The sequence below is a fragment of the Arthrobacter sp. Alg241-R88 genome, from assembly GCF_900537115.1.
In the GTDB taxonomy this organism is placed as follows: domain Bacteria; phylum Actinomycetota; class Actinomycetes; order Actinomycetales; family Micrococcaceae; genus Arthrobacter.
Genome location: NZ_UNRG01000002.1, coordinates 631984 through 688622, shown reverse-complemented (window position 1 = coordinate 688622; position 56639 = coordinate 631984). Strand labels below are relative to the sequence as shown.

The following is a 56639-nucleotide window of genomic DNA, read 5'->3' as shown; positions in this document are numbered from 1 at the left end:
CGATGGCGGTGGCCGCCCCGATCCCGGAGTCCGCGCCGGTCACGATGGCCTTCCTGCCTTCCAGCCGGCCGGTCCCGCGGTAGGTGTTCTCGCCGAGGTCCGCTTTGGGCTCCAGCTCAGCGTCCAGGCCGGGCTCGGGCTGGTGCTGCTCGGGGGGAGAGATTTTTCCGTAGGCGGTCACGGGGTCGCGGAAGGTGTACTGGTCTGTCATGGTGGTCCTCCTGTTGGGTAGGGGTGGAACACGGTAAAACTAAGCATGCTTACCGTTCCAAGCCTAGGCACATCGGCCTGTCCCTGCCAACCCGCTTTTCAGTACTGGTTCAGTGGCGTTTCGAGTCCGGGCGGACCTCCACCAGCCTGACATCACTGATGGTTCCCGAGTCCACTACCGCTGTCATGTACGTGCAGGCAGGCTGGCGGCGCCGGTCCGTGGGGGAGCCCGGGTTCAGCAGCCGCAGTCCTCCCGGGGAGGTGGTGTCCCACGGGATGTGGCTGTGCCCGAAGACCAGCACGTCGGCGTCCGGGTAAAGCGCCTCGCACCGCGCTTCCCGGCCCTTCGCCTGTCCGGTTTCGTGCGCCATGGCGAACCGGACACCCTCAAGTGTGGCGGTGGCCGTTTCAGGCAACCGGGCGCGCAGGTCAGGACCGTCGTTATTGCCGTAGACACCAATCAGGCGGCTGCTGCGGTGCTCCAGCTGGTCCAGCAGTTCCGCCGTCACCCAGTCGCCGGCGTGGAACACCACATCAGCGCTTTCGACGGCGGCCCGCAACTGCGCGGGGAGTGCCTTGGCGCGCTTGGGCACGTGGGTATCGGCGACCAGCAGAAGGTTAAGCGGCATGGGGAAATCCTGCCATGCCGGCCCGGTTCCGCCGGCAACTTTTTTGGCATTGTTCCTCATGGCGGGCAGTCGTAATCTGGGGCTGGAGGTGATAGCCATGGAGGCTGCACAGGGTGACAGGATCATCGTTCACGGAAGGAACGTCGGGTCGACAGACCGGCACGGCGTAATTCTGGAAGTGCGCGGGCAGGGCGGAACGCCGCCCTACCTGGTCCGCTTTGACGACGGCCACGAAACCATCATGTACCCCGGCGGTGATTTCGCCGTCGAACGCGGCAACGGGCACTAGCGCCGCGCAGTAGATGCGCCGCTTCCGGTCCACCTGTCAGACTGGAGCGATGGATCACTCGCTGGCTTCAACGCCGTCCTCCACACCGCCTGTCCGTACCGGCCCGCGCGATCCCGGTGACGCCTGGGTGGACGGGGAACACGGCAGGTACTGGGGCAGGTTCGGCGCTGCCGGGGTGCTCGCCTACGATCCCGCCAAGGGTGTGCTCCTGCAGCACCGCGCCATCTGGAGCCACAACGGGGGAACCTGGGGACTGCCCGGCGGGGCGCTCCATGAAGGCGAGGACGCCGTTGTGGGCGCATTGCGTGAGGCCTATGAGGAGGCCGCCGTGCCGCCGGAGAACGTTGACGTGCTCTTCACCTCGGTGCTGGACCTGGACTACTGGTCCTACACCACGGTGGTGGTACTGGTGACGGAGCCGTTTGATCCGGTCATCAGCGATCCGGAGAGCCTTGAACTGCTGTGGATTCCGCTGGCGTGACGTGGAAAGCAAGGAGTTGCATCCCGGTTTCGCGGCCGCGTGGCCGGACCTGCGGGAGCGGCTCGTTTCCGGCGCTTAGCCGTGGACGCCCGTCAGTAGTCCGGGCCGTATTCGGCGTGGACCAGGATGGGCAGGTGGTCCGAGTTGCCGCGCGGGAGGGTCTCCACGCTCGTGATGTCGAGCCCCAGCGACGTTGCGAAGTCGAAGTGGCCCTTGAACACCTTGTAGCGGGTGTACGTGCGCCGGTTGCTCAGCGAGAGGGCATACCCAGAGTTCTTCATGTGCACGTGCAGGTTCTTGGTGAAGAACGGGTAGTTGAAATCCCCCACCATCAGCGTCATCAGGCCCTTGCCCATGCTGAGGAGCTCGGCGTGGGCGGCGTGGATCTGCTTCCGCCGCAGCGAGTTGGAGGCGGTCAGGGGTGCGGCGTGGAAGGAACCGATCACCAGTTCGTGCTGGGTCTCGTTGTCCATCACGCGGGTTCCGATGAGCCGTTCGTGGGCCGGTGCCAGTACGCGGTCATGCATCGACTTCTTCAAGGCGAAGGACTGGGTGTCCAGGGCCGTGAATCGGCTGGTGCGGTAGTAGATGGCGAGCCCGAGCCGGTTTCCCTTGGTGGCGTCCGCGAGGTGAAGCGGGCCAAGGGTTTCCGGGAGGTCGCTGGAATCCACCTCCTGGAGGCAGAGCGCATCAATATCGTGGTTCCGTGCCAGGGCAAGGAGTTCACCGCTTGCCTTGTGCTTGCGGAGGTTGTAGCTGATGACGCGCATGGAACACCTCTTCCGAGGGTTGCTGACAGGACCAGTTCCTGAGTCTACCCAGATGACAGCCCCCAGGCTCCAACATTTCGCCGCGTCGGATGGCAGCTCCTGGCGGCGGTCCCGGAGCAAAACGATAGAGTTATTGGCAATTCACTGACATCTCCTTCGAAGGGCACCCGTTGACTGCTGATCTGCCTGAACTGGCTGAGGGAAACTTCTATTACCAGGCCCTGGGCGATGGCCGCTTCCGCTCCACCATCCACGCCCAGGGCGCCTGGAACGTCCACGAGCAGCACATGGCGCCGGCCTCCGGGCTGATGGCCGACAGCCTCGAGCGGCACCAGCCGCGGAAGGACATGCGGATGGCCCGGCTCAGCTTCGAGATCCTGGGCCTGATCCCCGGCGGCGAATTCCACATCGAGACCACCACGCTGCGGCCGGGCAGGACCATCGAACTGCTGCAGGCCGAGCTGGTGGCGGGCGGCCGGACAGCGATCCGTGCCACCGCCTGGCGGCTGGTCACCAGTGATACCTCCGAGGTAGCCGCGGTGGAAGACACTGCCATTCCCGGTCCCGACGAATGCAAGCCTTACGACGGAGCATCAGTATGGCCGGGCGGCTACATCCGATCCCTTGAGATGCGGGTAGCGGAAGGGCACCGGCCAGGGGCCGGCAAGGTATGGCTGCGCACTGACCATCCCCTCACCGACCGCGAAGACAGCGGCGACCTCGCGCGGCTGATGGGGCTGGTGGACACCGCCAACGGCATCGCTGCACGGGTACCTCCGGGCGCGGACAGCTACGCGTTCCCCAACCTGGACCTGCAGATCCACATGTACCGCCGCCCCGAAGGGGAATGGCTGGGGCTGGACAACGCAGTCTCCTTCGGCGGGGACGGAATCGGCCTCACTTCCACGGTGCTGCATGACCTCCAGGGCCCCTTCGGCCGGGCAGAGCAGATCCTCACCGTGCGGAAGACGTGATGGCTGCGCGGGCGTGACTCCATCCGGGACGATATTCAGTCTCCGGCCGGGTCAGCCCCGGCCTTGGAAGACAAGCCAGCCGGCGAGGGTGGACAGCCCGGTCAAAGCAGCGCCCCAGAGCATGTCCACCACAATCAGCTGCAACGGCCACACCTTGAGGGTTGCCGCGTTAGTCAGGTCATAGGTGGCGTAGGCGAAGGCGCCCAGCGCAGCACCGTAGCCCAAGGCCGTAAGCCAGCCGCCGCCGTCGAGCGCGGGCCGGAGGGCAAAGAACACAATTCCGGCGATGTAAATGACGTAGAAGGCAACCGCGTACCCTAGGTTTGGCTTGTCAGCCAGCAGATCGCCGATGTGGCTCCGGTAGAACGGGTTCATCAGCTTGAGCCAGACGGCGTCAATCACTGCGAATGCGGCGGCAACAACAAGGAATTGCAAGATGACCATAGGGGAGCTTAGCAACATGCATCACGCCGGACCGGGACCCCGCACGCTGACAGTGGTGCGGCAGGAGGCGTCGCTCGGCGCCGCCCGTGACCTGGAATTTGGCCTGGAGCTCCTCGCCAAGGCAAAGGCGGGGAATATCGGCCCCATGCTTCGGCTGTACCGGCCTGCCCCTACGGTGGCATTCGGGCAGCGGGACACCCGGCTGCCGGGCTTCGAGGCAGCGGCCCAGGCCTGCCGCGACAACGGTTTTGAGCCGCTGGTCCGCAGGGCGGGAGGGCGCGCTGCTGCCTACCACCAGGGAACCCTCGTGGTGGACCACATCGAACCGGATGCAGATGCCATTGCAGGATCGAAAAGCCGGTTCGGATACTTTGGTGAGCTGTTCGCCGAAGCGCTGCGCAGCGTGGGAGTGCACGCGGCCGTGGGGGAGATCCCGGGTGAATACTGCCCCGGGGAATACAGTGTGCACGGCACGGACCGGACAGCCGGCTCCCGGATCAAGCTGGTGGGCACTGCCCAGCGCGTGGTGGCAGGAGGCTGGTTGTTCAGCTCCGTCATCGTCGTGGAAAACTCCGCCCCCATCCGCAAGGTCCTCACCGACAGTTACGCGGCTTTGGGCCTGGAGTGGGACCCCGCCACGGCCGGAGCCGTCAATGACCTTGTGCCGGGAGTGGACGTCGCCGCGGTGGAGGACGCGCTGCTGGCAACCTATGCGGGCCATGCCACCCTCACGAGCGCTGCCTTCAGCAGCCTGGGGGCATAACCGGCCGGGTATGGCAGGTACACAAACGGGACCAGCACCGAAGTGATGGTCCCGTTTTGGTTATTACACGCCTCCGACGGCGGATGGCTGGGCTGCCGGCCCTCTGGCCGGCCTCCCGGCTACGCTGCGAGGCGGTTCTTGACCTCGGCAGCGGAAGGGTTGGTAGCCGCGGTGCCGTCCGGGAACAGGACCGTGGGCACCGTGCGGTTTCCGCCGTTCAGCTGCTCCACCAGTTCTGCAGTACCGTCCACTTCCTCGATGTTGATCTCGGTGTAGCCGATGCCCTGCGCGTCCAGCTGCTTCTTCAGCCGGTTGCAGTAGCCGCACCAGGTGGTGGAAAACATGGTGATGGTGCCGGTTTCGGGGGTGAAGTCCACGGATTTCTCCTACGTGTCGCTTACGGGTTCATTCCTGACAACGGTAGCGTGCAGCCCGCTATTCCCGGCAACTGCGCCCGTGGCCGCCACCGGATGACAGCTCCTGCCGCCGATGGCATGCTGGAGCCATGTGTGGACGCTATGTGATGGCACGTGCCGTGGGGGACCTCCTGGCTGAGTTCGACGCCGAGCTTGAGGAGGAGGTGGCCATCCCGCCGTCGTGGAATGTCGCGCCAACCGATGACGTTCCCATCGTCCTGGAGCGGCTGATCGATGAGGGCCCGGAGCGCAAGCAGGTGCGCCAGCTGCACGTGGCGCGGTGGGGACTGGTTCCCTCCTGGGCCAAGGACCCGGGTATCGGCTCGCGGATGATCAACGCCCGGAGCGAATCCGTGCTGGAGAAGCCGGCGTTCCGCAAGGCCATCCAGTCACGCCGGTGCGCTGTGCCCGCAGACGGTTATTACGAATGGAAGCAGGGTCCCGGGAAAGGGAAGCAGCCCTACTACGTCCATCCCGGCGAGGGGCGGGGCTTGGTTTTTGCCGGGCTCTATGAGTGGTGGAAGGATCCGGCCTGGCCGGCGGGGGAGCCCGGCGGCTGGATGCTGTCCACGTCAATCCTGACTACTGACACTCCGCCGCCCGGCAGCGAATCAACTGTCTTCGGCAAGCTGACCGCGTTGCATGACCGTGTGCCGCTGCCGATGGACAACTCCACGATGCAGGCATGGCTGGACCCGGAGGCCGACGACGCCGCGGGGCTGGTTGACCTGGTGCGCTCGCGGGTCAAGGACGTGGCTTCGGACTGGCACGTGGACTCAGTGGGAAAGGACGTGGGCAACGTCCGCAACAACGGCCCTGAACTGATCCGCCCTGTGGAAGCCCTCTTCTAGGCGCTACCCAAAGCAGCCCGGACCTCTGGGCCGGTGGGCTAGACAGTGACCCTCCCGGCGTCGTCCACCGTCCACGTGGGGTTGTACGCCACGTCCCAGCGGAAGCCGTCCGGGTCCGCAAAGTAGCCGCTGTAGCCGCCCCACGGCTGGGTGATGGGCTCGGCGATGATGTCCGCTCCCGCTGCGGCAGCTTCTGCCATGACCCGGTCAACGTCTTCTGTGCTGGGGAGGTTGTGGCTGAGCGTGATGCAGGGGACCGGGCCCGGCGCGCTGACGCCCGCATCAGCCTGCATCTGGCGTACGTCCCACAAGGACAGCACCAGGCCGTGGTTCACCTGGATGAACACCACGTCCCCCGGAAATTCCCGGTGGACCGGCCAGCCAAGGCCGTCCACATAGAAGGAGCGGGACGCCGGAACGCTCCGGACGCCCAGTGAAATGAAGTCGACTCTGGGTTGCATGGTTCGATACTGTCAGAGGATGGCAACAATTCAAGGGAACGATAGAGACGCCCTGGCCGACAAGGAACAGCTCGCTGCCGTCCGGGTTGCCGTTGACGAGGTCGATGACCAGATTGTCACCCTCATCGCACGCCGGGAGCGGCTAATCCGGATCGCCGGTACCCTCAAGGGCGACGACGCCGAGGTCCGCGCCCCAGGCCGCGTGGAGCGGGTCATCGAGCACGTCCGCTCCGCCGCCGAGAAGAAGGCCATCGACCCGGACATCGTGGAGTCCACCTACCGGGCCATGATCTCAGGGTTCATCGAACTCGAACTCCGGGTCCACAAAGAGAACAACTGAGCAGTTTCTGCCCAGCTGTTACAGGTTTTCCTCCACCGGAACACCGGACTGGAATTCCCGGCCGTCCGCTTCACTGAAGCCGGTCATCACGTGCCCTTTGCCAAGTCCGTTGATGGCTGCGAGCGGGAAGTTGCCCGTGATGGTGTTGCCTGAATGGGTCACGCCTGAAAGATCGTAGTTCTCTTCCGTGCTCTGTTCGTGGTTGAACGAGAAGAAGGCGATCGCCTCCCCGTTCATGAATTCAATGCCCAGCCGCCGCTGCGAGGAGTAGTCCGGGGTGGCAGCCACAAGCCCCACCACGTAGGCACCGGAACCGGGAATGTTGCCGTCGATGTCGAAGGTGGCCACAAGTGTGGAGTCCTGGGCTTTGATGCTGACCTGCTTGAGGAGTGCGTCATGGGTGCTCATGGACCAATCCTGCTCCCTGCCGATCTGTCCGTCCACCCCCGCCTAGGATTTGTCCCGCCGCTGGCTTAGACTGGAAGTATTCGAACACATATTCGAATGACTCTTTAGTTTCTTTGTCCTGCCGGGAGGTGCCCATGGCGATGTTCAGCGAATCCGTGGATGTTGCCTGCAACCCCGACGGCCAGCCCGTGAGCCTTCAATGGGCAGGACGGTCCTATTCCGTCTGCGCTGACCCGGTGCGCTGGTACGAACGCCGGCAGTGGTGGGCGGAAGAAAGCCGTGCCCCGCTGGGGAGCGGGCCCGGGCTTGTTGACCACGAAATCTGGCGGGTCCAGGTGCTGCCGTCCGCTGCAGGTTCCGGCGCGGCCAGGGAACAGGACGAGGCACTCACCCTTGACCTCACCCGCCATATCCGCAGCGGCCGCTGGCGGCTCCTGCGCATCCACGACGCATTGCGCCCACGAACAGCATGAGCTTCACCCACCTCCACGTCTCCACCGCATTCAGTGCCCACTATGGCGTGTCCTGGCCTGATGAACTGGCGCAGGCTGCTGCTGCCGACGGCGCAACCGCGCTCGCCTGCACTGACCGCGACGGCCTGTACGGAACCATCAAGCACCTCAAGGCGTGCATGGCCGCAGGGATTGATCCCATCGTCGGGGTGGACCTGGCGGTGTATGACGACGACGGCGACCACCGCACCCAGCTGGCCGGCCGCGTGGTGGTGCTCGCCCGCGGCAACAACAACGGGGCTGGGTACCGTGCTTTGTGCCGGCTGGTGTCGGATGCCCATGCCCGCACTTCGGGAAAGTCCGGCGGAACCATTCCGGTGGCAGTGACCAGGGCAGAGCTTGCCTCGCGCACCCTGGACCCCAAGACCCTCAAACCAGTGCTGATGGTGCTCCTTGGGCCGGACTCCGACGTCGGGCGTGCCATGGGCGGGCGCCGGTACCTGCGGCCGCGGACCCTCTTCAAGCAATGGCTCGAGGCCATGCCCCGCGGAACAGTGGTGGCAGAGATCGTTTCCCAGCTCAGCGCACCGGGGGCGCCCCTGAGCACCTCGCATGCCGTCCGGATGCTCAAGCTCGCGGCGGAGCACAACGTTCCGGCAATCCTCAGCAACGCAGTCAGGTACTGCGCGGAGGACGGAGCCGCCACCGCTGACGTGCTGGATTCAGCACGGACCCTGAAATCGCTGCCGGAACTTGCCCAGGAACCGCTGCTGCAGCCCAACGGCCAGGGCTGGCTGAAATCCGCCGCGCAGATGCTGCAACTGGGCAAGGAAATCATCGCCGCAGCGGGTTACGGTGCCCAGGACCTCAAACAGCTCATGGCGCAGACCGAGGCGCTCGCCGATCTCTGCAGGATAGACCCAGAAACCGACATGGGCTGGAAGCAGCCAGTGGTGCCGGAGGCTTCTGTCATCGGGATCAGCCAGGACCCGCACGTTGAACTGGTGCAGCGCTGCGAGGCGGGAATCGGGCGGCGGTTCCCGGGAATCCAGGGCAGCCGGGAAAAGGAAATGCGGAAACGCCTTGACCATGAACTGGGGATCATCCGGAACCTGGGTTTCTCCTCCTACTTCCTCACCGTCGCCGAAGTTTCACGCATGATCCAGGACATGGGGGTAAGGGCTGCGGCCCGCGGGTCGGGAGCATCCAGCCTGGTGAACTACCTGATCGATGTCAGCCAGGTAAACCCTCTGCAGCATGACCTGATCTTCGAGCGCTTCCTGTCCCGGGACCGGGCCACCCTGCCGGATATCGATATCGACGTCGAAAGCGCCGAACGGCACAACGTCTACCGCAAGATCTTTGAGCGCTTCGGCGCGGAGCGGGTCACGCTGATGAGCATGCAGAACGGCTACCGGGCAAGAGGTGCAGTGCGGGATGCCGGTATGGCATTGGGCATGGATGACGGCGACGTGGGGGACATCGCCAAACAGCTCTGGCGGTTTTCCGCCCGGAAGTTTCGCGAGGCGCTGAAGGAAAAGCCGGAACTGAGGGAGTTTGCCGGCCGGGTGGAGCAGCGGGACACCCACGGCAACCAGCAGCTGGACCTGCTCGTGGACCTGACGGAACGCCTTGACCGGCTGCCGCGGCATATTTCAATGCATCCCTGTGGTGTGATCCTGGGGGACGCAACCCTGCTGGACAGGACTCCCGTCCAGCCCAGCGGCCTGGGGCTGCCCATGAGCCAGTTCGACAAACACGATATGGACCCCATGGGCATGCTCAAGCTCGATGTCCTCGGCGTCAGGATGCAAAGCGCCATGGCGTTCGCAGTCCGGGAAATCATCCGGATCCATCCCTCCAAACAGGAAGTGGTGGCTGCCGGGGCCCATCCTGCCGGGCAGGACGGATCCGGCCCGGATTACATCGCAGAAAACGGGCACATAGACCTTAACGCCATACCCCTGGATGATGAACCCACCTTTGAACTCATCAGGAGCACGCACACCCTGGGCTGCTTCCAGATCGAGTCTCCCGGGCAGCGCGAGCTGATCGGCAAAATGGCGCCGCGGGAGTTCAATGACCTCATCATCGACATTTCGCTTTTCCGTCCCGGGCCCATGAAATCGGACATGGTCCGGCCATTCCTGGAACACCGCCACGGTTTCGCCCCCGAGGTGTACCCCCACCCGCTCCTGAAACCGGTGCTCCAGGAAACCCATGGGGTGACCGTTTTCCATGAGCAGATCCTCAGGACATTCGACGTGATGACGGGGTGCGGGCTGGCGAAAGCTGATGAGTTCCGGAGGGCCCTGAGCAGCGACGTTGGGGAATCCCAAGTAGAAGGGTTTTTCCGCAAGGGGGCAAAGGCCAAAGGTTTTTCACCTGACGTCGTTGACAAGGTCTGGGACACTTTGAAGTCTTTTGCAAGCTTCGGCTTCTGCAAAGCCCACGGGGCGGCTTTCGCCGTGCCCACCTACCAGTCGGCCTGGCTGAAGGCGCACCATCCCGAAGCCTTCCTCGCCGGACTCTGGGAACACGATCCGGGTATGTATCCCAAAAGATTGCTGGTGGCCGAAGCCAGGCGGCTGGGTATTCCCATCCTTCCCCTGGATATCAACCGCAGTAAGGGGGAGTACCGGGTGGAGCGGGTCCGGCAGGGGCCCGATGCGGGAAAGCTGGGAATCAGGCTGAGCCTGAACGGTATCTACGGGCTGTCCGCCACAGAATTGAAGAGGATTGTGGCAGGCCAGCCCTATGACTCCCTCGCGGACCTCCGCGCGCGCTCGCGGCTTAGCAAGCCCAGTATTAAACGGCTGGCCCAGTTGGGGGCCTTTGATTCCCTGCACCGCGAGGCGGGCGGGGTGGCGAACCGGGCAGACCTGGTCCAGCACCTGCAGCAGCTTCAGACCTCAGGCAGTGGGAGGAAAGGGGTCGAGGTCCTCGAGGGGCAGCTGTCCCTGCCCCTGGGCGATGTGGAGTTGCGCAACGTCAAGCCCGGCCTCCCTGAACCTACCCTGATCGAAAACGTACGGGCCGAGCTGGATTTGATGGCCGTGGACGTCAGCAGCCACCTGATGGACAGCCACCGGCCCATGCTGGACAGGCTGGGGGTGACGACGGCAGACAAGCTCCTGGGCTTGCGCAATGGAACTGAAGTACTGGTGGCCGGAGTGCGGGTAGCTACGCAGACGCCTCCCATGCGCGGCGGCAGGAGGGTTGTGTTCATCAGCATCGACGACGGCACCGGCTGCATTGATTCTGTCTTCTTCCACGAAGCCCAGGAAAACGCCGGCCTGCTCCTGTTCGGGACCAGGCTGCTGTTGATCCGCGGCACCACACGCAGGACAGGCCCGCGGGGAATCAGCCTGAGCGCAAGCATGGCCTGGGACCTCAGCCGCACCGAAACCCTGCCTTTTCCACCTTCGGACACCGGGGCCCCGGACGGCCCGCACCCCCTTGATGGAATCAACCGGAGCCTTGCCATCACCGGATTTAACGGCTGAGCCTGCCGTGCGCCGCGTTGGTCGGCCCTTTGCTGAACCGATAGCATTGACGATGGCTGGCTGTGGTCCCCGTACGCCACAAGCTATGAAGCCTTAACTTTGAATAGGAGACACCCGTGTCAGATGCCCAGCAGATCACCCTTCTCGTCGATGGCGAAGAGACCAAGGTGACTACCGGGACAACCGGTGCGGAACTCTTCTTTGAGCGCCGTGACGTTGTTGTTGCCCGCGTCAATGGCGAACTGAAGGACCTGGACCAGGAACTTCCGGAAGGCGCCGACGTCGAAGGCGTCACCATCGATTCCCCCGACGGACTGAACGTGCTCCGGCACTCCACCGCCCACGTGATGGCCCAGGCGGTCCAGCAACTGCGCCCCGACGCCAAGCTGGGCATCGGCCCGTACATTACCGACGGTTTCTACTTCGACTTTGACGTGGCCGAGCCCTTCACCCCCGAGGACCTCAAAACCCTCGAAAAGATGATGCTCAAGATCGTCAACCAGAACCAGAAGTTCGTCCGGCGTGTGGTCTCCGAGGACGAGGCCCGCGAAGCCATGAAGAACGAGCCCTACAAGCTCGAACTCCTGGGCAAGAAAAACGAAGCCGCCGAAGCCGGCGAAGGCGTCAACGTCGAGGTGGGCGCCGGCGACATCACCATCTACGACAACGTTGAGCGCAAGGAAGGCACCACCGTCTGGTGCGACCTCTGCCGCGGCCCGCACCTGCCCAACACCAAGATGATTTCCAACGCCTTCGCCCTCACCCGCTCATCCTCCGCCTACTGGCTGGGAAACCAGAAGAACCAGCAGCTGCAACGGATCTACGGCACGGCCTGGCCCACCAAGGACGCGCTGAAGGCCTACCAGGAGCGCATCGCCGAGGCCGAACGCCGCGACCACCGCAAGCTCGGCTCTGAACTGGACCTGTTCTCCTTCCCGGACGAGCTCGGTTCCGGCCTGCCGGTGTTCCACCCCAAGGGCGGCATCATCCGCAAGGAGATGGAGGACTACTCGCGGCAGCGCCACGTTGAAGCCGGCTACGAGTTCGTCTACACGCCGCACATCACGAAGGGCCACCTATACGAGGTCTCCGGCCACCTGGACTGGTACAAGGACGGCATGTTCCCCGCAATGCAGGTTGACGCCGAACTCAACGAGGACGGCTCCATCCGCAAGCCGGCCCAGGACTACTACCTGAAGCCGATGAACTGCCCCATGCACAACCTCATCTTCCGTTCCCGCGGACGCTCCTACCGTGAGCTGCCCCTGCGTCTGTTCGAATTCGGCTCGGTCTACCGGTACGAGAAGTCCGGTGTGGTGCACGGCCTCACCCGCGTGCGCGGCATGACACAGGACGACGCCCACATCTACTGCACCCGTGAGCAGATGAAGGACGAGCTCACCAAGACGTTGACCTTCGTCCTGGACCTGCTGAAGGACTACGGGCTCAACGACTTCTACCTGGAACTGTCCACCAAAGACCCGGAAAAGTACGTCGGTGACGACGCCACCTGGGAGGAAGCCACCCGGACCCTGGCCGAAGTGGCACAGGAATCAGGCCTTGAACTCGTACCGGATCCGGGCGGAGCTGCCTTCTACGGCCCCAAGATCTCCGTCCAGGCGAAGGACGCGCTGGGCCGCACCTGGCAGATGTCCACCATCCAGCTGGACTTCAACCTGCCCGAACGGTTCGAACTCGAGTTCCAGGCCGCCGACGGCAGCCGCCAGCGTCCCGTTATGATCCACCGTGCGCTTTTCGGGTCGGTGGAGCGGTTCATGGGCGTGCTGACCGAGCACTACGCCGGCGCCTTCCCGGCGTGGCTCGCCCCGGTCCAGGTGGTGGGCATCCCGGTGGCGGAGACGTTCAACGAGTACATGTTCGACGTCGTTGATCAGCTGAAGGCGGCCGGCATCCGGGCCGAGGTGGATACGTCGTCGGACAGGTTCCCGAAGAAGATCCGCACTGCCAGCAAGGACAAGATCCCGTTTGTGCTCATCGCCGGCGGCGACGACGCCGAAGCAGGCGCAGTATCGTTCCGGTTCCGAGACGGCAGCCAGGACAACGGCGTCCCCGTGGCAGAGGCAGTCAAGCGGATCACGGAAGCCGTCCGTAACCGGACCAGCTAGCGGAAACGGAACAGCACCGTGCAGGAGAACACAGGCGCAGGATATCCAGGCGATGCCGGCGTTACCGACGACTTTGACCTCGCCGGTGTCCCGGACGCCTTCCAGCGCCTGTGGACTCCGCACCGCATGGCGTACATCAAGGGCGGCCAGCACCAGTTCAAGAACGAAAACGACTGCCCTTTCTGTATCGGACCGGCACGGACCGATGAGGATGCGCTGATCGTCTACCGGGGAAAGACCTGCTACGTGGTGCTGAACCTTTTTCCGTACAACCCGGGGCATCTCCTGGTCTGTCCCTACCGCCATATTCCCGACTACACGGACCTCACCGTCGAGGAGACAGCGGAGTTCGCCGAGCTGACCCAGACCGCCATGCGGGTGCTGCGGAAAGTAGCGAACCCGGGCGGATTCAACCTGGGGATGAACCAGGGCGTGGTGGGCGGAGCCGGCATTGCCGCGCACCTGCACCAGCACATAGTTCCGCGCTGGGGCGGTGACGGGAATTTCTTCCCCATCATCGCCCAGACCAAGGCGATCACGCAGACCCTTGACGAGGTCCGCCAGCAGGTCGCCGACGCCTGGCCCGGGGAGACGGATGCTGAATAAGCACGCCCGCAGGTTCTTCACCGCGCTGTTCACTCCGCTCGCCCGTTGGCTCCTTCGAATCGGCGTCTCACCGGATGCCGTGACCATCATCGGTACCGCCGGTGTGGTGGTGGGAGCCCTCGTCTTCTACCCGCTGGGCCAGCTCTGGTGGGGAACACTGTTCATTACCGCATTCATCTTCTCCGACGTCCTGGACGGCATCATGGCCAGGATGCAGGCGGTGGGCAGCCGATGGGGCAACTTCCTCGACTCCACCCTGGACCGGATTGCAGACGGCGCCCTTTTCGCCGGCCTCGCCGTCTGGTTCTTCACCGGCGGCGCGAATGTTCCGATCGCCATGGCTGCCACTGTCTGCCTTGTCCTTGGCATGGTGGTCTCCTACGCCAGGGCAAAGGCGGAGTCGCTGGGGTTCACGGCCAACATCGGCATAGCAGAACGCGCGGAACGCCTGGTTTCCGTGCTGGTGGTGACCGGATTCACCGGCCTCGGGCTGCCGCACGTGGTGCTGCTGGTGACACTGATCCTGCTCGCCCTCGCCAGCCTCATCACCGTGGTCCAGCGCATGGTGTCCGTACGCCGCCAGGCACTCGCTGAACCATCGCCTGCCGATTAACACGAATTAAGCCGGCCGGGCGCGGTGAGACTAGTATTAGGACTGCCCGATCAATGGATCCGGCAACCCGGTGTGTGTACAGATGGCATCTCCGTGCCGCCCTGCACCCCCGGCGAAGGTCATCTATCTACCCATAGGGGTTTTTGTGTCTACACCTGATGTAAGCAGCGAAGCCGGTTCGTCCGCGAACAGCGTCACGGGCAGCAGCCGCGTGAAGCGGGGCATGGCTGAGATGCTCAAGGGCGGCGTCATCATGGACGTCGTCAACGTCGAACAGGCCCGCATCGCCGAAGACGCCGGTGCCGTTGCTGTAATGGCGCTGGAACGCGTTCCGGCCGATATCCGCGCCCAGGGCGGCGTSTCCCGSATGTCCGATCCGGACATGATCGACAARATCATCGACGCCGTGTCCGTGCCSGTYATGGCCAAGGCCCGGATCGGCCACTTCGTCGARGCCCAGGTCCTGCAGTCCCTCGGCGTGGACTACATTGACGAGTCCGAGGTCCTGACCCCGGCCGACTACGTCAACCACATCGACAAGTGGAACTTCACCGTTCCCTTCGTCTGCGGCGCCACCAACCTCGGTGAGGCGCTGCGCCGCATCAACGAGGGCGCGGCAATGATCCGCTCCAAGGGCGAGGCCGGCACCGGTGACGTCTCCAACGCCACAGGCCACATGCGCCAGATCCGCTCCGAGATCGCCAAGCTTGCAGCCCTGCCCGAGGACGAGCTCTACGTTGCGGCCAAGGAATTGCAGGCCCCGTACGAACTGGTCAAGGAAGTTGCCGCTGCAGGTAAGCTTCCGGTGGTGCTGTTCACCGCCGGCGGCATCGCCACCCCGGCCGACGCCGCCATGATGATGCAGCTCGGCGCGGACGGTGTGTTCGTGGGCTCAGGCATCTTCAAGTCCGGCAACCCCGCCCAGCGCGCCGCCGCCGTCGTGAAGGCCACCACCTTCTACGACGATCCCGACGTCATCGCCAAGGCCTCCCGCGGCCTGGGCGAAGCCATGGTGGGCATCAACGTCGACGAGATCCCCCAGCCGCACCGCCTCGCAGAGCGCGGCTGGTAGTCCTCTTCCTGACGGCAGGTCCTGATCCTCTGCTTGCTATTCCCCACGTCCCGCTAAGGCCGCTTCGCGGCGAACGGGGACGCAGGGCCCCTTTTACGCAAGCTGCCGGACCAGTACCTGCCTTCGAGCAACAAACCGCGACGGCGGCGAGTCACGTTTGCCGAGTGACTCGTCGCCTTCGTTGTTGAAGTACGACGCCGGTTCCTCACCTTTTTCTGGTGGGGGACCGGCGTCGTTCGCTTAACCCAACTAAGTAGCGCTAAGTGTCGTTTTGAGGGTTCAGAACGACACTTAGCGCTACTCAGTTGGGAAGGGGGAGGTTTACTCGAGGCCGCGGCGCTTCAGGAGCGGTTCCAGCTTTGCGTCGCGGCCGCGGAGGGTGCGGAAGGACACGAGTGGGTCGCGGCTGTTTCCCCGGGACAGGAGCTCCTGCCGGAAACGTTCACCGTTGGCCCGGCTGAGGCCGCCGTTCTCGGTAAACCAGTCCACCGTCTCGGCATCCAGCACTTCGCTCCAGATATACGAGTAGTAGCCGGCCGCGTAACCGGCTCCAGCGAAGACGTGCTGGAAGTATCCCGTGCGGTAGCGCGGCGGAATCAGCGCGTGGGCGATTCCGGCAGACGCCAGGGCCTTGTCCTCGAACGCCAGTGCATCCTCAGGGATTTCGCTGCTCCCCAAGACGTGCCAGGCCAGGTCCAGCAGCGCTGCCCCCAAGTATTCGGTGGTGGCAAAGCCTTCACCCCAGAGCCGTGATTCGTTCAGTTTGTCAACGATGTCCTGGGAAAGCGGCTCGCCGGTGGCGTAGTGCTTCGCGTAGTTGGCCAGCACCTCCGGCCACATGATCCACATCTCGTTGACCTGGGACGGGTACTCCACAAAATCGCGCGGAACCGAGGTACCGGAAAACCGCGGATAGGTGACATTGGAGAACAGCCCGTGCAGGGCATGCCCGAACTCATGGAAGGTGGTTCGCAGCTCGTCCAGGGTCAGCAGCGTAGGTTCGCCCGCGGGCGGCTTGGAAATGTTCAGGTTGTTGATGACCACCGGCTTGGTCCCGAGCAGTCCCGACTGTTCCACCAGGGAGTTCATCCAGGCCCCGCCGCGCTTGGATTCGCGGGTGTAGTAGTCGCCGAGGAACAGCCCCAGGGCGCTGCCGTCCTCATTCCGGACCTCCCAGACCCGCACATCGGGGTGGTAACCGGAGAGATCCTTCCGCTCGTGGAAGGTAATTCCGTAGAGGGACGTGGCAGCGAAGAAGACGCCGTCGGCCAGGACACGGTCCAGCTCGAAATAGGGCCGGAGGGCCTGCTCGTCCACCTCGAACTTTTCCCGCCGGACCTTCGAGGAGTAGAACGCCCAGTCCCAGGCCTCCAAAGCGTGCCCGGCTGCCTCCGATAGAGCCGCGGCCTCACGGTCCGCATTGCGGACCGCCGCCGGGGACATGCGGTTCAGCATCGACTGCACAGACTCGAAATCGGGTGCTGTCTGCCGGTCCACCACGAGTTCGGCGTAGTTGGCGAAGCCCAGCAGTTTCGCTTTTTCGGCACGGAGGGCGGCCATGGACCTGGCGAGTTCGAGCACGTCGAGCTTTCCGCCGCTGCTGCCGCGGGCAACGGAGGCTTCAAACAGCCGCCGCCGGACCTCCCGGTTCTCCAAGGCGGCGAGGGCCGGCTGGTTGGTGGGCTGGATCAGCGTCAGGAGGAACTTCCCCTCATGACCGGCCGCACGGGCTGCTTCTGCGGCGGCGGCCACGTCGTCAGCGGGCAACCCCGCCAGCTCTGCGGGGTCCTCCAGCAGCAGGGCTGCGGACTTCATCCCTTCCTTGACCCGCTGGCCGAATTCGGTTCCCAGCCGGGAGAGCTCGGCATTGAGCTCCCGCAGCCGCTCCTGCCCCGGACCGTCCAGCTGGATGCCTGTTTGCCGGAATTCCTTCAGATACTCATCCACCAGGCGTGCCGACTCCGGATCAAGACCCGTTGTATCGATGGCGGCGAAGCGTTCGAACAGGGCCCGGTTCAGGAACACTTCGTCCTGGTGGGCTGCAAAGCGCGGTGAAAGCTGGGTTTCCAGGTCCCGGATTTCGTCAGATGCGTCGGCAGAGACCAGCGTAAAGAACGCCGCAGCAGTCCTCTGGAGCAGTTGGCCGGAGCACTCCATCGCCACTGCCGTGTTTTCGAAGGTGGCGGGATCAGGGTTCTCCGCGATCGCCTGGACTTCGGCCAGGTGCTCCGCGAATCCTGCCTCAGCCGCCTGGGCATAGTGGACTGCCTCTATGTCCACGAAGGGTGGCAGTGCGAACGGGAGTGTGCTGGGAGTGAGCAGGGGGTTTGTCATGCCGTAAATCTTCCACACGGGCCGCACCTTCTCAACGATCCTCAAATACTCGTGGCGGCCCGGGGCGTTGCCTAGAATGACCGCTATGGGGATTAGCTGGGGCGGCGCTGCCTCGCGTGCCGGGTCTACAACAGTGGCCTTGGTCATGGCTGCTGTGCTGGCCGGCTGCGGCCTCGTGGCGGAACAGGAAAATGAAGCACCACAGACCGCGGAGTCTGCTACCCGGCGTCCCGGTTCCGGCGTCGCGTCGCCCACGCGCACCAGTCTTGCCCCAACCCCCACACCCACGCCCACGCCCGGTAAGGGCCCGGCCTGCCCGATGATCCGGTGTACCACCGTGTTGGTCACCGGCGACATGCTGATCCACAGCCAGCTCTGGCAGCAGGCGCAGCAGGACGCCGCAGCCGCCGGCAAGCCGGGCATGGATTTTGGGCCTCTCCTGGAAGGGCAACGCCGGTACATCAACAACAGCGACCTCGCCATCTGCCACCAGGAGACGCCGGTGGCAGGCCCGGAAGGTCCGTTTTCTTCGTACCCATCGTTCAACGTTCCGCCCCAGATCATCGCCGCGTCGAAGGGCGTAGGGTATCAGGCCTGCACCACCGCCAGCAACCACACCATCGACCGTGGCACCGACGGGCTGCTGCGCACCCTGGACGTCCTGGATGCTGCCGGCCTCAAGCACACGGGCTCCTACCGGACTGAAAGCGAATCCCACGGCATCCTCATCATGCAGACGGCGGCAGCTAAAGTCGCCATTATCCAAGCCACGTACGGGCTCAATGGACTGCTCCCTGAATATCCCTGGCAGGTAGACATGCTGGACCCCGCAGCCATGATTGCCAAGGCCGAAAAGGCAAGGGCGTTGGGGGCGGACATTGTCCTGGCCGCCATGCACGCCGGTGATGAGTACGCCAGCGAACCGAACGCCCAGCAGGAGGAGGTGGCGCGTGCCCTGGTGGACAGCCGGCAGTTCAACCTTGTGTATGGACACCACACCCACTCGGTCCTACCCATCGAAAACTACAAGGGCACCTGGATTGTGTACGGCCTGGGCAACGGCGTCACGGAGCTGTCTCCCCGGTACGTGGTCAATAACGAGGGCCTGCTGGTGAGGGCGCAGTTTGGCCAGGACCCCTCAGGAAAGTGGTCCGCCACGGACCTGGCGTGGTCGCCCTCGGTGATTGTCCGCGACCCGTACCGCTGGTGTTCGGTGGCCGCTGATGCGCCGCAGGGACAGTGTGCCGGTCCGGAGGAGGACGTCGCGACCAGGCAGCGGACCAGCACCGTGGTGGAATCCCGCGGTGCGGCGGCAGCGGGTGCCCACGAACTCCTGATAACCCGCGAACCCTAAGCCTGGCCGCCAAAGGTGCGGGCCGCCGTCGGCCGATTTAGGTTGTGCCGGTTAGCGCGGGCGGCGCGCCGCGTGTTCCCTCGCCAGTTCCGCGTAATGGTCATCCGGGTGGCCGGGCTGGAACGTGCCGTACTTCCGCTCAGCCGCCGTACGGATCAGGAAGTCGGCAATGGCTGGATTCTTCGGCAGCAGGGACCCGTGCAGGTAGCTCGCCACGATGTTGCGGTAGCGGGCACCTTCGTGGCCGTCGCTGCTGTTGTTTCCGGTCCCTTTGGCCACGGTGCCGAGCGGCCGCACCCCGTCGCCGAGGGTGGTCTGCCCGCTGTGGTTCTCGTAGCCCAGCACCTCGCCGAACTCCGGCGTAGCCACCTTCACGTTGCCGATCAGGCGCTCCTCAGTGCCGTGCGTTTCCACGTCAAGGATGCCGATGCCGGGGATGACTGCTCCGGTGCGCGTTTTGAAGAACCGTCCGAAAAGCTGGTAGAGCCCGCAGATGACCAGCATCGGCGCGCCGTCCTCGGCCAGGTCCTTCAGCGCTCCCGCGCGTGCCTGCAGGTCGTCCTGGATGACCAGCTGGCCGCTGTCCTGGCCGCCGCCGCCCACGATAATGTCCACGTCCTCCGGGAAGGGATCGCCCACGTTGTATTCGAGCAATTCGGGGGTGTAGCCGTGCCATCTGATGCGCTGCTGAAGGACCAGGGCGTTGCCCCAGTCGCCGTAGATGTTCATGTCGCGGGGGTAGAGCTGGACTACCCGGATGGTGCCCTTGCCCGCGGAGCTTTCCCCTGCAGGTTGCACGCCTGACTGGCTCAAGAGACAACCTCCACGGTGGTGATTTTGGACAGCTCGCGGCGGATGGCCAGCATGGCTGTGTAGGTGCAGAAGATGCGCTTGGGCTTGCCCTGGGCTTCCCTGATGAATGAGGCAAGGGCAGGCGTAATTTCGGGCTCGACCCCGCCGATCCGCACGTCGTCGTACTGCAGGCGCAGGGCCATGTCGTAGGCACGGGATCCGGTGAGCTGGTCCACTCCGCCCTCGCGCAGGGAGTCGAATTCCACGTCCCACAGCCAGGACATGTCGCGGCCGTCCGCGTAGTTGTCGTTGATGGCAATCATGGTGGCGTAGCCGCCGGCGGGGAAGGACTTCAGGCCGAGCCGGAACCCGCTGGGGTTCTTGACCAGGACCAGGTCAAGGGGCTGCCCGTCGACCGTGAGGCTTTCGCCGCGGCCGAAGGCAGGCGCAACCTGGGCGAGTGCGGCCAGCAGGGTGTCGTGGTCGGCAGTGGCTGCGCCGCCGCCGCAAATGCTGCGGGCCAGGGTCAGCGCCGCGGCCGCATTGAAGATGTTGTAGACGCCGCGCAGCTTCATCCCGGTGGTGACCGTGACGCCGTCGTACTCAAATTCGGCGGTGTCCGCACCTACCTTGCGGAGGACGACGTCGGCGGCGGGCTTCTCGGGAAGGCCCGCCGGAGCGGGACTTCCGGGAGCGGCGCGCATGTCGTCGTCGTTGGGGAAGGTGCCCAGCAGCGAATCGTCCAGGCCGAAGTACTTGACGTCCTGCCCGGTCAGTGTGCTGGCGATTCTGGCGACGCGGGGGTCCTCCCGGTTCAGCACCACGGTTCCGGTGGTTTTGGCGGCGATGTGCTGGAGCAGCTGGGCCGTCTTGTCGATCTCACCGAACCGGTCAAGCTGGTCGCGGAGGACGTTCAGGAGCAGGCAGTAACGGGGCGGGACGCTGTTGACGAAGTGCACGGCGTGGGCCTCGTCGAGCTCCAGGACGGCGACGTCGGCATCGAGCCGGCCCCGCCAGTCCACTTCACCCAGCAGTGCGGCGGCGACGCCCCGGGTGAAGTTGCTGCCGGTCCGGTTGGTGAATACCTTCAGTCCCTGGCTCTCCAGCAGTTCCACCACCATTTTGGTGGTGGTTGTTTTACCGTTGGTACCACTGACCACGGCCACGCCGTGGGGGAGCGTGGTGAGCGTCCGCCGCATGAAGCCGGGATCGATTTTTTCGACCACCAGCCCGGGCAGGGCAGAGCCGCCGCCCCGTAGCCGGGACACCCGGCGGACCAGCTTGCCGAGCGGAACACTGAAGTAGAGCATGCTTCGAATATATCCCAGCAACGGCATGCAACCGCCGTCGGAGCGGGTCTCCGGCGCCGGTCAGGAAGGCCGCGCCCCTTATGCTGGATGGATGACAAATTCCCCTTCAGCTGCTTCCGCGCGCGTGGGCTCGGGCCTGCGGATCGGCGTGCTGGCGCTTCAAGGTGACTTCCGCGAGCACCTCCGTGCCATTGAAGCAACCGGAGCCGAGGGCGTCGGAATCCGCCGTCCCAAGGAACTGGACGGCCTGGACGGGCTGATCATTCCCGGCGGTGAATCCACCGCGATCGACAAGCTCGCCCGCGCCTTCGACCTCGCCGAACCCCTTCGGGAGCGGATCACCGGGGGCCTGCCCGTTTACGGTTCCTGCGCCGGCATGATCCTGCTCGCCGCGGACATCGCTGATCCAGCCACAGACCTCGCCGGAGCTCCGCAACAGACCTTCGGTGGACTTGATATCACCGTCCGGCGCAACGCCTTCGGCCGGCAGCGTGAGTCCTTCGAAACGGACCTTGACTTCAAGGGACTCGATTTCAGTGCCACCGAAACCGGTGTTCCTCCGGTCCACGCCGTCTTCATCCGGGGCCCCTGGGTGGAACGGGTGGGCCCGGACGTGGAGATCCTTGCCCAGGTGGAACCGGCGGATCCGGAGCACGCTTCCCACGCGGTCCCGCTGCCGGGGACGGCTAGAATTGTTGCAGTGCGTTCCGGCCACCTGCTGGCCACCTCCTTCCATCCGGAAGTGACCGGGGAAAAACGCGTACATGAACTTTTTATCCGCATGATCAGAGGAGAAGCGTAAAGCATGTCAGGCCACTCCAAATGGGCGACGACCAAGCACAAGAAGGCGATCATTGACAGCCGCCGCGCCAAGTCGTTCGCCAAGCTGATCAAGAACATCGAAGTTGCAGCCCGGATGGGCGGCCCGGATCTTGCCGGCAACCCCGGCCTGGAACTTGCCGTCACCAAGGCCAAGAAGACCTCGGTTCCCAACGACAACATCGACCGTGCCATTAAGCGCGGCGCCGGCCTCACCGGCGAAGTTGTTGACTACACGGAAATCATGTACGAAGCCCGCGGTCCGCAGGGCTCGGCGCTGCTGGTCGAGTGCCTCACGGACAACAAGAACCGTGCTGCCTCCGAGGTGCGCCTGGCCATCTCGCGCAACGGCGGCACCATCGCTGATCCCGGATCCGTGAGCTACCTCTTCGCCCGCAAAGGTGTAGTCAACCTGCCCAAGAACGGCCTCAGCGAGGACGACGTCCTGATGGCAGTCCTGGATGCCGGCGCTGAGGAAGTCAAGGACAACGGCGACACCTTCGAGATCCATTCCGAACCAGGCGACCTGCAGGCCATCCGCGAGGCCCTCAACGAAGCCGGCATCGAGTACGACACCGACGAGGTGGAGTTTGTCCCCTCGATGCAGGTGGAACTCGACGTCGACGGCGCCCGCAAGTTCCTGAAGCTCGCAGACGCCCTCGAAGACCTCGACGACGTACAGAACGTGTACAGCAACGCCGACCTCAGCGACGAAGTCCAGGCTGCCCTGGAATCCGAGTGACGCCCGGCCTTGCCTGCTGAACCCGGCAGCCCGTGACGCTGCGCGTACTGGGGGTTGACCCCGGACTGACCCGCTGCGGCATCGGCGTGGTGGACGTCGAACGGAACAGGCGGGCCACCATGGTGGCCGTCGGGGTGGTCGGAACCTCTCCGGACGAAACACTGGACCAGCGCCTCCTGGTGATCGCCCTGGCAATCGACGAGTGGCTGGACCGCTACGAGCCCCAGGTCCTCGCCGTCGAGCGTGTCTTCTCCCAGCTCAACGTCAGCACCGTGATGGGGGTGGCCCAGGCGTCCGGCGTGGTGATCGCCGCCGCCGCGCGCCGCGGAATCCCGGTGGCGCTGCATACGCCGTCGGAAGTCAAAGCCGCAGTCACCGGCAGCGGCTCCTCCAACAAGGAGGCGGTGACCAAGCTGGTCACCAAGATCCTCCGGCTGGACGCGCCGCCGCGCCCGGCCGACGCCGCGGACGCCCTGGCGCTGGCCATCACGCATGCCTGGCGGGCCGGCAGCGGCGCGGCCGTTGCCACCACCGGGCCCGGCAGTTCTTCGCTGACGCCGGCCCAAAGAGCGTGGGCTGAAGCCGAAGCGAAGGTGCGGCGCGCACGCTGATTGTCCTGGCTGCTTGCTAGGGTATTCGTAGATATGTTCGGATCGCCGGTCCAATTCCTGGAGCCCGGCAGTACACAGGAGCCAGGCCCTTGATCAGTTTCCTCCGCGGAACCGTAGCGCACGTTGGCCTGTCCACGGCCGTCATCGACCTCAACGGCGCGGGCATGAGCGTCAACGCGACGCCGCAGACCCTCAGCCGGCTCCGCACGGGCGAGGAGGGCCAGCTTTTTACCTCCCTGATCGTCCGGGAGGATTCGCTGACCCTCTTTGGTTTCGCGTCCGACGACGAGCGGGAAGTTTTCGATGTCCTGCTCAGTGTCAGCGGGGTGGGGCCGCGGCTGGCCCTGGCGGTTCTCGCCGTCCATGACCCGGAAGCTATCCGGGTGGCTGCACATACCGGGGACAGCAAAACGTTCACCAAGGTGCCCGGTATCGGGCCCAAGGTTGCCGGCCGGATCGTCCTGGAGCTCGCAGGAAAGCTGGTTCCGCACGGCACCTCCGGCACGGCCAGCGCGCCCACCGCTGCAGAGGCTGCCTGGAAGCCCCAGGTGGTTGCGGCCATGACCAGCCTCGGCTGGTCCGAAAAGGACGCGTCGGCAAGTATCGACAAGGCATTGGCCGATGATCCTGAGGTCTCGTTCCGCGGCAATGTCCCGGAGATCCTGCGGACCACCCTGCGCTGGCTGGGCCAGGACGGGGCCCGCGCCGGCAACCGCGTAGGCAGCCGTGGCTGAACCCTCAGTGGTGGCCGCAGGGGAGGAGCCGGAGGAGCGCGCCATCGAGGCCGCCCTTCGGCCCAAGAACCTGCACGACTTCGTGGGCCAGCACCGGGTCCGCAAGCAGTTGTCCCTGGTGCTGCAGGCCTCCCGGATGCGGGGCCGGAGCGCGGACCATGTGCTGTTTTCCGGTCCGCCCGGCCTCGGCAAGACCACGCTGGCCATGATCGTTGCGTCCGAGATGAACGCCCCGCTGCGGATCAGCAGCGGCCCCGCCATCCAGCACGCCGGAGACCTGGCGGCCATCCTCTCCTCCCTGTCGGAGGGTGAGGTCCTGTTTTTGGACGAAATCCACCGCATGTCCCGGCCGGCAGAAGAAATGCTCTACATGGCCATGGAGGACTTCCGTGTGGACATCGTGGTGGGCAAGGGAGCCGGCGCCACCGCGATTCCGCTTGAACTCCCGCCGTTCACCCTTGTCGGCGCTACGACCCGCGCCGGCCTCCTGCCCGGGCCGCTGCGCGACCGCTTCGGCTTCACCGGGCACCTGGAGTTCTATTCCGTCGCCGAGCTCGAACTTGTCCTGCGCCGCTCCGCGGGTCTGCTGGACCTCAAGGTCAATTCCGCCGGCTTCAGCGAAATCGCCGGCCGTTCGCGCGGCACACCCCGCATCGCCAACAGGCTGCTGCGGCGGGTACGCGACTGGGCGCTCGTCCACGGCATCGAACAGATCGACGCGCGGGCGGCGTCAGCTGCACTGGATATGTACGAAGTCGACAAGAAAGGACTGGACAGGCTGGACCGGTCAGTCCTGGAGGCGCTGATCACCAAGTTCGGCGGCGGTCCTGTCGGGCTGTCCACCCTGGCTATCGCCGTCGGCGAAGAAACCGAGACTGTGGAAACGGTGGCCGAACCCTTCCTGGTCCGCGAGGGACTCCTGGGCCGCACTCCCCGGGGCCGGATCGCCATGGCTCCCGCCTGGACCCACCTCGGCTACGCCGTCCCTGCCGGCGTCTTCGGGCAGGAGCCGCTGGACCTGTTTGAAAGGGTCGGCGACGACGCCGACGGCACGGAAGACTGGGCCCCGCAAAGCCAATAACAGGCTCCCTTCAGCTTTTCCCTTTAGACTGGTATGACGCTCGGCACGTTCGGGTCTTTGTTCCTGCAGCCACCAGAATGCGGTTGCTCCGGCGGAGAAGGAAATCCGTCAGGTTTTCTGTCCGCCAGTCCGGCCAGCGGACGGAACTCATCGGACGTCGCCGGAAACCGGCCAGGCACGCAATAGAACGGATTTCTCCCTTGGATCTAATGTCAATACTCCTCTTCGTCATGCTTGGCGTGTTCATCTTCATGATGTTCCGCCGCAACAAGAAGACGCAGCAGCAGCAGGCTGAACTCCAATCGCAGTTCGCCCCGGGCGTCGAGGTCATGACCAGCTTCGGTCTCTTCGGCCGGATCGTCGACATGGACGACGTCGAGAACAAGGTCACCCTGGAGCTCTCTCCGGGCAACCTCGCCACGGTGCACCGCCAGGCCGTCACCAAGATTGTGGAGCCCGTCGCGGTTTCCGAAGAGGACGCCCCGGCTGTGCCCGCCGTGCCGGATGACGCTTCATCCCTCACCGCCCGGGAAACCGGCACCCAGTCCGCGTCAGTGGAGACGCCGGACGAGACCCTGAAGCGGCTCAACGACGAGGGCAAGAAGGACAACTAGTCCCGCTGGTTCTACACAACACCTCTACGGCTGCGGAGCGCCGCCGGTGCGGGCACCAAGCATGCACCGGCGGTTCCTCCGTGAATAAGAGAAAGAACAACAATGGCACGAACTGGCCTTAAGAAACCGGGCCTCAGGGTCCTGGTCTGGCTCGGCGTAATCCTCGCCGTGCTGACTGCTGTCCTTGCCGGCGGCACCATGGCCGGACAGGCGAGCTGGGCGCCAAAGCTGGCGCTGGACCTCGAAGGCGGCACCCAGATGATTCTGGCGCCGAAGGTCGAGGGCGGTTCGGACATCAACGAAGAACAGCTCAACCAGGCTGTGGCCATCATCCGCCAGCGCGTGGACGGTTCCGGCGTCGCTGAAGCAGAGATCAGCACCCAATCGGGGCGCAACGTGGTGGTCAGCCTTCCCGGCACCCCCTCAAGCCAGACGCGCGACCTCATCCAGGCTTCCGCGGACATGAACTTCCGCCCGGTCCTCCTCAACGGTGCGGGCGCTCCCGTTCCGGAGGAGTCGCGGGCTCCTGAGGACCAGCTGCCCAAGCCGACGGCGGAACCCGCCAACAGCAGCGACACCAACTGGATCACGCCTGAAATCTACCGCCAGTTCGAAGCCCTTGACTGCGACAACCCGTCCCAGGATGAGCAGGAACGCTCGGATCCGGCCAAGCCGCTGGTGACCTGTGAGCCCGCGTCCGGAACGAACCCGGCCATCAAGTACATCCTCGGTCCGGTGGAGGTCAAGGGCAGCAACATCGTCACGTCCTCCTTCCAGCTCCAGCAGGGTGCACAGGGCGCCGTCACGAACGAGTGGGCCGTCAATATCCAGTTCGACGACGAAGGCACCGCCAAGTTCAAAGAGGTCACCGAACGCCTGAACCAGTTCTACGTGGCTGCCGGCGGCGATACCGGTAACGACCCCAAGGCCCAGTTCGCCATTGTGCTGGATGACCAGGTCATCTCTGCGCCCCGCTCGCTTGCCGTCATTACTGACGGGCGGCCCCAGATCACCGGCGGCTTCACGGAACAGAGCGCCAAGGCCCTGTCAGACCAGCTCCGCTTCGGCGCACTGCCCATCAGCTTCGAGATCCAAAGCGAGCAGCAGATCTCTGCCACCCTTGGTGGCGAACAGCTGCGCATGGGCCTCCTTGCCGGCGTGATCGGACTGCTGCTGGTGGTGGTGTACTCGCTCTTCCAGTACCGGGCCCTCGGCTTCGTGACCATCGCCTCGCTGGTGGTGGCCGGCATACTGACCTATCTCGCCATCGCCATCCTGGGCTGGACCGAAAACTACCGGTTGTCCCTGGCCGGTGTGGCCGGCATCATCGTCGCCATCGGCCAGACGGCAGACTCATTCATCGTCTACTTCGAGCGCATCCGCGATGAGCTCCGTGAGGGACGCGGCCTGGTGTCCGCCGTCGAAAACGGCTGGAAGCGGGCCAAGCGCACCGTCCTGGCTTCCAAGGCCGTCAACCTACTTGCAGCCCTGGTCCTGTACTTCGTGGCGGTGGGCAACGTCCGTGGCTTTGCCTTCACCCTTGGCCTCACCGCCATCGCTGACCTCATTGTGGTGTTTATGTTCACGCATCCCACCCTGCAGCTGCTGGCACGCACCAGGTTCTTTGGTGAAGGCCACCGGCTGTCCGGCCTCGACCCCAAGCGTCTGGGCGCTGTGCCGCTCTACCGCGGCGCAGGCCGTATCCGTACGCCCGAAGACAAGCCTGCCGCCATGGTACGCGCCAAGAACGCCGGTGCCGCTGCCGAGGCAGAGCGCCGGATGACCATTGCCGAGCGCCGGATGGCGCAGAAGCAGGAGCAGCTCGCAGGCTCCTCCAAGTCTGCAGCGAAGGAGAACAAGTAATGCCAAGCTTCGCTAATTTCGGCAACGAGCTCTACACAGGCAAGCGCTCCTACAATTTTGTGGGCGCCAAGAAAATCTGGTTCATCGTTGCGGCGGTTGCCGTTGCCCTGTCCATCCTTATTCCGGTGGCCAAGGGCGGGTTCAACCTCGGCATCGAGTTCCGCGGCGGGTCCGAGTTCACCGTGTCAAACGTCCAGACCACTGACGCGGCCGTGGGCGAAAAGGCCGTCACCGATGTTGTGGAGGGCAGCGTTCCACGCGTAGCCAACGTGGCCGGGACCACCATGCGGATCCAGACCGACAAACTCACCGACGACGAGACCCTTCGCATCAAGGAGGGACTGACCGCGGCTTACGGCGTCACGGACAACGAAGTGACGTCAACGTTTGTGGGTCCGACGTGGGGTGCGGACGTGACCAAGCAGGCACTGATCGGCCTGGTGATTTTTGTGCTCCTGGCCGCGGTGCTGATGGCGTTGTACTTCCGCACCTGGAAGATGTCACTCTCGGCAATCGCCGGCATGGTGGTCACGATGTTCGTCACGGCAGGGGTTTACGCCCTCAGTGACTTCGAAGTCACCCCGTCCGCCATTATCGGGTTCCTGACCGTCCTGAGCTACTCGCTGTACGACACCGTGGTGGTGTTCGACAAGATCCGCGAGAACACCGCGGACCTGGACGCCTCAACCCGGCGTACCTTTGCTGAGGAAGTAAACCTGGCGGTGAACCAGACCCTGGTCCGCTCGATCAACACCATGATGGTGGCAATCCTCCCCGTGGGTGCCATCCTGTTCATTGGTGCAGGCCTGCTGGGCGCGGGTACCCTGCGCGACCTCTCGCTTGCGCTGTTCGTCGGCATCCTGATTGGAACCACAGCCACGATTTTCGTCGCGGCCCCCATGTACGCCTGGCTGCGCCAGAACGAACCCGATCTCGTCAGGCAGGCCAAGCGGGTGGAGCACCGCCGGGCCGAGGCTGCTTCCAGGTCTGGAGCAACGGCGGTGGAGCCGGCCCAAACCTGAGCCGCTGGTGCCGGGCCGGGCAGTGTCAGAACCTTGACACTGCCCGGCCCGTCCTGTTTTAAGGGCCGGTTTAAAAAGTCCCCCGGCGGAGGAATAGACTGAAGTAATTAAACGGTGGTGAGGGGTGCTTCATTGGAAGAACGTTCGGCGTCGGTGCCAACGGCACAGGGAGATAAAAGTCCTTCCGGTCTGCAGACCGGGGCGGCTGCTTCCGCACGTCCGGGTTCATTGGTTCCCGTGGACAACTCCGGGTCCCGCCCCACATTCCCGGGCCGCAGGGAGCGCACCCGCTCCAGGCTTGCCCGCCTGACAGGACGCGGCGCGGCAAACTATTCGCCCATCCTCGAACCGCTGCTGAGGACGGTCAGGGCCAACAATCCCAAAGAGGATTTCGACCTGATCCAGCGCGCCTTCGACGTGGCGGAACAAAGCCACCGGGGGCAGAAGCGCAAGAGCGGCGATCCCTACATCACCCACCCGGTTGCGGTGGCCACCATCCTTGCCGAACTGGGACTGAGCGGAACAACCCTGGCCGCGGCTCTCCTGCACGACACCGTCGAGGACACCCCGTACACCCTCGCCGACCTGAAACGCGATTTCGGGCCTGAGGTGGCCATGCTCGTTGACGGCGTGACCAAGCTGGACAAGGTCAGCTTCGGGGAAGCAGCGCAGTCCGAGACAGTGCGCAAGATGGTCGTGGCCATGGCCAAGGACATCCGCGTGCTCATGATCAAACTGGCGGACCGGCTTCACAACGCCCGCACGTGGCGTTTCGTGTCCGCAGAATCTTCGGCCCGCAAGGCCCGGGAAACGCTGGAAATCTTTGCCCCGCTTGCACACCGGCTGGGTATGAACACCATTAAGTGGGAACTGGAAGACCTTTCCTTCGCGGCGTTGTACCCAAAGGTTTACGAAGAGATTGTCCGCATGGTGGGGGACAGGACCCCTGAGCGGGAGAAGAGCCTGAGTGTCATCCGCGACCAGATCACGGAAGACCTCCGCACTGCCCGCATCAAGGCCACCATCACGGGCCGCCCGAAGCATTACTACTCGATCTACCAGAAAATGATTGTCCGCGACAAGGACTTCGACGACATCAACGACCTCATGGGTGTCCGTGTCCTGGTGGACTCGGTCCGGGACTGTTACGCGGCCCTTGGTACCATGCACTCGCGGTGGAACCCCCTGCCCGGCAGGTTCAAGGACTACATCGCGATGCCGAAGTTCAACATGTACCAGTCGCTGCACACCACCGTGATCGGCCCGGGCGGGAAGCCGGTGGAGATTCAGATCCGGACCCACGAGATGCACCGCCGCGCCGAATACGGCGTCGCGGCACACTGGAAGTACAAGGACCAGCCCAACCGGACCGCCGTGGGCCCTGGCAGCCCCCGCGACGGCGACATGGGCTGGCTGCGGTCGCTGGTGGACTGGCAGCAGGAAACGTCGGATCCCGGCGAGTTTCTTGATTCGCTCCGGTTCGAGATCAACGCCCGTGAGGTGTTCGTTTTCACGCCCAAGGGTGAGGTTATGGCCTTGCCGGCTGGATCTACTCCCGTGGACTTCGCGTATGCCGTCCATACCGAGGTGGGGCACCGGACCATCGGTGCCCGGGTCAACGGAAAGCTGGTTCCGCTCAACAGCGAGTTGAACCACGGCGACTGGGTGGAGATCTTCACCTCCAAGGCCGAAGGCGCCGGACCCAGCCAGGACTGGCAGCATTTCGTTAAGAGTGCCAGGGCCCGCAACAAGATCCGGCAGTGGTTCAGCAAGGAACGCCGTGAAGAGGCGATCGACCGCGGCAAGGAACTGCTGACCCGGGCCATGCGGAAGCAGAACCTTCCCCTGCAGCGCCTGATGACGCACGAGGCCCTGGCCGCAGTAGCGCAGGAATTCAAGTACGTTGACATTTCCGGCCTGTACGCCGGTGTGGGCGACGGGCACACCTCGGCGCAGTCGGTCATGGAGAAGCTCGTTGAAAGCCTTGGCGGCAATGAAAGCACTGACGACGACATCACCGAAGTCAGCGTCCCCACCCAGGTCACGAAGGCACGGTTCTCCGATTCCGGCGTTGTGGTCCGCGGCGTCGGTGACGTCTGGGTAAAGCTTGCCCGCTGCTGCACTCCGGTGCCGCCGGATCCCATTCTCGGCTTCGTGACCAGGGGCTCCGGGGTGTCAGTACACCGCACCGACTGCACCAACATTTCGGACCTGAAGGACCAGCCGGACCGGATCGTTGACGTGGACTGGGCGCCCACGCAGTCCAGCGTGTTCCTGGTGGAAATCCAGGTGGAGGCGCTGGACCGCAAATCGCTGCTCTCCGATGTGACGCGTGTGCTGTCCGAAAACCACGTGAACATCCTCGCAGCCAGCGTCCATACCTCCACGGACCGGGTGGCCATCTCAAGGTTCGCCTTCGAGATGGGGGACCCCAAGTACCTGCACCACGTCCTGAGTGCCGTCCGGCGCATTGACGGGGTTTTCGACGTCTACCGCACCACCGGGAACAAGCGCCGGAGCTAGCCGGGCCAACTTCTCCAGCGCTGCTTTTTTATGGGGAACACGGGGGCTGGCCTCGATGGCAAGCACCAGCAAACGCAGGCGCACATCGTTCTGCGGGCGGGCGAGCAGCCCCTCGAGCGTGGGAATGGCTCGTTCGGCCTCCACGTGGAGGGCGACATCAAGGGCAGTGCGAAGGGGACTGGAGACCATCAGGCCGCCAAGGCTGACGACGTCGAAGGGCCCAAGCCTCACCTCATGCAGGGTGCAGCCCCTGGTGTTCCGGAGGCTTGAAACCCGCCGCTTCGCGTCCACCAGGAGGGCAATCCGGTCCGGTTCGCCCGCGCAGCCGTAAATCCATGCCGCTGTCATACGGCCGGCGACTACCCGCTGGCGGACAGACGCGGGGACGGCCCCCGCTGCGGCCCGTGCCCGCAACTGCGGGGAGGCTGTGGCCCCGGGCAACGTGTAGCCGTGCTGATGGAAACGTTCCAGTAGGCCATCCGACGCCAGGGATTGCAGCTCCGGCGATGCAAAAGGCATGCCAGGGGAGTACAACTCAGGAAAACGGGGTGCTGCCTCTCCGCCCTGGACAAGGTCCCTGCCGGAGGTGGCGGAGGGAGGAGGTGATGGAGTCGCCATCCACCCATCCTGCCGCGCCTGCGCTCAACAGGCACAGGCCCGGCCCCGGATATGTGGATAACCGGGGCCGGGCCTGCAGCAAGCGGCGGCATATGGGCCAGGCGGTACGCCTAGGACAGCTCGCTGGCCGAGCGCTGGATCTGGTCAAGCCATGCCTGCCGTGCTTCAAGGGCTTCCTGCGCGGCCTTGATCCGGCGCTGGTCGCCGGTTTTCTCGGCCTTGGCAAGGTCGTCCTGCAGCCCGGCGATGGCGGATTCCAGCTGGGAGAGGGCGCTGTTAGTGCGTGCCTTCCGCTCAGGGTTGGACCGCTGCCACTGTTCTTCCTCAGCGTGGCGGACTGCATCCTCAACCTTGCGCAGTCCTGCTTCAATGCGTCCCATGTCTGCCCGGGGGACCTTGCCGGCCTCTTCCCAGCGGTCCCGAACGGACTGGAGGGCCTTTTTGGCGGCCCCGAGGTCCTTCACGGGGAGGATCGCGTTGGCCTCGGTCAGGAGGGCTTCCTTGACCGTGAGGTTTGCCGCGTACTCCTGGTCGATCTCGTCGTTAGCGGCCTGGCGGTTGGTGAAGAAGACGTCCTGGGCGGCGCGGAACCGTGCCCACAGGGCGTCGTCGTCCTTGCGGCTGGCCCGCGGGGAGGCCTTCCACTGGTCCATCAGGCGGCGGTACTCGCCGGCGGCGAAGCCCCAGTCAGTGGAGGTGGACAGCGCTTCCGCTTCGGCGATCAGCTTTTCCTTGGCTGACTTGGCAGCGGAGTTGTTGCTGTCCAGCTGCGAGAAGTAGGCACGGCGGTGCCGGTCAAAGACGGTGCGCGCGGCACGGAAACGCTTCCAGAGGGCGTCCTCGTTGCTGCGTCCCAACCGGACTCCGCTCTTCTGGGCAGCCTTCCAGCTCTCGAAGAGTTCGTTCATCCTGGCGCTGGAGGTCTTCCACTGCGTCTGGGCCGGGTCCTGGCCCGAAATCTGCTCTGCTTCGGCAACGATCGCCTCGCGTGCGGCGAGCTCGGAGGCGCGGACGGCGTCGTGCTCAGCCTTTTCCGCCTTTTCCAGCTCAGCGATCTGGGTGGAGAGCTCGTCGAGGCGCGCCTCAGCGGACCGGAGGTCGCCCACCATATTCCGTTCGGCCAGCTGCTCGCGGAGGTGCGTGACGGTTTTCTGCATGTCGGTGCTCGGGGCCTTGGAGCTGACGCGCTGCTCCAGCAGCACAATCTGGGCCACGACGTCGTCGTATTTCCGGGCAAAGTACGCCAGGGCTTCGTCGTCGCTGACGTCCGGGTACTGGCCGACAGGGTGCTCGGCGCCGTCGATGGTCAGGAAGACGTGTCCGTCGCCCTCAACGCGTCCCCACTTTGAGGCTTCCGCCAGCGAGGTGGACGGCGCTGCGGCGACCGGTGCTGCGGCAGGTGCGGCGACGGGCTTGGGGCGGGAGGCAAAAGCAGCCGGGGAGGGCGCCGGGCGGGGCGCCGCTGCCGGCGCACTGCTGTCCGGTTCGCTAACCTCCGAGGAGGCGTTGCTCTCTGCTGCGTTCTCCACCGGGGCTTCCGCTGCCGGGGCACTGCTCTCCGGTTCGGTGCCCTCCGGGGCACTGCTCTCCGCTGCGTCGTCCACGGGGGCTTCCGCTGCCGGGGTGGTGGCTGCTTCAGAGGCTGCGTCGACGGCGGCGGATGCCGTCGTCTCGGTCAGGTCTGTTGCTGTTTCGTCGGATTTCTGACTGTCTGTCACCGCTAAAAGTCTTTCGCTTGGAGGAAAATACTCAGGTCCTGCGCCGCAGCCGCCGGGGCCGGGCCTCCTACTTCAGAGAAAACGAGTCTATCGTGACTGGTTCCACAGGTGCGCCGTCTGTGTCGCTGCTGCCCGGCGTAATTCCGGAGGCAGCTATGTTCGACACCACATCGAGCCCGGAGGTCACCCTTCCCACCACCGTGTACCCGCCGGCGGTATCGGCCGGGATGACCGTGTCCTTGTAGACGATGAAGAACTGCTTTCCGTTCCCAAAGGCGTTATTGCCCGTACGGGCTACGGCGACAGTTCCGGCGGGATAGGTATTGTCCGCGGGGGTGTTCTCCAGCGGTCCCCACGTGTAGTCAGGATCGCCCTGGCCTTCAGGGCCGGAGGCGCCGCACTGCAGCAGCCCGAAGGTCTCACCGGTGGTGAGGCGGTGGCAGGATTTCCCGTTGTAGTAGCCCTCATCGCTAAGGGACTTGAAAACAGCGGCGGCCTGCGGGGCGGTGGTCCCGTCAAGCTCCACAGCGAGGGCGCTCCCATTGAGGACCAGGTCTCCGGTGAACGTCTTGCCCGCAGCGGTCTCGGCAGCCGGGATATTCGGGGCGTTGGTGGCCTGGGCTGTCGGACTCGCAGGTGCCGACGCCGACGGGCTGGTCAGCCCGGCCTCGGCGGCGGCGAACTCCTCCTCAGTCGGGTTTCCGGCAAAAGCGGTGAGCTGAAGTACGACGGCGAGTACAACGGCGGCGGTTCCGGCGCCGGCGGCGATGACGTTGTCCCGCTTGCGGCGCTTCTCCTGGTCCCGCCGCAGCTCGCGCTTGGCTTCCATCTGCTGGATGCGGCGCTTTGCTTCGCGGGCGCTGCGTGAACTGGCCGCCAAGGGTCCTCCTTATTGTCGGGCTGCTGCACAGCGTGGCGTGAGGCCTCGGGCGCAGTTGTTTGACGGCCGAGCCCTGCCGGTCCGCCGCATTAGAGATGCCGGCGGATGACGCATAAACTGACTGCCGCACATAGTTTATGCATGACTGGCTGGACTGCCGCCGTTCCTGGCCCGTTTCGGGATGCCGGGCAAGTCCCAAGCACAACACCTAAGAGGAGAAAATCCACCATGGCACGCACCGCCTCCCTGTCCGGATTCCCCGAGTGGCTTCCCGAGGAGCGGCTGGTGGAGCTGCATGTGCTGGACACGCTCCGCCGGGTATTTGAGCTGCATGGCTTCTCGTCCATCGAGACCCGGGCAGTGGAAACGGTTGGCCAGCTGCTGCGCAAGGGTGAGATTGACAAGGAAGTGTACGGCCTCAGCCGGCTGCAGGAGGACGAGAGCGACAATCCGGTCAAGGGCGGCAAGGCCGATCCGCACGCCCTTGCCCTGCACTTTGACCTCACCGTCCCCTTTGCCCGTTATGTGGTGGAGAACGCCGGCTACCTCGCCTTCCCGTTCCGCCGGTACCAGATCCAGAAGGTCTGGCGCGGTGAGCGTCCCCAGGAGGGCCGCGCCCGCGAATTCACACAGGCGGACATCGACGTGGTGGGGGACGGCGACCTGCCCTTCCGGTACGACGTCGAAATCGCGCTGGTGATTGCCGAGGCCCTCAGCGCCCTCCCCATCCCGGACTTCCGCCTTCGGATCAATAACCGCAAGCTCGCGGAGGGCTTCTACCGAGGCATCGGGCTCGAGGACACGGCCGGCGTACTGCGCAGTATCGACAAACTCGAAAAGATCGGCCCGGACAAGGTGGCGGACCTGCTCAAGGCGGAACTGGGCGCCACCGACGAACAGGCGCAGAAGGCGCTGCAGCTGGCTGCGATCCGCACGGAAGACACGTCCTTCGTGGCACAGGTTCAGGCGCTGGGGGTCAGCGACGAGCTGCTGGATGAAGGCTTGAACGAGCTGGAACAGGTGATCGAAGCGGCTGTCCAACGTGCCCCCGGCAAGGTGGTGGCTGACCTCAGCATCGCCCGCGGACTGGACTACTACACCGGCACCGTCGTGGAAACCGTTTTGGTGGGTCACGAGCAGCTGGGCTCCATCTGCTCCGGCGGCCGCTACGACGCGCTGGCTTCGAAGGGCAACCGGAAGTTCCCGGGGGTGGGCCTCTCCATCGGCGTCACCCGGCTGGTCTCCCGCATCCTCAGCCAGGACCTGGCCAAGGCCTCGCGCTCCGTTCCGACCGCGGTCCTGGTTTCCCTCACCTCCGACGACAGCTGGAGTGCGGCACAGGACGTTGCAGCCCAGCTCCGCAGCCGTGGCATCGCCACTGAGGTGGCGGCGAAGGCGGAGAAGTTCGGCAAGCAAATCAAGTTCGCCGACCGCCGGGGCATCCCCTTCGTCTGGTTCACGGACGACGACGGCACCCACCAGGTGAAGGACATCCGCACCGGCGAACAGGTTGTCGCTTTCCCGGAAACCTGGACCCCGCCGTCGGAGGATCTGACGGTTCAAGTGGCCTCAACAGTGCCGGTGGCATCCGGGGTTTAGGGAACTGACGTTCTACGCCATTACCGATTGTTTGAAGTGGGCGCGTTTGAGTGCCGCGGTGCGCTCTCGGTGTTGACGCGACGGCGCGGCGCAGCGTCCCCTGCGATCGCTAATGTGCCAGTCAAGCGAGTCCCAGTCATTTGCGTGCCGGGCAGGGGCGGAGCTGTTGACCGGTAGGTGTGCCCTGTTGGTGTTCGGAGTTCTACTGTGTGGCGGGGTCCCGGTACTGGTTTTGCTGACCAGCCTGGTGCTTCTTTGGTGTGGTTGCAGGCTTCGCAGAGGCTTTGTCCGTTTCGGCTGGTGGTGGGGCCGTCTTTGTGCCAGGGGGTGATGTGGTCGTGGTGGCGGATGGGCGCGTCGCAGTAGGGTGTGCGGCAGGTGTCGTCCCGTACTTGAATGAACCTGCGGAGTCCAGGTGGGAAGAGCCGTGCCGTAGAGTCCATTGCGACCAGCTCGCCGTTGGTCGGGGCGGTGTAGAGCCTGCGAAGCCAGACCTTGAACTCGGCACCCTCTGGGGGTGCTGCTGAAGGCGCCGAGGTGCCCGTGTTCCCAGAACCCGTTGCTCTCGTGTTCCCAGAACCCGTTGCTCCCGTGCCCGCTTTTTCAGCAGCTGTTTCGCTGCCGGCAGGCTCTGGGCCAGACGCTGCCATGATGGCTTTTCTGGCCCAGCTGCCGGGGATGACGCCGTAGCCGGTGAGTCTGGCTGGTTCACTGTCGCCGTGGAAGAGGGTGCGGTCGGTCATCACAAGCTGGATCTCGACACCGGTGATCCCGCCCGGGGTGCCGGTGAGGCGTTCGATGAGGGCGTCGGCCCTGATCGCGCCCTTAGGACGTTCATCGCCGGAAGACTTAAGTGCGTCGGCGTGGCGGGTGAGGGCTGCGTAGGCGGCGACGCCTTGCGCGACCGGAACCAGCGCCGTCAGGTAAAGCCATGGTGTCGGGCGCAGGGCGCAGACTGACGGTCCGCTCGGAGACGGCATGGGACGACCGTCTGGTAACCGAGCGAGGGTCCCGCCGGTACGCTGCGGCACGGACGGCGCTGGTGATGGCCCGGTCCCCGGCTCCGGTGAGCGTGCCGGTGTCGGCGGCGAGCTCTTCGTCCACGGCGGCCCGGTCCTCGGCGGACAGGCACGCTGTTTCCTTCACGACCAGGGTGGCGCGCCACTCGTTTAGCTGCCCGGATTCGAGTGCTGCGAGGGTGTGGGGCATCTCGGTGACCAGGGCTTGCCCCAAGCCCAGCAGCCGGCCGCCCCGGGAGGGGGACTCCTGGCGGGCGAGGGCGATTTCCGCTCCCACCCCGGCACCGAGCTCGTCGGCCGGGACACCCGCTGCGGCCTGTTCTTGTCTCCTCACGAGGCTGTAGGCCACAGCGATCCGGGCCTGCTTAGCAGCGGCGGCCGCCTTCAGATCCTCCAATTCCCGCAGCTGGTCAATCATTCCCGGGCCATCAGGCGCTGGACGGATGGATGCGACGGTGCGAACGGCATCAGCTACCCGGGGACCAGGAAAACTTCCCTTTGCTTGAGTCGCTTCCTGACCCCGGGTTCCCGACGACGCTGTTGCTTCCATGGACAAAGTCTTCCAGCCGGGCGCGGCAAAAACAGATGCCCGAGGAGCTATGTGGAAAACTTTCGCCGCAGCCTCAGCACCAGCCAGCGCCCCGCCACACCCGCAGCCAGGACCGCCGTCATGGTCAGCACCGAGGCCGGGGGAAGGGTGAAGGCCAGCAAAAGGCAGGCCACGAAGCCCACCGCGTTCAGCCACTTGGGTGCGTACCCAGGGTGGCATGCCAGTGTGTAGGCTGAGGCGTTGGCCACTGCGTAGTACAGGAGCACGCCGAAACTTGAAAAGCCCACCACAGTCATGACGTCCGTGATCAGCAGGAGCAGGATAACGACGGCGGCAACGGCTACTTCTGCAGCGTACGGAACAGTGTGTTTGCCGCCCACCCGTGCCAGCAGCTGGGGAAGGTCCCGTTCACGCGCCATGGCCAAAGTGGTGCGGCCCACGCCGGTAATGAGGGCAAGGAGCGCGCCGAGGCAGGCAGCCGCCGCGCCAGCCTGCACCAACGGCGCGCCGGCCGCCAGCCGTGACTGCAGGACAGCCTGCAGCAGCGGGGTCTGCGTGCCCACCAGTTCTCCGACGGGAAGGTGGTTGAGCAGCAGCAATGCCAGCGCCAGGTAGATGGCGAAGGCAGCAGCCAGTGCGGCGAGGATGGCCCTTGGAATGGAGCGGGACGGGTCCTTGACTTCCTCACCCAGCGTGGCAATCCGGGCGTAACCCGCGAAGGCGAAAAACAACAGTCCGGCAGCCGGCAGCACACCCACGGGTTCCCCCGAGGAATCCGCCAGAGGTTCGTCCGCTGCCGGGTGCGGCCCGACCATCGCCGCGACGGCCACAAACACCAGGGTGGCCAGCACCACGCACAGCAGGATGCGGGTCAGCAGGGCCGTCCGGGTGATCCCCAGAAGGTTGACTGCGGTCAACGCCACCACCGCCGCGATGGCCACCGGCACGGCATAATCACCGGCAACATAGCTGCCGAACGTCAGCGCCATCGCCGCACACGAGGCGGTTTTTCCGGTGACGAAACCCCAGCCGGCGAGGAACCCCGGCCACTCACCGAGTTGTTTGCGGCCGTAGACGTATGTCCCTCCGCTGGTGGGATACTTCGCTGCCAGGGCAGCTGATGCGACGGCGTTGCAGTAGGCAACGGCCCCGGCAATGACCACCGAAAGGGCCAGCAAATTCCCTGCCAACGCGGCGGCGGGGGAGAAGACGACGAACACCCCCGCGCCCAGCATGGAGCCAAGGCCGATAACGGTGGCATCGAAGGTGCCAAGCCTTCGATGCAGTTGCTGGTGCGCGCTCATGCGGTGACAGTCCCTTTGCAGCGGGTAAACTCGAACGGGATCGTTCCCCGAACGATCCTATTTAACTTTTCCGTATGACTCCCCGTGTTACCCCGCAGAAAGGCGTGCTGTGCTGCGCACACATGACCTCGGATCCCTTCGTTCCGAGCACATTGGACAAACCGTAACCCTCGCTGGCTGGGTGGGCCGCCGTCGTGATCACGGTGGTGTGGCTTTCGTGGACCTGCGCGATGCTTCCGGCGTGGCACAGGTTGTGGTCCGCGAGGAAGAAGTTTTCCACGGCCTGCGCAACGAGTATGTCCTGCAGGTCACCGGCACCGTTTCCAAGCGGCCCGAGGGCAATGAGAACCCGGCGCTGGCCACCGGCGGGATCGAGGTCATGGCGGACAAGGTGGTCATCCTCAACACCTCCGAGCCGCTCCCGTTCCAGATCGACGAGCACGTTGAGGTGGGCGAGGAAGCACGCCTGAAGCACCGCTACCTGGACCTGCGCCGGCCAGGCCCCGCCCGCAACCTCCGGCTGCGGTCAGAGGCAAACCGCGTGGCCCGTGAGCTGCTGCACCAGGACGGCTTCGTGGAGGTTGAAACCCCCACGCTGACCCGTTCGACGCCGGAAGGCGCCCGTGACTTCGTGGTCCCCGCCCGCCTGGCCCCGGGTTCGTGGTACGCCCTGCCGCAGTCACCGCAGCTTTTCAAGCAGCTCCTGCAGGTGGGCGGCTTCGAGAAGTACTACCAGATCGCCCGCTGCTACCGCGATGAAGACTTCCGCGCCGACCGCCAGCCGGAATTCACCCAGCTGGACATCGAAGCCAGCTTCGTGGACCAGGACGACATCATTGCCCTCGGCGAAAACATCGTTAAGGCACTGTGGAAGCTGATCGACGTCGAGATCCCGACGCCCATCCAGCGCATCACCTACGCGGACGCCATGGCACGGTACGGCTCGGACAAGCCCGACCTCCGCTTCGGCGTGGAGCTGACCGAGCTCACCGAGTTCTTCAAGGACACCAACTTCGGTGTCTTCAAGGCCCCGTACGTGGGCGCTGTGGTGATGCCGGGCGGTGCCTCCCAGCCCCGCCGCACCCTGGACGGCTGGCAGGAATTCGCCAAGCAGCGCGGACACAAGGGCCTTGCCTATGTCCTGTTCAAGGAAGACGGCGAGCTCGCCGGCCCGGTTGCCAAGAACCTGACCGACACCGAGCGCGCAGGCCTCGCGGATGCAGTGGGCGCCCAGCCCGGCGACTGCATCTTCTTCGCGGCCGGCGAGAAGTCAGCCGCCCGCGCCCTCCTCGGTGCTGCCCGCGTCGAAATCGGGCACCGCACCGGCCTGATCGACCCCAAGGCCTGGGCCTTCTGCTGGGTAGTGGACGCGCCCATGTTCGAACCCGCCGCAGCAGCGGTGGCGTCCGGGGATGTGGCCGTCGGCGCCGGCAAGTGGACGGCCGTGCACCACGCTTTCACCTCGCCCAAGCCCGAGTTCCTGGACACGTTCGACCAGGACCCGGAGTCGGCCCTGTCCTACGCCTACGACATCGTCTGCAACGGCAACGAAATCGGCGGCGGTTCCATCCGCATCCACGAGCGCGATGTCCAGGAACGCGTCTTCGAGCTGATGGGCCTCGACCGCGAGGATGCCCAGACCAAGTTTGGCTTCCTGCTCGAGGGTTTCAAGTACGGCGCCCCTCCGCACGGCGGCATCGCCTTCGGCTGGGACCGGGTGGTGGCATTGCTGGCCGGCGTGGAGTCCATCCGCGACGTTATAGCCTTCCCGAAGACCGGCAACGGTTACGACCCGCTGACCCAGGCGCCGGCCCCGATCACGCCGCAGCAGCGCAAGGAAGCCGGCGTGGACTTCAAGCCGGAGGCCAAACCGGGCGAGGGCCAGTAAAGCACCGCTGATCCAACTGAAGGCTCTCCCTGGAAGGGAGGGCCTTCAGGCTTATCCGTAGACAGGAGTCCTTGTGGTCCACAGCCTCCCCGGTCAGCAGGCCCGCACCTTCGAGCCGCTCATGGATGCTGCCTGGCCCGCCGTCGAGCGTTACGACACGGGGGAGTGGGTCCTCCGGGCCGCCGCCGGCGTCACCCAGCGAGCCAACTCGGTGTGGCCGCAGGAGGCCGCCGCGGAGCCCGAGGCCGCGCTGCGCGAGGCAGTGCAGTGGTACCGGAAGCGGCGCCTTCCCCTGATCTTCCAGATAACGGACACGCCTGCCAACGCCGGGCTGAACGACTATTTGGACGCGCAGGGCTTCACGCGGCAGTCCGAGACGCTCGTTATGGCCCGGCCGGCTGGTGTTGACCCTCCGGGTCCGGCAGCTGCCAAGGTTGACATTTTGGAGCAGCCGGACGAGGAATGGCTGGACCTTTGGTGGAGCGTGGACGGCCGGGGCGGCCAAGCCGAACGGGAGACGGCGCGCACCATTCTGGCCGGGTGCCCGTCGCTCTATGCCCTGGCGAGGCACGACGACGGCGGGCCGGCCGCCGTCGGGCGCCTCGCCCTGGTGGAGGGAACCGGCGGCATCTACTGCATGGCCGCGTCACCGTTCCACCGAAGGCGCGGCTACGCTTCGGCGGTGCTGCAGGCACTCCTGTCTGAAGGGGACGCGCGCGGCCTTGCCGGCACCTGGTTGCTGGTCACGGCGGCCAACCATGCAGCCCGGCAGCTGTACAGCCAGACCGGGTTCGAGGAGGCGGGCCGCTACCTCTACCGCCAGCAGCGGCCCCGGCCCGCCCTGACGGGCTGCTGAGCTCGAACCCGTTGCGCCGTTTCGATGGTTCCGTGTCCGTTCGACGTTCCGTAGCGCCGAACCCACAAGGAATCGTCGAAACGGGCTGACGGCGGCAGGATGATTGAGCTAGGAAGGCGGGTCGATGACCTGGATCCGAACCGAGCAGGCGTCCGCTGCCGCCTTCTTCAGCACCGCGGCCTTGGGGTCCGGAACGTCAAGGTAGGCCAGGCGGGGCAGCCCGGCATAGTCCTTCAGGGCCGGGTGGTCGAGGACAAAGCCCGCCAGCGCCCGGTCGCCGCCGGGAACCACATATTCGAACGGCTCACCGCTGAAGACCCGAAGGGCCTGTTCGGCTACAACGTCCACGAGTGCGTCCGCCTGGTTGGACCGCCGCCGCGCGAACCGCTGCTGGGACTGCCCGCCCGCGGCGGTCCGGGACTGCACGTAGGTGGAGCCGACCTTCGAAGCCAAGGGCACGCCCTCACTGACTACCGCAACCCCGTAACCTCCACGCCGGACCACGAGGAGGCCGAGCCGGCGCGGCTGTGATGCAAGGGAGGCAAGCCGTTCCAGTGCGTCGGCGCCGCGGCCCGGCCTGCCGTCGCTGGGCCAGGGCGCCTGAAGGAGCGCTTCGGCGCCGTCGTTAGCGAGGAGGCGCAGCCCGTCGTCGTCATCCCGCACCTGGAAACCGCCGTGCGACGCGCCGAACCTCTCCGCCCAGCCGGGCAGGCGGCTGCCCGGGATAAAGGCCGTGCGCACGGATGGCGGTTTGGCTTCGCCGGTGCTACGTGCGGACATGGTGGCAATCCTTTTCTGGCCGGGCGGACTCCCGGGCGAAATCCGGAAGTGAACTCGAAGTAGCCTATCTATGTGGAAGATCTCTTCGGGCACGGCACCGGCAACGATGATGACGACGACGGTTCCGTAGCCGCCGCCCGGACTGCAGCGCCGGGGGCCAAGGCTTCCCCCCGCGGCCCGCTCGCCGTCCGGATGCGTCCCCGCACCCTTGATGAGGTAGTGGGCCAGCAGCACCTCCTCGGCCAGGGGTCGCCTCTGCGCCAGCTCGCTGCCGGGGCCGGAGCAGACACAACAGGCCCTGCTGGACCCACCTCGCTCATTCTCTGGGGCCCCCCGGGAACCGGCAAAACGACCCTCGCCCACGTGATTGCCCGCGGTGCGGGTAGGAAGTTCGTGGAGCTCTCCGCGATTACCGCCGGTGTCAAGGACGTGCGGCGCGTGATGGACGAGGCCCTGACGGCTCGCGACCTCTACAAGACCACCACGGTCCTGTTTTTGGACGAAATCCACCGCTTTAATAAGGCCCAGCAGGATGCCCTGCTGCCCGGCGTCGAAAACCGCTGGGTGGTGCTGGTTGCCGCCACCACCGAGAACCCGTCGTTCTCCGTGGTGTCACCGCTGCTGTCCCGCTCACTGCTGCTGACGCTCCGTCCGCTGACGGACGCGGACATTGAAGGACTGATTTCGCGCGCCGTCGCAGATCCGCGCGGGCTGAACGGGAAAGTAGGCCTCAGTGAGGAAGCGCTCGACCACCTCGTACGGCTTTCCGGCGGCGACGCACGCCGGGCCCTGACGGCACTGGAGGCGGCGGCCGGCGTTGCCTTCGGGGATGCGGACGACGCAGGGGAGGGGCCGGTCGCCGTCGAACTTAAACACACCGAGCGTGCCCTGGATGTAGCCGCGGTCCGGTACGACCGTGCCGGCGACCAGCACTATGACGTCATCAGCGCCTTCATCAAGTCCATCCGCGGATCCGATGTTGACGCCGCCCTGCACTACCTGGCGCGGATGCTCGAGGCGGGGGAGGACCCGCGGTTCGTCGCCCGCCGGATCGTGATCTCGGCAGCTGAGGATGTGGGGATGGCCGATCCCACTGCATTGCAGACGGCCGTAGCCGCGGCCCAAGCCGTGCAACTCATCGGCATGCCCGAGGGGCGGATCATCCTGGCCGAAGCCGTGGTGCACCTGGCCACGGCGCCAAAGTCCAACGCCGCGTACATGGGCATCAACAAGGCCATCTCCGATGTGCGGGCAGGGCTGGGGAACGGCATCCCCGCCCACCTGCGGGACGCGCACTACCCGGGTTCCAAGCAGCTGGGCCACGGCCTCGGCTACAAGTACGCCCACGACGCGCCCCACGGAGTAGCCGCCCAGCAGTACCCGCCCGATGACCTGGTGGGAAGGGACTACTACCAGCCCACCGCCAACGGCGCGGAGCGGGACATCGCGGTGCGGCTGGAACGGCTGCGGAAGATCGTCCGGGGCAAGTAGGCGCCGTGGTAGGATAGATGTTTGTCTGGCAAGGCGCGGACGCACAATCTCCCCAATTTTACGTTGAGAAGGTTATGCCTGCGCCCAGTAGCAAAAGGCAGCGGTTGGCCGATGCTCTCCATCGTGGAGGCCAGTAACACTGACACACCGCAGATATTGGAAGGACACAAGTGGCTAACAACACTCGTGCTCGCCGTCAGGCCCGCCTCTCGCGGTCCCTCGGCATCGCTCTGACCCCCAAGGCCGCCAAGTACATGGAGCGCCGCCCGTACGGCCCCGGTGAGCATGGCCGTGCCCGCAAGAAGCAGGACTCCGACTACGCCGTACGTCTGCGCGAAAAGCAGCGCCTGCGCGCCCAGTACGGCATCCGCGAAGCACAGATGACCCGTGCCTTCGAAGAAGCCCGCCGCACCAAGGGCCTGACCGGTGAAAACCTCATCGAACTGCTCGAAATGCGTCTTGACGCCCTGGTCCTGCGTGCCGGCTTCGCCCGCACCATCGCCCAGGCCCGCCAGCTGGTTGTGCACCGCCACATCATGGTTGACGGCGTCCGCGTTGACCGCCCGTCGTTCCGCGTCGGCGAGGGCCAGCTGGTCCACGTCCACAGCCGCAGCGAAACCATGGTTCCGCTCCAGGTTGCAGCAGCCGGCGCCCACCGCGACGTCCTGCCCGCCGTTCCGGCATACCTGGACGTCAAGCTGGAAGCCCTCCAGGCACGCCTGGTCCGCCGTCCCAAGCGCTCCGAGGTCCCCGTGACCTGCGAAGAGCAGCTGGTCGTCGAATTCTACGCACGCTAAATTCCAGCAGCGTATCCAAAGAAGCCCGTGGCAAGCGCCGCGGGCTTCTTTGTATGTAAGGTACTTGGGGGACATCTGCGGCAATGCGCTTCATGACGCATCCGGCAGGTGGAACGAACCACAGAATTTCGAGGAGATGAACGTCTATGTCTGGTGGCGATATTGCCGGCCTGATCGCTGCCGGAGTGTTTGCGCTCCTGGTGCTGCTGCTTGCCGTGCCCATCCTGAAGCTGGGCAAAGTCCTTGACGAGGTCCGCACCTCCATCAGGTCCCTGAGCGACGGCGCCACGCCGCTGATGGACGAGGTCACGGCCACTGTGTCCACCACCAACCAGCAGCTGAAGAAGGTGGATGGAATCTCCTCCAACGTCTCTGACGCGTCAGCGAACCTGTCGGCACTGTCCTCGCTGGTGGCCGCCACCGTTGGTTCGCCGCTCATCAAGGTGGCAGCGTTCAGCTACGGCGTCCGCACCGCACTGGCCAACCGCAAGAAACCCGCTGCCGGCCGCCGCAGCCGCTGAACTTTTCGGAGGACCTAAAATGAAACGACTTGTCTGGATGGGAATCGGCGTGGCGATCGGAGTCATCGCGTTCCGCAAAGTCACCGAAGCACAGGCCACCATGCAGTCCACGCTTGGCCCCCAGGGCCTCAACCGGGCTGTGGGCCGGCTGGCCGACGGGGTCTACGACTTCGCGGACGCCATCCGGGACGGCATGCGTGAACGGGAAACGGACCTCCGCGCCGCCCTCGGGGTGGACTCCGGAGAACTGGTCCGCCGCTAACCCGGCAGGCCGCAGCCCGGCCCCGGCACGCCAGAACTAACCGGCAGCAACCGTGCCTACGGAACTGCCAAGCGAACGAACTTCCGCGCATGTGTGTGCGGACCAAGAAGGGTAAGTAAACAGCTCATGAAGTCGCAGGAGATCACTAAGCGCTGGGTGGACTTTTTTGTCAGCAAGGGCCACACCGCGGTTCCCTCCGCATCGCTGGTCTCCAGCGACCCCTCGCTGCTGTTCACGGTTGCCGGCATGGTTCCGTTCATTCCGTACCTCACCGCACGCGAAGAACCGCCCTACTCCCGCGCCACAAGCGTGCAGAAGTGCATCCGCACCGGTGACATCGAGGAAGTGGGCAAGACCGCACGGCACGGCACCTTCTTCCAGATGTGCGGAAACTTTTCCTTTGGTGATTACTTCAAGGAAGACGCCATCAAGTTCGCCTGGGAACTGCTGACCACAAGCGTGGACGACGGCGGCTACGGCCTCGCGCCCGAACTGCTGTGGGTGACGGTCTACGAAGAGGACGACGAAGCCAAGGAACTCTGGCTGAAGAATACCGGCGTTCCGGCCGAGCGCATCCAGAAAATGGGCAAGTCCGACAACTACTGGCACACTGGCCAGCCAGGTCCGGCCGGTCCCTGCTCGGAGATCTACTACGACCGCGGCCCCGCCTACGGCGTGGAGGGCGGCCCGCTGGCTGACGAGACCCGGTACATCGAGATCTGGAACCTCGTGTTTATGCAGTACCAGATCGAGAACGTCCGTTCCAAGGAAGACTTCGACGTTGTGGGTGAACTGCCCAAGCGCAACATCGATACGGGCCTTGGCATGGAGCGCCTGGCCATGATCCTGCAGGGCGTCGAGAACATGTACGAGACCGACCAGGTCCGTCCCGTTATCGACAAGGCCGCCGAGCTCTCGGGCAAGGAATACACGTCCGCTGAAACACCGGATGATCCGCACCACACGGATGATGTGCGAATGCGCGTCGTGGGCGATCACATCCGCTCGGCACTGATGCTGATCTCCGATGGAGTGACCCCCTCCAACGAGGGCCGCGGTTATGTCCTGCGCAGGCTCATCCGCCGTGCGGTGCGTTCCATGCGCCTCCTGGGCGTCGAGCAGGCCTGCCTGCCGGAGCTGCTGCCGGCCTCGCGGGACGCCATGAAGGGTGTCTACCCGGTAGTGGACACCGACTTTGCCCGCATCAGCCGCATCGCTTACGCGGAAGAAAAGGCGTTCCTGCGCACCATCGCCTCCGGCACCGCGCGCCTTGAGGATGCCGTCAAGGAATCCAAGGCTGCCAACAGGCCGCTTTCCGGCGCCGATGCCTTCGCCCTTCACGACACCTACGGCTTCCCCATCGACCTCACGCTTGAAATGGCAGAGGAGGCCGGGCTCCAGGTGGATGAGGCAGCCTTCCGCAGCCTCATGCAGGAGCAGCGCAAGCGTGCCCAGGCTGACGCGAAGGGCAAGAAGGGCGGCCACGCTGACCTGAGTGCCTTCCAGGAGATCCTCGCCCAGGGCGAGACGGTCTTCACCGGTTACACGGAGCTCGACGGCGAATCCCGCGTCCGGGGCATCCTCACCGGAGGACAGCCGGTACAGCAGGCGTCCACGGGTGACGAGATCGAGCTCGTGCTCTCCGAGACCCCGTTCTACGCAGAGGCAGGCGGCCAGGCAGCCGACACCGGCCTGATCACCGGCGACGGGTTCGTCGTCGAGGTCCTCGACGTCCAGCGCCCCCTCAAGGACCTCAGCGTCCACAAGGCGATTGTCCGGGAAGGCGAAATCGGCGCAGACTCACTGGTGCGTGCCGCCGTCGACCGCGAACGCCGCCACGCCGCCGAGCAGGCCCACACGGGCACGCACATCGTGCACGCCGCACTGCACCAGATCCTGGGGCCGGAAGCCACCCAGCGCGGGTCCTACAACAAGGCCGGCTACCTGCGCTTCGACTTCGCCTGGGGCGAGGGCCTGAGCACCGCCACCCGTTCGGAGATCGAAGAGGTCTCCAACCTCGCCATCCGGAACAACTACGCCGTGGAAACCAAAGTGATGGGACTGGCCGAGGCCAAGGCCCTGGGTGCCATGGCCCTCTTCGGGGAGAACTACGGCAGCGAAGTCCGCGTTGTGGAGATCGACGGCGCGTGGTCCCGTGAGCTCTGCGGCGGAACGCACGTGGCCAACACCTCGCTGATCGGCAGCCTCTCACTCCTGGGTGAACAGTCGGTCGGCTCGGGTAACCGACGCGTCGAGGCCTTCGTCGGCATGGACGCGTTCCGCCACCTCGCCGCCGAGCGTGCCCTGGTGACCGAGCTGACCGATATGCTCAAGGTCCCTTCCGGCCAGCTGGCCGACAGGATCGCCGCCACCCTCGCCAAGCTCAAGGCTACGGAGAAGGAGCTCGACAGGCTCCGCAAGGAACAACTGGCTGCTTCCGCCGCCCAGCTCGTCAACAGCGCCAAGGATGCCTCCGGGGTCAGCGTCATTGCGCACGACGCCGGGCAGGTCAGCGGCGCGGACGACCTCCGCGGCCTGGCGCTGGACCTGCGGAACCGCTTGGGTTCGGCTGCCGCTACGGTGGCTGTTGCCGGCGTCGCGAATGACCGTCCCATGGTCCTGGTCGCCACGAACGAGGCCGCGCGGGAAGCCGGCGTCAAGGCAGGTGCCCTGGTACGGCTCGCCGCAGGCATCCTCGGCGGCGGTGGTGGCGGCAAGGACGACGTAGCCCAGGGCGGCGGGACGGACGCCGGTAAGGTGGCCCCTGCCCTCGCAGCCGTCGTGGACGCCATTTCAGGGCGATAAACCTCCCATGACCAATCCAACAGCGGCCGGCGGCAGCCCCCAGGGCATCAAACTGGGGGTTGACGTTGGCACGGTCCGGGTAGGTGTGGCCATCTGCGATCGCGACTCAATCCTGGCCACGCCGTACAAGACGCTGGACCGGAACGCAAAGAAAAACTCGGATGTCCGGGTCATCGCCAACTTGGTGGAGGAACTTGGCGCTGTGCAGGTCTTCGTGGGCCTGCCCCGGACCATGAAGGGCGAAGAGCACGCGTCGGCCAGGATGGCCACCGAGTACGCCGAGCTGCTGGCCGCAGAGCTGGCAACACGTGCCCTGGCTGTGCCGGTGAACCTGGTGGATGAGCGCTTGAGCAGCGTTACGGCCCACCGCAACCTGCATGAAGCTGGCATGAGCAGCCGGGATCACCGTAAAGTAGTTGATCAGGTCGCGGCGGCAGGTATCCTTCAGCACGCCCTCGACATGCAGAAAGCCAGGGGATCGGATGTCGGTCGACGCGTGACCGCGCCCTCCCCTTCCGTGGACCCGGGGGGCGGCGAGGTGGACGAGTCCGTCCGCGCCACCACGGACACGGACCGATTTTCAGATGGAAGGCAACAGTGAGTCCTGCCAATATTGACGACGCTTCCGGCCCCTTGGATGCCGGGGCGGCGCGGCCGCTGACCCGCAAGGAAATCCGGGCGCGCGAAAAGACCTCTGACACAGGACTCCAGGGCGCAGTGCCCGAGCAGGCCTACGAAACGGGGCACGACGTTCCGCCGCCGCCTTCTGAGCCACCGTCCGCTGCGGCATCCCCGGTTCCTTCGGCCCCTGAAGAGCACTCCATTCCGGCTGCTCCTCAAGCACCGCCGTCCATCCAGGACGTTCCTGATGAGCCGCAGCCCGCTGGGCAGCACCCGGAAATCCCCCTGCACGACGACGACCTGCAGCATGGGGACGTGCAGCACGGCGACCTGCAGCAGGGGGACGTGCACCGTCCCGAGGTTCTGCAGGGCGACGATCCTTACGACGACGTGCATGCGTCCTACCCTGAGCCTGCCTTCGCCGGCCACCAGCATTCAGCAGGTGGGCACTATGAAGACGATGCCCGTTTTGAAGAGGGGCATCACTACCAGGAGGGCGTGCAGCCTGACGACGCCCTCCACCACGAGGGGCACTATGACCACGGGCAGTACGACGATGCGCACCACGAGCCGGGCCACCACGAGTTCCTGCCCGGCGCTGCGGCAGCGCCCGTAGTGGTGAAGCCCTCGAAAAAGGTCCGCCGCCGCCGGCGGTTGCTGGCGCTGTTCCTCACGCTTGCGGTTTTCGTGACGGCCGTCGCCGTCGGCGCCCAGTTCTTGAAGCCATTGCTGGGCAATGACAAGCCCAGCGACTACCCGGGCCCCGGTTCTGGCGAGGTGATGGTGACGGTCGAGAACGGGGAAGGCACCCGTTCCGTAGCCACCAAGCTGGAGGGTGAGCAGGTGGTGGCGAATTCCGATACGTTCCTCCAGGCGTTCAACGCCTCCGGCGGGGTCCTGGCGCCGGGCGATTACACCTTCAAGACGCAGATGAAGAACTCCGACGCCGTCAACGTCCTGCTCGGCAAGGACCAGGCGAAAGTGATCTACTTCGCCCTGAGCGCCGGCCTGCGTATAGGTGAGTCGCTGCAGGCCATCTCGGAAGGTTCGGGCATTTCCATCCAGGATCTGCAGGCCCTCAGCAACCAGCCGGCGCAGTTCGGCCTGCCAGCAACGGCTAAGAACCTGGAAGGGTACCTGGCCCCCGGCGAGCACCGTTACCCGCTTGGCACGCCCGCAAAGGACATCCTCCAATCCCTGGTCAAGATCACCGTTGACGAGCTGGAGGCTCAAGGCATCACTGATCCTGCCAAGCAGTATGAGGCCGTCATCGTGGCCAGCATCGTGCAGGCGGAGGGTGGCCAGGCAGAATACGGGGACGTAGCCGGAGCCATCTACAACCGCCTCAAGCCCAACGACCAGACCAACGGGTTCCTGCAGGTGGATTCGGCTGTCACGTACGGCCTGGGCACGAAGAGCTATAACTTCACGGAAGAACAGCGCCAGGACAAGTCCAACCCGTACAACACCTATGCGAATCCGGGCCTGCCCCCTGGGCCTATTGGTTCGCCGGGAAAGACGGCCATTGATGCTGCCGCCAAGCCCAAGTCAAACGACTACCTGTACTGGGTAACCATCAACCTGGACACCAAGGAGACGAAGTTCTCCCGCACCCTGGCTGAACACAACGGCTACGTTGACCAGTACAACGCCTGGTGCATGGCGAACGTCGGCCGCTGCACATGAGCCTGCGGGCAGCCGTCCTGGGCCACCCCATCAGCCACTCAAAGTCTCCGGCACTGCATCACGCGGCGTACAGCCGGCTCGGCATCGGCATCAGCTACACGGCCATCGACGTCACTGAACAACTGCTGCCGTCGCTGATGCGGCAGCTCCGCAACCAGCCGGGCTGGCGCGGCCTTTCAGTCACCATGCCCCTGAAAACCGCCATGGTGGGCGAGGTGGACGAAGTCCGCGGCGTGGCACGGACCCTTGGCGTGGTGAACACCGTGTCCTTCGAGGAGCACGCGGGCGGCTTCCGGGCCATCGGGTTCAATACCGATGTCACAGGAATCGTCAACGCCGTCCGGCACGCTGGCGCCAGCACCCCTGCGGCCCCCGTCATCCTCGGCGGGGGCGGCACAGCGGCCGCGGCCGTTGCGGCCCTGTCCGAGCTGGGAGGCGGCTCGGCCCGGATCTTCGTCCGTGACCCCTCACGCACGGCCGAAGTACGCGCCGCAGGAGAAAGCCTTGGCCTTTCCCTGGTGATCCGCCCACTCACGGAGGCCGCGAAAGCAACGGCTGCTGCCGACGTCGTCATTTCCACGCTGCCGCCGCGCGCGGCAGACGGGCTGGCATCCGAAATCGCGGCGCTGAAGACCTCCACGCCCGGCGTTTTGCTGGATGTGGCCTACGATCCCTGGCCCAGCCTGATCGCGTCCGTGTGGGAGACCGGCGGCGGCGCCGTGGTGCCCGGCCTCGAAATGCTGCTGTACCAAGCGGTGGAGCAGGTACGACTGTTCAGCCGCCTCGAAGAGGAAGTTAACGCATCCGTCATAGATGTGATGTGTGACGCAGTCGGCCTTCCCCGGCGGGCGTTGTAACCGCCATACGTGGCAGGATGGAAAATATGTTGCGTTGGTTGACTGCCGGTGAATCCCATGGTCCGGCCTTGATGGGAATTATTGAAGGCGTCCCCGCCGGTGTTGAAATCACCAGCGGGCACATCGCCGATTCACTGGCCCGCCGCCGCCTGGGCTACGGGCGCGGTGCACGCATGAAGTTCGAACAGGACGTTGTGACAATCCTCGGCGGAGTCCGGCACGGACGCACCCAGGGAGGCCCCGTCGCCATCCAGGTGGGCAATACGGAATGGCCCAAATGGGAGCAGATCATGTCTGCCGATCCGGTGGACGCGGAGCTGCTCGCCGACCAGGCCCGCAACGCGCCGCTGACCCGCCCGCGGCCCGGCCATGCCGACTTCACCGGAATGCAGAAGTACGGCTTTGACGAGGCCCGCCCCGTCCTGGAACGCGCCAGCGCCCGCGAGACTGCCACCCGCGTGGCCATGGGAACGGTGGCAGCGCAGTTCCTGAAGCACCTTGGCATCGAACTCGTCAGCCACACCGTCTCCATCGCGACCGTCACCGTGCCCGAAGGGCGTCCGCTGCCTCTTCCCACCGACGTCCTGGCCCTGGACGCGGATCCGTTGCGCTGCTTCGACCGGGAAACGTCCGATGCGATGGTGGCCGAGGTGGATGCGGCGCACAAGGAAGGCGAAACCCTGGGCGGCGTGGTTGAAGTCCTCGCCTACGGACTTCCCCCGGGACTTGGCAGCTACGTGCATTGGGACCGCAGGCTCGATTCCCGCCTCGCGGCCGCCCTGATGGGCATCCAGGCGATCAAGGGTGTGGAGGTCGGCGATGGCTTCCTGACCGCTGCCCGCCGCGGTTCGGCTGCCCACGACGAGATCGTCCGGGACGCTGACGGCCGCATTGTCCGCACCAGCAACCGTGCGGGCGGCATCGAAGGCGGCATGAGCATCGGCGATGTGCTGCGCGTCCGCGCGGCCATGAAACCCATCGCTACGGTTCCCCGCGCACTGAAGACCATCGACGTCAGTACCGGAGAACCCGCGAAGGCACACCACCAGCGCTCCGACGTCTGTGCCGTCCCGGCCGCGGGTGTGGTGGCGGAAGCCATGGTGGCACTTGTCCTGGCCGAAGCGGTCACAGAAAAGTTCGGCGGCGATTCCGTGGCGGAAACCGCACGCAACATCAAGGGTTACCTGGACAGCATTCCGGCGTCCCTGGACTCGATCGGCCAGTAAGTGCCCCACAGCAACAAAACCGCGTCCCTGGGCGGCCCGGTGGTCCTCATCGGGCCCATGGCCGTCGGCAAATCCGCTATCGGGCAGCAGCTTGCCCAACAGCTTGGTGCCCCGTTTGTGGACACCGACGCCGTCATCGTGGCAGCCCATGGCTCCATTTCCGATATCTTCGCCGGACGCGGCGAGCACGCCTTCCGCGAGATAGAGGCGCGGACAGTGGCCGATGTTGTGGAAGCGGCGGAAGGTACGCCCACCGTCATCTCCCTTGGCGGCGGCGCTGTTCTTGACTCCGGGACCCAGCAGCTGATCGGTCGCTGCACCGTGGTGTACCTGGAATGCGACGCCACAACGGTTGCCGGCCGCATCGCCCGGAATTCGGGGCGGCCGCTGCTGGCGGGGGATGCAATGGGCCGATGGACGGCCATGTTCGCCACCCGCAAGCCGGTGTACGAGCGGCTGGCAGATATCACCCTGGACGTGCGCCACGGCTCGGTTTCCGAGCTGGGACGCCGGCTGGAAGCAGCACTGCGGGACTACGCAGCTGCCAAACAGGAAGTTGAAAAGTGAGCGCGGAATCAACAGTTATCAAGGTCACCGGCGAAGCCGCCAATAACAACTACGACGTCGTGGTGGGGCGGGGACTGCTGGGGGACCTTCCCGGCCTGCTTGGTGAGCGCGTCCGGCGGGTCCTGGTGATCCACCCCCGGGCCCTGCGGCTCACCGGCGACACCGTCCGCGATGAGCTTGCGGCAGCAGGGTTTACCTCCCTGACGGCGGAGATTCCCGACGCCGAAGAAGGCAAGCACATCCAGGTGGCCGCATTCTGCTGGCAGGTCCTCGGGCAGAATGACTTCACCCGCTCGGACGCGATTGTCGCCGTCGGGGGAGGTGCCGTCACGGACCTCGCCGGCTTCGTCGCCGCCACCTGGCTGCGCGGCATCAAGGTCATCCACATGCCCACCAGCCTGCTCGGTATGGTGGACGCCTCAGTGGGCGGAAAAACCGGCATCAACACCGCCGAAGGCAAGAACCTGGTGGGCGCTTTCCACCCCCCGGCGGCCGTGCTGGCGGACCTGGACACGCTGAACACCCTGCCCAAAAACGAGATCATTTCTGGAATGGCAGAAGTCATTAAGTGCGGCTTCATCGCAGACCCCACCATCCTGGACCTCATCGAGAAGGACCCGGAGGCGGTAGTGGACCCGCAGTCCGCCGTCCTCCGTGAGCTCATTGAGCGGGCAATCGCCGTCAAGGCAAAAGTGGTCTCCGAGGACCTCAAGGAGTCGGGGCTGCGGGAGATCCTGAACTACGGGCACACGCTGGGCCACGCCATCGAGCTGGTGGAACGCTACTCCTGGCGCCACGGTGCCGCCGTCTCCGTTGGCATGATGTTTGCTGCCGAACTTGCCCGCAGCGTCGGCAGGCTCAGCGACGCCGACGCCGACCGGCACCGCACCATCCTGGAGACACTGGGCCTTCCCGTCACCTACCGCCGGGACCGGTGGCAGGGGCTGCTGGACGGGATGCGCCGCGACAAGAAGTCCCGTGGCGACCTGCTGCGCTTCGTCGTCCTCGACGGGATAGCCAAGCCGGGGATCCTTGACGTCCCGGACACCTCGCTGCTGTTCGCCGCCTACCAGGAGATTGCTTCCTGATGCTCGGCGACATGGAGGGAACAGCGGACTGGCCGGAGGCAGGCTTCCCGGGTATCCGCATCAACCCTGAATCACTGCTGCCGCAGATCGTGAACCAGGACGCCTGCCGGGAGGCGCTGGCAGTGTCCACCGACCCCGCAGACCACATCTTTGTCCTGCTGGTGGAAGGACACGCGGCTGAGGCGGCGGAACTGCTGGCCGAGGCGCGGTTCAAGGACCCCGAGTCCTTCAAGTTGCGGGCCTTTGAGGCCGAAGTGCTGAGGGTTTCGAACCGGCTGGACCGGGCAGTGGAGCTGTTCCGGCAGCTGCTTGCCGAGGTGCAGGGGACACCCCGCGAGGCGCTGGTCCTGCAGTTCCTGGGCAAGACCCAGTACAGCGCGGGACAAACGTCGGCGGCCGTTGAATCCTTCGCCCGCGCCCTGGACCTACGGGTGGCCGAGTCCGCAGACGCCGCCCTGATTTACTCGTCCACGGTGGCGCTGCAGCGTGCCCGGGATGTCCTGGACCTGGCCTGCTGACACCGCAGCGGGGGCGGTCCGGAAGGTGCCCGCCGTTTTACCGGTAGAATAGTTCTTGAATTTTTTCGAAGACCCGATTTTTGACAAACACGCGCTGGCAAGCCGAATGGCAGGCCTGCCCGGCATACAACGTCTGAGCACGCGAGCAGACAAAGAAACCAGAGGAAACCAGTGGCAACCACTAACGACATCAAGAACGGAACGGTCCTGAAGCTTGAGGGCCAGCTCTGGAACATCATCGAATTCCAGCACGTCAAGCCGGGCAAGGGTGGCGCCTTTGTTCGTACCAAGATGCGCAACGTGATGTCCGGAAAGGTCGTGGACAAGACGTTCAACGCCGGGCTCAAGATCGAGACCGCCACCGTGGACCGCCGCGACTACCAGTACCTGTACCAGGATGGCGCGGACTTCGTGTTCATGGACACCTCCGACTACGACCAGATCACGGTTTCCGGAGCTACGGTAGGCGACGCCACCAACTTCATGCTCGAAAACCAGATGGTCAACATCGCCATCCACGAGGGCACCCCGCTGTACATCGAACTGCCGCCGAGCGTTGTCCTCGAGATCACCTACACCGAGCCTGGCCTGCAGGGCGACCGCTCCTCGGCCGGCACCAAGCCCGCGACCCTTGAAACCGGCTACGAGATCCAGGTTCCGCTGTTCATCGAGAACAACACCAAGGTCAAGGTGGACACCCGCGACGGCAGCTACCTCGGCCGGGTCACCGAGTAGTGAGCGCCCGCGGTAAAGCCCGAAACAGGGCCCTGGACGTTCTTTTCGAAGCAGAGCAGCGCTCGGTTTCGGCCTTCGACGTGCTCCGGGCGCGTCGGGAGAAGACTGACCAGATCGTTAACCCGTACACCCTGGAAATCGTTGAGGGCGTGCTTTCCCAGCAGGCAGCCATCGATGAGTTCCTCGAAACGTACTCGCAGGGCTGGAGCCTGGAGCGGATGCCCTCAGTTGACCGCATCATCCTCCGGATCGGTACCTGGGAACTCCTGTACAACGACGACGTCCCGGACGGCGTGGCGGTGAGCGAAGCGGTTGCGTTGGCCAAGACGCTGTCCACTGACGAGTCGCCGCAGTTCATCAACGGCCTCCTGGGCCGGCTGCAGCAGCTGAAGCCTTCCCTGCTCGCTTAGCTGGCAGGAACCGCAAAGGGCCGGCCTCCACAGTGTGGAGGCCGGCCCTTCGCTTTTTAAAACGGCCAGCGAATGCCCTTAGGTGGGCGGCAGCGTTTAATGGGCGACGGCGGCCCGCAGGGCCAGGATGCGCTGCAGCTGCTGGCGCTCTTCAGCCAGGTGCAACTGCACGTCCCGGCCGCTGAGGATGCGCTGGCGGGTATTCGCCAGCTGGGTGGCCGCTTTCAGGAATTGCTTCATCTGCCGTTTCCTGCCGTAGCTGCCGGCCCAGTTCAAGGCTGTTCGGCGGCCACCCAACGTGGCGAGGAGCTCCACCTCGGCGGGGGTGAACCAGCCGGCGGCGGAGTATTCGAGCAGCCGTTGGCGCGTCAGCCGCTTCTCCGCCACGCGCAGGAGGATGATGCCCGCCACGGCAAGGAAGAAGATGGGAACCTGGACCAGGATGTAGTCCACCAGGAAGCCCTGGCCCATGCTGTTCCAGCGGTTATGCAGGAACATGGCCGGCAGCAGCCCCACGAAGAAGGCGGCTACCGATGCGCCTGCGTGCCAGCGCCGCGCGGCGAAGCCCATGATGAGCCCGGTGGTGCCGGTGAAGATGGCGTGGGCAAAGGGGGACATCACACCGCGGAGGAA

Annotated in this window: 54 protein-coding genes and 2 pseudogenes (2 of these 56 only partly in view); 39 read left to right on the top strand and 17 right to left on the bottom strand. The window is 65.2% G+C overall.

Annotated elements, in window-relative coordinates; all coding sequences use genetic code 11:
• Both G6R19_RS07995 and G6R19_RS07990 read right to left on the bottom strand, forming a co-directional pair.
• Positions 1-211 carry the 5' end (the start) of a glucose 1-dehydrogenase gene (locus G6R19_RS07995; protein ID WP_163163993.1) on the bottom strand. The gene continues 683 nt to the left of window position 1, outside the view, so the window shows 211 of its 894 coding nt (coding positions 1-211); it begins with the start codon at positions 209-211; its stop codon lies off the left edge, out of view.
• A gap of 109 nt (positions 212-320) precedes the next feature.
• The gene (locus G6R19_RS07990; RefSeq protein ID WP_163163991.1) at positions 321-839 is read right to left on the bottom strand and encodes a metallophosphoesterase; all 519 of its coding nucleotides are present in this window, start codon (positions 837-839) and stop codon (positions 321-323) included.
• Positions 840-936: 97 nt separating this feature from the next.
• Here G6R19_RS07990 and G6R19_RS07985 point away from each other — a divergent pair, with 97 nt between their 5' ends.
• Together G6R19_RS07985 and G6R19_RS07980 are read left to right on the top strand one after the other, a co-directional pair.
• A complete protein-coding gene (locus G6R19_RS07985; RefSeq protein WP_163163989.1) occupies positions 937-1128 on the top strand; it encodes a DUF1918 domain-containing protein in 192 nt (63 codons plus the stop codon).
• Positions 1129-1177: 49 nt separating this feature from the next.
• Positions 1178-1688: pseudogene (locus tag G6R19_RS07980) on the top strand (NUDIX hydrolase).
• Between the two features lie 13 nt (positions 1689-1701).
• Here the strand turns inward: G6R19_RS07980 and G6R19_RS07975 are convergent.
• Entirely contained in the window at positions 1702-2379 is a 678-nt protein-coding gene (locus G6R19_RS07975) for an endonuclease/exonuclease/phosphatase family protein (RefSeq protein ID WP_163163987.1), read from the bottom strand.
• 170 nt (positions 2380-2549) lie between these two features.
• Between G6R19_RS07975 and G6R19_RS07970 the strand changes: the two genes are divergently transcribed.
• Positions 2550-3353 (top strand): thioesterase family protein, encoded by an 804-nt coding sequence (locus G6R19_RS07970; protein WP_163163985.1) that lies wholly within the window; start codon positions 2550-2552, stop codon positions 3351-3353.
• A gap of 51 nt (positions 3354-3404) precedes the next feature.
• Here the strand turns inward: G6R19_RS07970 and G6R19_RS07965 are convergent, their stop codons facing one another.
• On the bottom strand, positions 3405-3797 hold the full coding sequence (locus tag G6R19_RS07965) for a DUF2177 family protein (protein ID WP_163163983.1): 393 nt from the start codon (positions 3795-3797) through the stop codon (positions 3405-3407).
• A 16-nt stretch (positions 3798-3813) separates the two neighbouring features.
• On the opposite strand from G6R19_RS07965, the gene G6R19_RS07960 reads away from it, so the two are divergent.
• Positions 3814-4560, top strand: a complete 747-nt coding sequence (locus tag G6R19_RS07960; protein ID WP_163164154.1) for a lipoate--protein ligase family protein — start codon at positions 3814-3816, stop codon at positions 4558-4560.
• A gap of 119 nt (positions 4561-4679) precedes the next feature.
• Here G6R19_RS07960 and G6R19_RS07955 read toward each other — a convergent pair whose 3' ends face one another.
• Positions 4680-4937 carry a mycoredoxin gene (locus G6R19_RS07955; RefSeq protein WP_163163980.1) on the bottom strand — a complete coding sequence of 86 codons (258 nt, stop codon included), beginning with the start codon at positions 4935-4937 and terminating at the stop codon, positions 4680-4682.
• A gap of 128 nt (positions 4938-5065) precedes the next feature.
• Between G6R19_RS07955 and G6R19_RS07950 the strand changes: the two genes are divergently transcribed.
• The gene (locus G6R19_RS07950; RefSeq protein ID WP_163163979.1) at positions 5066-5827 is read left to right on the top strand and encodes an SOS response-associated peptidase; all 762 of its coding nucleotides are present in this window, start codon (positions 5066-5068) and stop codon (positions 5825-5827) included.
• A 38-nt stretch (positions 5828-5865) separates the two neighbouring features.
• On the opposite strand, the gene G6R19_RS07945 is transcribed toward G6R19_RS07950, so the two are convergent.
• Positions 5866-6288, bottom strand: coding sequence for a VOC family protein (locus G6R19_RS07945; RefSeq protein WP_163163977.1), 423 nt, complete (start codon positions 6286-6288; stop codon positions 5866-5868).
• 19 nt (positions 6289-6307) lie between these two features.
• Between G6R19_RS07945 and G6R19_RS07940 the strand changes: the two genes are divergently transcribed.
• Entirely contained in the window at positions 6308-6628 is a 321-nt protein-coding gene (locus tag G6R19_RS07940; RefSeq protein ID WP_163163975.1) for a chorismate mutase, read from the top strand.
• An 18-nt stretch (positions 6629-6646) separates the two neighbouring features.
• Here G6R19_RS07940 and G6R19_RS07935 read toward each other — a convergent pair whose 3' ends face one another.
• Positions 6647-7036, bottom strand: coding sequence for a hypothetical protein (locus G6R19_RS07935; protein WP_163163973.1), 390 nt, complete (start codon positions 7034-7036; stop codon positions 6647-6649).
• 134 nt (positions 7037-7170) lie between these two features.
• On the opposite strand from G6R19_RS07935, the gene G6R19_RS07930 reads away from it, so the two are divergent.
• The 6 genes from G6R19_RS07930 (at position 7171) to pdxS (ending at position 15411) form a co-directional block, all read left to right on the top strand.
• Positions 7171-7509 carry a DUF6504 family protein gene (locus tag G6R19_RS07930; RefSeq protein WP_163163971.1) on the top strand — a complete coding sequence of 113 codons (339 nt, stop codon included), beginning with the start codon at positions 7171-7173 and terminating at the stop codon, positions 7507-7509.
• The gene (gene dnaE, locus G6R19_RS07925) at positions 7506-10994 is read left to right on the top strand and encodes a DNA polymerase III subunit alpha (protein ID WP_163163969.1); all 3489 of its coding nucleotides are present in this window, start codon (positions 7506-7508) and stop codon (positions 10992-10994) included. Before G6R19_RS07930 ends, dnaE begins: the two co-directional genes overlap by 4 nt.
• 116 nt (positions 10995-11110) lie before the next feature.
• Positions 11111-13120 carry a threonine--tRNA ligase gene (gene thrS / locus G6R19_RS07920; RefSeq protein ID WP_163163967.1) on the top strand — a complete coding sequence of 670 codons (2010 nt, stop codon included), beginning with the start codon at positions 11111-11113 and terminating at the stop codon, positions 13118-13120.
• A gap of 18 nt (positions 13121-13138) precedes the next feature.
• Positions 13139-13726 carry an HIT domain-containing protein gene (locus G6R19_RS07915; RefSeq protein ID WP_163163965.1) on the top strand — a complete coding sequence of 196 codons (588 nt, stop codon included), beginning with the start codon at positions 13139-13141 and terminating at the stop codon, positions 13724-13726.
• Positions 13716-14339, top strand: coding sequence for a phosphatidylinositol phosphate synthase (pgsA, locus tag G6R19_RS07910; protein ID WP_163163963.1), 624 nt, complete (start codon positions 13716-13718; stop codon positions 14337-14339). Before G6R19_RS07915 ends, pgsA begins: the two co-directional genes overlap by 11 nt.
• A gap of 145 nt (positions 14340-14484) precedes the next feature.
• Positions 14485-15411, top strand: a complete 927-nt coding sequence (gene pdxS, locus G6R19_RS07905; RefSeq protein WP_163163961.1) for a pyridoxal 5'-phosphate synthase lyase subunit PdxS — start codon at positions 14485-14487, stop codon at positions 15409-15411.
• 321 nt (positions 15412-15732) lie between these two features.
• Here pdxS and G6R19_RS07900 read toward each other — a convergent pair whose 3' ends face one another.
• Positions 15733-17745 carry a M3 family metallopeptidase gene (locus tag G6R19_RS07900; protein WP_163163959.1) on the bottom strand — a complete coding sequence of 671 codons (2013 nt, stop codon included), beginning with the start codon at positions 17743-17745 and terminating at the stop codon, positions 15733-15735.
• 76 nt (positions 17746-17821) lie between these two features.
• Here G6R19_RS07900 and G6R19_RS07895 point away from each other — a divergent pair, with 76 nt between their 5' ends.
• Positions 17822-19099 (top strand): CapA family protein, encoded by a 1278-nt coding sequence (locus G6R19_RS07895; protein WP_240341794.1) that lies wholly within the window; start codon positions 17822-17824, stop codon positions 19097-19099.
• A 51-nt stretch (positions 19100-19150) separates the two neighbouring features.
• On the opposite strand, the gene G6R19_RS07890 is transcribed toward G6R19_RS07895, so the two are convergent.
• Both G6R19_RS07890 and G6R19_RS07885 read right to left on the bottom strand, forming a co-directional pair.
• Positions 19151-19897, bottom strand: coding sequence for a glutamine amidotransferase (locus G6R19_RS07890; RefSeq protein WP_163164152.1), 747 nt, complete (start codon positions 19895-19897; stop codon positions 19151-19153).
• A gap of 11 nt (positions 19898-19908) precedes the next feature.
• Positions 19909-21201 carry a Mur ligase family protein gene (locus G6R19_RS07885; RefSeq protein WP_205484301.1) on the bottom strand — a complete coding sequence of 431 codons (1293 nt, stop codon included), beginning with the start codon at positions 21199-21201 and terminating at the stop codon, positions 19909-19911.
• Between the two features lie 91 nt (positions 21202-21292).
• On the opposite strand from G6R19_RS07885, the gene pdxT reads away from it, so the two are divergent.
• The 9 genes from pdxT to G6R19_RS07840 all read left to right on the top strand — a co-directional run bounded on the left by pdxT (position 21293) and on the right by G6R19_RS07840 (position 31210).
• Positions 21293-22003 (top strand): pyridoxal 5'-phosphate synthase glutaminase subunit PdxT, encoded by a 711-nt coding sequence (pdxT, locus tag G6R19_RS07880; RefSeq protein WP_163163955.1) that lies wholly within the window; start codon positions 21293-21295, stop codon positions 22001-22003.
• Positions 22004-22006: 3 nt separating this feature from the next.
• The gene (locus tag G6R19_RS07875) at positions 22007-22762 is read left to right on the top strand and encodes a YebC/PmpR family DNA-binding transcriptional regulator (protein ID WP_163163953.1); all 756 of its coding nucleotides are present in this window, start codon (positions 22007-22009) and stop codon (positions 22760-22762) included.
• Positions 22763-22794: 32 nt separating this feature from the next.
• Complete coding sequence (gene ruvC / locus G6R19_RS07870; RefSeq protein WP_163163951.1) at positions 22795-23373, top strand: crossover junction endodeoxyribonuclease RuvC; 579 nt, start codon at positions 22795-22797, stop codon at positions 23371-23373.
• Between the two features lie 89 nt (positions 23374-23462).
• Positions 23463-24107, top strand: coding sequence for a Holliday junction branch migration protein RuvA (gene ruvA / locus G6R19_RS07865; RefSeq protein ID WP_163163949.1), 645 nt, complete (start codon positions 23463-23465; stop codon positions 24105-24107).
• The gene (ruvB, locus tag G6R19_RS07860) at positions 24100-25188 is read left to right on the top strand and encodes a Holliday junction branch migration DNA helicase RuvB (RefSeq protein ID WP_163163947.1); all 1089 of its coding nucleotides are present in this window, start codon (positions 24100-24102) and stop codon (positions 25186-25188) included. Before ruvA ends, ruvB begins: the two co-directional genes overlap by 8 nt.
• A gap of 209 nt (positions 25189-25397) precedes the next feature.
• Positions 25398-25802, top strand: coding sequence for a preprotein translocase subunit YajC (gene yajC, locus G6R19_RS07855; RefSeq protein WP_163163945.1), 405 nt, complete (start codon positions 25398-25400; stop codon positions 25800-25802).
• A gap of 102 nt (positions 25803-25904) precedes the next feature.
• On the top strand, positions 25905-27665 hold the full coding sequence (gene secD / locus G6R19_RS07850) for a protein translocase subunit SecD (RefSeq protein WP_163163943.1): 1761 nt from the start codon (positions 25905-25907) through the stop codon (positions 27663-27665).
• Positions 27665-28687: a protein translocase subunit SecF gene (gene secF / locus G6R19_RS07845; RefSeq protein WP_163163941.1), complete on the top strand. Its 1023-nt coding sequence runs from the start codon at positions 27665-27667 to the stop codon at positions 28685-28687. Before secD ends, secF begins: the two co-directional genes overlap by 1 nt.
• A 132-nt stretch (positions 28688-28819) precedes the next feature.
• Positions 28820-31210 (top strand): bifunctional (p)ppGpp synthetase/guanosine-3',5'-bis(diphosphate) 3'-pyrophosphohydrolase, encoded by a 2391-nt coding sequence (locus G6R19_RS07840; protein ID WP_163163939.1) that lies wholly within the window; start codon positions 28820-28822, stop codon positions 31208-31210.
• On the opposite strand, the gene G6R19_RS07835 is transcribed toward G6R19_RS07840, so the two are convergent.
• The 3 genes from G6R19_RS07835 to G6R19_RS07825 form a co-directional block, all read right to left on the bottom strand.
• Entirely contained in the window at positions 31091-31729 is a 639-nt protein-coding gene (locus G6R19_RS07835) for a type IV toxin-antitoxin system AbiEi family antitoxin (protein ID WP_163164151.1), read from the bottom strand. The two genes, G6R19_RS07840 and G6R19_RS07835, sit on opposite strands and share 120 nt — an antisense overlap.
• A 209-nt stretch (positions 31730-31938) precedes the next feature.
• Positions 31939-33546, bottom strand: coding sequence for a DUF349 domain-containing protein (locus G6R19_RS07830; protein WP_163163937.1), 1608 nt, complete (start codon positions 33544-33546; stop codon positions 31939-31941).
• A gap of 67 nt (positions 33547-33613) precedes the next feature.
• Positions 33614-34426: a peptidylprolyl isomerase gene (locus G6R19_RS07825; RefSeq protein ID WP_163163935.1), complete on the bottom strand. Its 813-nt coding sequence runs from the start codon at positions 34424-34426 to the stop codon at positions 33614-33616.
• Positions 34427-34654: 228 nt separating this feature from the next.
• On the opposite strand from G6R19_RS07825, the gene hisS reads away from it, so the two are divergent.
• Positions 34655-36025: a histidine--tRNA ligase gene (gene hisS / locus G6R19_RS07820; protein ID WP_163163933.1), complete on the top strand. Its 1371-nt coding sequence runs from the start codon at positions 34655-34657 to the stop codon at positions 36023-36025.
• 20 nt (positions 36026-36045) lie between these two features.
• On the opposite strand, the pseudogene G6R19_RS20385 reads toward hisS, so the two are convergent.
• A pseudogene (locus G6R19_RS20385) lies at positions 36046-37462 on the bottom strand (DUF222 domain-containing protein).
• Between the two features lie 179 nt (positions 37463-37641).
• On the bottom strand, positions 37642-38898 hold the full coding sequence (locus tag G6R19_RS07810; RefSeq protein WP_163163931.1) for an APC family permease: 1257 nt from the start codon (positions 38896-38898) through the stop codon (positions 37642-37644).
• A 109-nt stretch (positions 38899-39007) separates the two neighbouring features.
• On the opposite strand from G6R19_RS07810, the gene aspS reads away from it, so the two are divergent.
• Positions 39008-40786: an aspartate--tRNA ligase gene (gene aspS / locus G6R19_RS07805; protein WP_163163929.1), complete on the top strand. Its 1779-nt coding sequence runs from the start codon at positions 39008-39010 to the stop codon at positions 40784-40786.
• 121 nt (positions 40787-40907) lie between these two features.
• On the top strand, positions 40908-41642 hold the full coding sequence (locus G6R19_RS07800; RefSeq protein WP_163164150.1) for a GNAT family N-acetyltransferase: 735 nt from the start codon (positions 40908-40910) through the stop codon (positions 41640-41642).
• A gap of 108 nt (positions 41643-41750) precedes the next feature.
• Here G6R19_RS07800 and G6R19_RS07795 read toward each other — a convergent pair whose 3' ends face one another.
• Positions 41751-42422: an acVLRF1 family peptidyl-tRNA hydrolase gene (locus G6R19_RS07795; protein ID WP_163163928.1), complete on the bottom strand. Its 672-nt coding sequence runs from the start codon at positions 42420-42422 to the stop codon at positions 41751-41753.
• A 72-nt stretch (positions 42423-42494) separates the two neighbouring features.
• Between G6R19_RS07795 and G6R19_RS07790 the strand changes: the two genes are divergently transcribed.
• From G6R19_RS07790 to nusB, 14 genes are all read left to right on the top strand, one after another.
• On the top strand, positions 42495-43913 hold the full coding sequence (locus G6R19_RS07790; protein WP_163163926.1) for a replication-associated recombination protein A: 1419 nt from the start codon (positions 42495-42497) through the stop codon (positions 43911-43913).
• Between the two features lie 170 nt (positions 43914-44083).
• Positions 44084-44710 carry a 30S ribosomal protein S4 gene (gene rpsD, locus G6R19_RS07785; protein WP_066276228.1) on the top strand — a complete coding sequence of 209 codons (627 nt, stop codon included), beginning with the start codon at positions 44084-44086 and terminating at the stop codon, positions 44708-44710.
• Positions 44711-44856: 146 nt separating this feature from the next.
• A complete protein-coding gene (locus G6R19_RS07780; RefSeq protein ID WP_050054932.1) occupies positions 44857-45231 on the top strand; it encodes a DUF948 domain-containing protein in 375 nt (124 codons plus the stop codon).
• 19 nt (positions 45232-45250) lie between these two features.
• Entirely contained in the window at positions 45251-45493 is a 243-nt protein-coding gene (locus tag G6R19_RS07775) for a hypothetical protein (RefSeq protein ID WP_240341793.1), read from the top strand.
• Positions 45494-45619: 126 nt separating this feature from the next.
• Complete coding sequence (gene alaS / locus G6R19_RS07770; RefSeq protein WP_163163924.1) at positions 45620-48298, top strand: alanine--tRNA ligase; 2679 nt, start codon at positions 45620-45622, stop codon at positions 48296-48298.
• 7 nt (positions 48299-48305) lie between these two features.
• Positions 48306-48899: a Holliday junction resolvase RuvX gene (gene ruvX / locus G6R19_RS07765; protein ID WP_163163922.1), complete on the top strand. Its 594-nt coding sequence runs from the start codon at positions 48306-48308 to the stop codon at positions 48897-48899.
• Positions 48896-50605 carry an endolytic transglycosylase MltG gene (gene mltG / locus G6R19_RS07760; protein WP_163163920.1) on the top strand — a complete coding sequence of 570 codons (1710 nt, stop codon included), beginning with the start codon at positions 48896-48898 and terminating at the stop codon, positions 50603-50605. Before ruvX ends, mltG begins: the two co-directional genes overlap by 4 nt.
• Positions 50602-51462: a shikimate dehydrogenase gene (locus G6R19_RS07755; RefSeq protein ID WP_163163918.1), complete on the top strand. Its 861-nt coding sequence runs from the start codon at positions 50602-50604 to the stop codon at positions 51460-51462. Before mltG ends, G6R19_RS07755 begins: the two co-directional genes overlap by 4 nt.
• Positions 51463-51488: 26 nt before the next feature.
• Positions 51489-52688, top strand: coding sequence for a chorismate synthase (gene aroC, locus G6R19_RS07750; protein WP_163163916.1), 1200 nt, complete (start codon positions 51489-51491; stop codon positions 52686-52688).
• 57 nt (positions 52689-52745) lie between these two features.
• Positions 52746-53255: a shikimate kinase gene (locus tag G6R19_RS07745; protein ID WP_163164148.1), complete on the top strand. Its 510-nt coding sequence runs from the start codon at positions 52746-52748 to the stop codon at positions 53253-53255.
• Positions 53252-54343 carry a 3-dehydroquinate synthase gene (aroB, locus tag G6R19_RS07740; protein ID WP_163163914.1) on the top strand — a complete coding sequence of 364 codons (1092 nt, stop codon included), beginning with the start codon at positions 53252-53254 and terminating at the stop codon, positions 54341-54343. The genes G6R19_RS07745 and aroB overlap by 4 nt, the downstream gene beginning before the upstream one ends.
• Positions 54343-54861, top strand: a complete 519-nt coding sequence (locus tag G6R19_RS07735) for a tetratricopeptide repeat protein (protein WP_163163912.1) — start codon at positions 54343-54345, stop codon at positions 54859-54861. Before aroB ends, G6R19_RS07735 begins: the two co-directional genes overlap by 1 nt.
• Before the next feature lie 171 nt (positions 54862-55032).
• Positions 55033-55596 carry an elongation factor P gene (gene efp, locus G6R19_RS07730; protein WP_050054941.1) on the top strand — a complete coding sequence of 188 codons (564 nt, stop codon included), beginning with the start codon at positions 55033-55035 and terminating at the stop codon, positions 55594-55596.
• Complete coding sequence (nusB, locus tag G6R19_RS07725) at positions 55596-56006, top strand: transcription antitermination factor NusB (RefSeq protein ID WP_163163910.1); 411 nt, start codon at positions 55596-55598, stop codon at positions 56004-56006. Before efp ends, nusB begins: the two co-directional genes overlap by 1 nt.
• Before the next feature lie 96 nt (positions 56007-56102).
• Here the strand turns inward: nusB and G6R19_RS07720 are convergent, their stop codons facing one another.
• Positions 56103-56639 carry the 3' portion of a PrsW family intramembrane metalloprotease gene (locus G6R19_RS07720; protein WP_240341809.1) on the bottom strand. 738 nt of this gene lie beyond the right edge of the window, so the window shows 537 of its 1275 coding nt (coding positions 739-1275); its start codon lies off the right edge, out of view; the stop codon is at positions 56103-56105.

Bases quoted from the DNA above. Each gene is read 5' to 3' on its own strand.
- G6R19_RS07990 (WP_163163991.1), bottom strand. From the start codon at position 839: ATGCCGCTTAACCTTCTGCTGGTCGCCGATACCCACGTGCCCAAGCGC.
- G6R19_RS07985 (WP_163163989.1), top strand. From the start codon at position 937: ATGGAGGCTGCACAGGGTGACAGGATCATCGTTCACGGAAGGAACGTC.
- G6R19_RS07975 (WP_163163987.1), bottom strand. From the start codon at position 2,379: ATGCGCGTCATCAGCTACAACCTCCGCAAGCACAAGGCAAGCGGTGAA.
- G6R19_RS07965 (WP_163163983.1), bottom strand. From the start codon at position 3,797: ATGGTCATCTTGCAATTCCTTGTTGTTGCCGCCGCATTCGCAGTGATT.
- G6R19_RS07960 (WP_163164154.1), top strand. From the start codon at position 3,814: ATGCATCACGCCGGACCGGGACCCCGCACGCTGACAGTGGTGCGGCAG.
- G6R19_RS07950 (WP_163163979.1), top strand. From the start codon at position 5,066: ATGTGTGGACGCTATGTGATGGCACGTGCCGTGGGGGACCTCCTGGCT.
- G6R19_RS07945 (WP_163163977.1), bottom strand. From the start codon at position 6,288: ATGCAACCCAGAGTCGACTTCATTTCACTGGGCGTCCGGAGCGTTCCG.
- G6R19_RS07940 (WP_163163975.1), top strand. From the start codon at position 6,308: ATGGCAACAATTCAAGGGAACGATAGAGACGCCCTGGCCGACAAGGAA.
- G6R19_RS07935 (WP_163163973.1), bottom strand. From the start codon at position 7,036: ATGAGCACCCATGACGCACTCCTCAAGCAGGTCAGCATCAAAGCCCAG.
- G6R19_RS07930 (WP_163163971.1), top strand. From the start codon at position 7,171: ATGGCGATGTTCAGCGAATCCGTGGATGTTGCCTGCAACCCCGACGGC.
- dnaE (WP_163163969.1), top strand. From the start codon at position 7,506: ATGAGCTTCACCCACCTCCACGTCTCCACCGCATTCAGTGCCCACTAT.
- pgsA (WP_163163963.1), top strand. From the start codon at position 13,716: ATGCTGAATAAGCACGCCCGCAGGTTCTTCACCGCGCTGTTCACTCCG.
- G6R19_RS07900 (WP_163163959.1), bottom strand. From the start codon at position 17,745: ATGACAAACCCCCTGCTCACTCCCAGCACACTCCCGTTCGCACTGCCA.
- G6R19_RS07895 (WP_240341794.1), top strand. From the start codon at position 17,822: ATGACCGCTATGGGGATTAGCTGGGGCGGCGCTGCCTCGCGTGCCGGG.
- G6R19_RS07885 (WP_205484301.1), bottom strand. From the start codon at position 21,201: ATGCTCTACTTCAGTGTTCCGCTCGGCAAGCTGGTCCGCCGGGTGTCC.
- pdxT (WP_163163955.1), top strand. From the start codon at position 21,293: ATGACAAATTCCCCTTCAGCTGCTTCCGCGCGCGTGGGCTCGGGCCTG.
- G6R19_RS07875 (WP_163163953.1), top strand. From the start codon at position 22,007: ATGTCAGGCCACTCCAAATGGGCGACGACCAAGCACAAGAAGGCGATC.
- yajC (WP_163163945.1), top strand. From the start codon at position 25,398: ATGTCAATACTCCTCTTCGTCATGCTTGGCGTGTTCATCTTCATGATG.
- secD (WP_163163943.1), top strand. From the start codon at position 25,905: ATGGCACGAACTGGCCTTAAGAAACCGGGCCTCAGGGTCCTGGTCTGG.
- secF (WP_163163941.1), top strand. From the start codon at position 27,665: ATGCCAAGCTTCGCTAATTTCGGCAACGAGCTCTACACAGGCAAGCGC.
- G6R19_RS07835 (WP_163164151.1), bottom strand. From the start codon at position 31,729: ATGCCTTTTGCATCGCCGGAGCTGCAATCCCTGGCGTCGGATGGCCTA.
- hisS (WP_163163933.1), top strand. From the start codon at position 34,655: ATGGCACGCACCGCCTCCCTGTCCGGATTCCCCGAGTGGCTTCCCGAG.
- G6R19_RS07810 (WP_163163931.1), bottom strand. From the start codon at position 38,898: ATGAGCGCGCACCAGCAACTGCATCGAAGGCTTGGCACCTTCGATGCC.
- G6R19_RS07800 (WP_163164150.1), top strand. From the start codon at position 40,908: ATGGATGCTGCCTGGCCCGCCGTCGAGCGTTACGACACGGGGGAGTGG.
- G6R19_RS07795 (WP_163163928.1), bottom strand. From the start codon at position 42,422: ATGTCCGCACGTAGCACCGGCGAAGCCAAACCGCCATCCGTGCGCACG.
- G6R19_RS07780 (WP_050054932.1), top strand. From the start codon at position 44,857: ATGTCTGGTGGCGATATTGCCGGCCTGATCGCTGCCGGAGTGTTTGCG.
- G6R19_RS07775 (WP_240341793.1), top strand. From the start codon at position 45,251: ATGAAACGACTTGTCTGGATGGGAATCGGCGTGGCGATCGGAGTCATC.
- alaS (WP_163163924.1), top strand. From the start codon at position 45,620: ATGAAGTCGCAGGAGATCACTAAGCGCTGGGTGGACTTTTTTGTCAGC.
- ruvX (WP_163163922.1), top strand. From the start codon at position 48,306: ATGACCAATCCAACAGCGGCCGGCGGCAGCCCCCAGGGCATCAAACTG.
- G6R19_RS07755 (WP_163163918.1), top strand. From the start codon at position 50,602: ATGAGCCTGCGGGCAGCCGTCCTGGGCCACCCCATCAGCCACTCAAAG.
- aroC (WP_163163916.1), top strand. From the start codon at position 51,489: ATGTTGCGTTGGTTGACTGCCGGTGAATCCCATGGTCCGGCCTTGATG.
- G6R19_RS07745 (WP_163164148.1), top strand. From the start codon at position 52,746: ATGGCCGTCGGCAAATCCGCTATCGGGCAGCAGCTTGCCCAACAGCTT.
- G6R19_RS07735 (WP_163163912.1), top strand. From the start codon at position 54,343: ATGCTCGGCGACATGGAGGGAACAGCGGACTGGCCGGAGGCAGGCTTC.